Here is a 45858-nt window from a genome sequence, read left to right as displayed (position 1 = left end):
CTTTGTCCCCTAACTTTCGGCGAGTCCCCCCAGACTTTTTGAGAAGCTTCATATTGGCTTTGTAGAAATCAAATTTTCCCAAGATAGAGATATTTTAATTAATGCTTTACTTGAACATCCGGACTGTAATAATATTCAATTTGAAATCTTAGATTTTTCTGATCCTAGTCTCCGTTTTTTAAGGGATGAATTAGTTACTGAATTAAAACAGGTTAATATTCAACCCAATAAAAAATTAATTTTACTAATTACTGGTTTAGAAAAATCTATCGGTATTGTAGAAGAATATCCTTCTGTATTAACTAATCTTAATTTTGTACGAGATGATTTACGAACAAGTATTCCTCATCCCATGCTGTTATTTTTACCAGATTATGCCTTAACTCGTTTAGCAAAATATGCCCCTGATTTTTGGGCATGGGGTAGAAAGGTTTTTACTTTTAAAACTAATCGTAATAATTTAATGATGAATAGTCATAATATTATTTATTCTGAGCATAATATTAATAAACTAGACTCACAAAAAAAACAAGCAAGAATTGAACAATTATTGAATCTATTAAATGAGTATAATACGTCTCCTGAAGAAAAAACTAGGAATGATTTATTAATGATTAGTAATATTAACAATAAATTAGGCAATGCTTATCGTTCTTCAGGACAATATATAAAAGCGATTATCTTTTATCAACAATCTTTAGACATTAAAAGACAAATACGAGATAGACAGGGTGAAGGTAATTCTTTAGTTAATTTAGGTAATGCCTATAAATCTTTAAGAGAATACCAAAAAGCCAGAATTTATTATCAACAATCTTTAAACATTTCTAGAGAAATAGGAGATAGACTAGTAGAACTGAAATCTTTATGCAATTTAGGCAATGCTTATCAATGTTTAGGAGAATGCCAAAAAGCCATAAATTATTATCAACAATCTTTAAACATTTCTAGAGAAATAGGAGATAGACAAGGTGAAGGGAATTCTTTAGGCAATTTAGGCATTGCTTATCGATCTTTAGGAGAATATCAAAAAGCTATAAATTATTATCAACAAGCTTTAGTAATTAAAAAAGAGATAGGATATAAACTAGGAGAAGGTATTTCTTTAAGCAATTTAGGCAATGTGTATATCTTTTTAGGACAATACGAAGAAGCAATTAACTATAATCAGCAAGCTTTATATGTCTTTAGAGAAACCGGGAATAAATTAGAAGAAGCTCACACTTTATTAAATTTAGGCGGAACTTTTGTGAATATTCAACGTAATGATGATGCAATAGAAGCCTTTCGTAATGCACGTAAATTATATCAAGATATGGGACTAAATAAATATGTTGAACAATGCGACGATGCAATTAATATTTTAGAAAATGATTTTTAAGTCTTCATTGCGAGGGGGAATATAAACAGTCAGTCTTGATTTTGAGTAAAAATACTCCCAAGTAATCTACCATAGATATGGAAATTGCTTCGTATCAATATATTAAGAATTAAAATACAAATTCTCCCCACACTCAACTTAACTAGAATATTTATACACCCAATTGAAAACCGTTATCAGGATTTCTTCTATAATAAAGATAAACTCCTCACAAAAATTGTCTATGCAGTGGAATTCATCTCTAGTTCAAGAAAAAATTAGCTTCAACTTTAAAAACACAGACTTACTTTTTCTTTCCTTAAGTGATCCTTCCTATGGAAAACAAATCAATCAACCCGACAGTGATAATCAACGCTTAGAATCTCTAGGAGATACGTTACTAGAACTCATTGTTATTGATTACTTATATCATCATTTTCCTTATTTAAGTATTAGTAAAATGACTGCTTTAAGAGATAAGTTATTAGACAAAGAAAAACTCACTACTCTTTGGTTTAGTTTGGGTTTAGGGGAAAGTTATCCTTTTCTAGATGTTAATCAAGAAAGACATCGTTTACGGGTTCAACCAAGTAATCCTTTTGAAAAATCCCTCAAAGCATTAGTAGGAGCAATGCATATTGATCGAGGTTTTTCTCAGTCTTATAACTGGTTTAATAAACACTTGATTGCTCCTATATTAGAACGACATCAAAAAGGTCATTTAGAGCGAGTTACTCCTGAGAAACAGTTAAATCTTTTAGGTTCTTCTCTATTAAAAGTGACTTCTTTTGATTACTTATACCGTCTTTTACCCTATGTTGAACCAGCGAAACTAAAAAAGTTATCAAAAACATTAACCTCAAAAAAACAACAAACAGAATACCTAAAGAAATTGACAGAAGAAGACTGGGAAATTATAAATATACAACAAAATACAATATCTAAAAAGTCTTTTCCTTCTGTATTCGGTGCCATGTTTATTCATTTTGATAGTGAAAACCCCAAAACTCGCTACCGAAATAGTCGAAAATGGTTCAAGGAAAACTTTATTGATGAAGACGAAATTTTATACGATGCGATCGCTTCCTTACTTAGGGATGGTATTCCGCAAAAATGGATTATTCGTGAAATTTTAGGTTACAAAAGTAAAAATTATGATCAAGGGAGACAGCGATTTTATGAACTTATGGACCAAAGTAGTTCCACAATTGTTGATGATAAAAGCTAAAATGTAATCACGCTGGGAATTGATTTTTATTGGTGCATCAAATCAAAAACATCGTTGATCTTTTCTAAGTCCATCACATGAGTAATTAGAAAAGGTGGAAGTCCTCATATAGTGGAAAATTTTTCGGCCCTTACTAATTCCAATTAATAGTTAATTAAAATCGACTAAAATATATGGAGATTTACTTTTTATATTATCGTAAAAAGACTATTTTTTATTTACTTTTGGTCTTAATTATGGTAGCATCAGACTCACCAAGTAAAGCTCAAGAATTCAACAAAAATAGAAATATATCTCAACCGAAAAATTTAACCCATCTTCAAGAACAAAAACCAGGTTGGAGTCAATGGAAAACTTGGAAAAACTTCCCACACGATCAAATTCAATTAGGATTTTCTAATTCTGATTATGGTAGCATGATGGACTTAGAATATAAATGTTTTAATCAGGTTGGTTCTGAAAATGACGAGAAAAAATATCAAACTTATTGGTATCGTATTGCTGAACAAAAAGAACCATCAAAATACCTAAAAATAGAAGTGGGATGTTTACAAAATAATCAATTTACTGCTACTTCAATTGTTAATGGACTATTTATAAATTATAATTCTTCTTCTAGTTCCAATATTCAGTTTTGCTTAATAAAAAGTAGTTAACATCGAGAACCTTACAAAAAGATTATAATTATGGCTTATTAATCCTTCTTGAGTACAATTAATTTTACTATTGGAGAATACAATAATGCAGATAAAGCTTGCTTTTAAAGTAGCTAGTATTACTTTAACTCTTTATTGAGAGTCTGTTGATCCCGACTCTCCCCTCTCCTCATTTCCCAACTTCAATTAAAAATAATGACTATGCAAAACGAAGAAAAAAGTCCCTCTAATTTAGTTAAACTAATTCGTACCACTTTCATCGGTGGATTTTTAGTTGTTCTTCCTGCTTATTTAGCTATTTTAGCTTTCAATAAAACAGTAAAAGCACTATTAGGATTAGTAGTTGTTTTATTAAAACCCATTACCAATGTATTAGGAATTGATAAAAATGTCATTGCTTTGCCGGTTTCTTTGTTTATATTTTTGTTAATTTGTTTGATTGCAGGAATAATCTTAAAAACTCGTTATTCTGTCATTTTTAGACAAACTCTTGGACCAATTTTAAGGAAAATTCCAGGTTACTTATTAATTCGTAGTTTAACTAATAGGGTAGCTAAATTAGAAAGAAGTGATGCTTTAGCAGTAGGATTTGTTGCTTTGGGACAAAGTTATGAGTCTTTATCTCCTGGATTTTTAATTGAAAAACATGATAATGGAATGCACACTGTTTTTGTTCCAACTGTTCCCACTCCAACGGTTGGAAACTTATACTTAGTACCATCAGAAAGAGTTTTTACTGTGGATGTTCCTTTACTGGATATGGTTAAATTTATTTCCAAATGGGGTGAAGCTTCCCCTCAGTTAAGTGAGGCAATAAAACAAATCAAAACAGAACATGAATCTTGATTATCTTAACTGATTAATTAGTTTCAATTCCAGTTAGAAACGGGGGGAAATTAATCCCCCTTCTCTATTAAATAGCTTTAGAAAATGACTGTTCTTTACGTCCTTTGAGATAAGGATCAAATACAGCAGCAATATTTCTAATTAACCAGCGGCCAGTATTAGTAACTTCTAAGCGATCGCTATGTAAATGGATTAAACCATCGGCCTCTAATGGTTGAAGATCGATTAATTCTTGGGCAAAATATTCGTCAAAATCAAGACCAAAATGAAGATTATACTTCTCTTCAATACGATCTTTATAGAGTTCAGATTGACACATTAATTCCATAATTACGGAACGACGAATGATATCGTCTTTGCTTAAAGTAACTCCTTTTTCGATCGGTAAATGTTCAGCTTCTAGAGTTTTATAATAGTCTCTAATTTTCTTATGATTTTGAATATAGACATCGTGTAACATACTAATTGATGTCATTCCAAAAGCAAAAAGATCGGATTCTGGTTTGGTTGTGTAACCTTGGAAATTACGGTGTAAATCTCCTGCTGATTGGGCGATCGCTAGTTCGTCGTTGGGTTTAGCAAAGTGATCCATTCCAATAAATAAGTAATTATTATTGTTGAATTCTTCGATGGTCATTTGCAAAATTGCCAGCTTTTCTGATGCGTTGGGAAGTTCATTGACAGGTAGTTTTTTTTGCGCAGATTTGATCCAGGGAATATAGGCAAAGTTAAATACAGCAATGCGATCAGGATCTAGTTCTATGGTTTTTTCAACTGTATTTTTGAATGTATGTCTATTTTGATAAGGGAGTCCATAAATAAGGTCAACGTTTACACTTTCAAACTTAGCTTCTCTCATCCAACCCATGACATTAAATAACATTTCTTCGGGTTGAATACGGTTGATGACTTTTTGTACTTTGGGATCGAAATCTTGGATACCAAAACTAATACGATTAAAACCTAAATTTCTCAAGAAAAAGATAAGATTGCGGTCAAGATATCTTGGGTTAACTTCAATGGATATCTCCGCATTTTTGTCAATATTAAAGTTATTAACTAAGGTAGTAAATAATTGATCGATTTGCGATTGATTTAGATAGTTAGGGGTTCCTCCACCCCAATGAATTTGATTAACTGGGCGATCAGGGGAAATTAATTGGGCGGTTCTTTGGATATCTTTAATTAAATATTCTAGATAAGGAGAAGCAATTTTTTTGTTTCCTGCAATAATTGTGTTGCAACCACAAAAATAACAAGCGGTTTCGCAAAAAGGAATATGACAATAGAGAGAAAGAGGTGTATTTTTGTGGTTTCCTGTAGCTATTCCTGCACGAAATTCAGGTTCTCCTACTTTTGTTTTTAGTTCTGTTGCTGGGGGATAACTAGTATATCTAGGTAAAGATTTGTCGTATTTTTTGATTAATTCTTGATCAAATGCAATAGTTTTAGCCGCTAAGTTCATATTCTTAATTAGCCTCTCAATGGTTTAATAATTCACCGAAAATGGATCACAAAAAAAGGGGGAGTCAGTTCAACAAAAATAGCAACTTTTTTGTTTATTTTCCTGACATTTCCCCTAGATAATAATTGGGGTTTTACTTTATTCTGCAATAACTAAATTGTGAGGATGACCCTTACTATGAGGGTTTTCTGTTACCCCAGGAATGTCTTGACGAGTGATTAATTCAAATACATGATCCCCGATAGCTTCTCGGACATCAGTTTCCAATTCATGCACCAAATCTCGGTTTAATTTGAAAGCATGATTAGCTTCATCGATGACCTTTTTTTCTAATGCTTCATCGATAGGTAATTCGTTTAAACCGTCACGATATTTTCCTTTGAATTTTCCTTTAGCTTCTGGGGTAGAAATTTGCTCAAATTCATAAAATTGGGTTCCCTTACCTTCTGGTAATTCTAATGCAGAACGAGCAATCTTTTTAAAACTTTGTCCACCGGATAAATCCCCCATATAACGCACATAAGAATGAGCAACTAATAAGGTAGGTTCAACCTGGGAAACTTCTCTAATTCTTGCTACATAGGTTTGAACTGCAACGGAAGGAAAAATATCTGCAGCCCAGTTTTTTCCGTAGTAATATTCTAAGTCTTGTGCCAAGTTTGGTTTACGATTTAATTCGGGGAAATATATCTTACTAATAACGGGATCTTCTTTGTGGCGTTCTAGTTCTTCTTCTAGGGTAGAATACAAGAAGTAAAAGTCAGCTAAAAGTTTACGGAAGGGTTCTCTTTCGACAATACCCTTGAGAAAACATTTAGTAAAGGCTGTATTCTCTGCTAAGGTGTGAGAATGACTGGTTCCTTCTCGAAGCTTAAGGGCTAAGTTATTATTCATGATCAATACCTCTTATTAGCAGTCAGACGTTAGAATTTAGGGAAAAATTACTCTTTCTATCCTCAGCAATCAATCCACTGAAGTAATCTTCATTTCAATTTATTACTATACAGTTATATTGTCAGCTAACGGCTAAATGTAGTAAAACTTAACACAACTAATCTCTTACGAATAAAGTAACCAAGGAAACTTACCTACACCAGCATAAAAATATAGAAAAGTTGCTACGATAAACAGTGAAATAAAACCTACCATACAAACATAATCGGTTGAAGTTAATATTGACTCGTGTAAATAGGTTCTTTTTGAACTACCAGAAAATGCTTTTGATTGTAACACTACTTCTAATTTTTGAGATTTAGCCATTGCATTTAAGATTAAAGGAACTGCAATGGTTGCGTATACGCTTACTTTTTTAACAATACTCATTTTTTCTAAGGCTAATCCTCGTAATCTTTGTGCCTCTAAAATACCTTGTATTTCTTCTAATAATAAAGGGAAAAAGCGCAAGGTTGATGAAAAAATGAAGACAATTTTATAAGAAATTTTTGCCTTTACCATTCCTACAACCATATCATTGACATCAGTTGTAAAAATGCCCAAGGGTATAATTAAAACCATTGTTAATGTTTTAAAAACAATGTTCAACCCATAGACAATCCCTTCTTGATTCATGGTTAAACCACCAACCCAAAACCATTCTTTAGGTAGGGAAAAAATCGGTGTTAATTTATCTGTATTTAATAGTGTTTGCACTTGGGAAACATTAAAAAATCCCATCACCACAACTATCAAAATATAAAAAGGTATCATCACCTTAAGAACAGTGCTAAGGTATTCAGACTTTACACCAGCAAAAACACAAGCAATACCGACAATAAATGTTAAAAAACCACCGGTTACAGGACTCTCCCAAACAAAAGCAATTATGGTGACAACTGCCATCATTACTAATTTTGTTCGGAAATCTAAGCTAGTAAAAATAGATTTTTTTTCAACGGTTTCAAACTTCATCATCAGAAAAACACTCCGCTAGTTCGTTAGGGGTTAATAGGGGATAATTTTCATTATTTAATCCACTCAATGCTTGGGATAATAAAACTGCTTGAGGAGGAGTTAAATAGGTAGATTCTAATAACTCTTTTTGGTGATAAGCTTCTCTAATTGGCGCATCTAATAAAACTGTACCTTTTCCCATAATAATAGTACGTTCAGCGTAGTCCGGCATCAAGTATAAATGGTGAGTAATAACAATAATTGTTTTGCCCATTTCATGGAGTTGACGACTTACCTCTAAAATAGCACGAGAACCTTTATAATCTTGTCCTGTAGTGGGTTCGTCAAAAATAATTATATCGGGTTCCATTGCTAAGATAGCAGCAATAATAATTCTAGCTCGATCACCTTTAGGTAAAGATAATGGATGAGCTTTTTTGTATTTTAATAAACCCATTTCTTCGAGGGTTTGATTAACTTTTTTATCTATTTCTTTGCGATCGTAACCAACATTATCTAAGGCAAAAGCAACTTCTTCTCCCACCGTCATGCTAAAGATTTGATTGTCGGGGTTTTGTGCTACATAACCGATAGATTTAGCTAAATCGCTGACGGATAAGACTTTGGTATCTTTGCCTCTTATTTTAACAGTTCCTTTTGTGGGTTGTAGAAGGTTCAAAAAATGCTTTACCAGGGTACTTTTTCCCGCACCATTTTGACCAATAATTAAACAATATTCTCCTTGATAGATATCTAAGGATACGTTATGTAAAGCTTGGGTTCCATCTTCGTAAATATGGGTTAAGTTTTCTGTTAATAATAAAGGAGTTTGGTCGCACCGTTCGGAGGCAGTCTTCAAGTTAAGTCTGGAGAGATTTTGAGGACTATTTTGTAACTCTTTTAAACTGTTAATACCTGCTTTTAATGTCACTGGTATATCAGAAATATTTACTCTTTTTTGTTTAATTTCATAGAAGGTTTTAGCTACTTGAGGAGGTCGAAGATTATGTTGATCTAATAAATCGATTTGTGAGTAAATTTCTTGAGGTTTTCCTGTTGCTATCACTTCCCCTTCCGAAAGTAGAATCAAGCGATCGCTAAATTCTGCCATTTCTTCTGCTGCATGGGATACCATAACAATAGTAACCCCCAACTCTTTATTAAGTTCTTTAACAGTTGAAAACACTTCCATTGTGCCAATGGGATCGAGTTGGGAGGTAGGTTCATCTAATATTAATAAGCGAGGTTGTAAAGCCAAAGCGGCTGCGATCGCTAACCTTTGTTTTTGCCCTCCCGATAATTCTTGAGGGTGTTTATATTCCGTTCCTTCTAGTCTTACTGCTTCTAAAACTCGAGGAATACGAGCAATAATTTCATCTCTATCGACACACAAATTTTCCAAAGCAAAAGCAATTTCGTTTTCAACAGAAGTTGAAATCAATTGAGTTTCGGGATCTTCAAAAACAGCCCCCACATAACCAGCTAAATGACTAACAGGGTGCTTCAAAGTATCTAAACCAGCAACAGTAACATACCCAAAAAAACGACCACCATAGAACTGTGGAACAATGCCATTTAATGTCAAGCAAAGTGTTGTTTTTCCTGCTCCTGTTGAACCAATTATGCCCAAAAACTCTCCTTGATAGACGTTCAAAGAAATATCTCTTAAAACAGGCTGTTTTGAGTTAGGATAATAGTACGAAACTTGATCTAAATTAGCAATAATTTCCATAACTGTTGTGGCTGATTAATTGTTCCAAATTCTAGATTAATAAATAGCTGCTTCGGGTTTCATAATGCCAATAGCACGCAGTCCAGAAATAACACGAACTCCAATAAATGCTCCCACCAAAGAACGAACCAAATTTTCTAATGGCATAATAGGAATTAAGAAAATCCATATTTCTTCAGGCCAATTAAACATAGTGTAGGTTACCACAGCTTGACTAATATGATAGACTCCAGCTATTGTCCAACTACCTAAAAATAAACCAAGCCAAACTAGCCGTAAATTTTCACTATTAATCCATTTTGCAAATAAAGTTCTAGTGGGTAATATAAACAATAATAATCCCGACCAATCAATAAAAGACCCTTTAATAATAACAGAAGTAGAAACTCCGTTATTCATAGCCCGAGAAACGTAAAGATAGAAGGCAACTACAAAGAAAATACTCATCACAAACCACCAATATTTGCGCTGTTTTCCAATCACCATACAACCAGCCGCAAAACTAGCCATCATTGCCCCAAAAATAGATATGGGAGGAATACCTGCCGTGTGAGGGGCTAAAAAGACCCCCATCAGGGTTCCAATGCCACTAGCCAATGCCCCCCCAACGGGTCCCAAAATCCACCCCAGAAGGGGAAATATGCCTTGACTGAGGGGAAATATCCCCCCCGATCCAATGGTAATAGAAAAGGGGATAAAAGCCAGCACCGTCACCACTGCTGACATCACCACTATATAGTCTAGAGGGGTGCCATCGATAGAAGCACTTCCCAATGACTTAATTTCTCTTTGTTTGCCAGAAGGTTTAATCATCATTATTTATTATTTTTCTCCAAAAATTAATTGTATCATCGTGATTGAACTTAAATAGTTTATAATGCTAGTCATTAGAGTTAGGTTTTCAGTGGTTCTTTAACTTATCTTTGATTGAACATAATTTACGACTAAAGGAAATTAATAGTGAGAAAAGTCTTTAAAACTCTTAAATCAAGTTTAGCATTAAAAGTATTGATCGGGTTTATTTTAGGAATATTGGCGGGCTTATTTTTTGGTGAAATGACTTCAGTTTTAGGAGTTGTTGGTCTGGGTTATATTCGTCTTTTTCAAATGCCTGTTATTCCTTATATTTTAGTTTCTTTAATCTCTGGTTTAGGCAAATTAGATTTTATAGCAGCCAAGGGAATTTTTATTAAAGGAGGAGTGGTTTTATTATCTTTATGGATGATTGTTATTTTGGTTCTAATTCTTATTCCCTTTGGTTTTCCTAGTTGGGAATCTGCCTCTTTTTTCAGTGACAGTTTAATTGAACCGGAAAGAGGGATTAATTTTTTAGATTTATTTTTACCATCTAATCCTTTTCATGCGATGGCTAATACAATTATTCCATCTGTTGTAACTTTCAGCATAGCTGTTGGTTTAGCCTTTATTTTTATTCCCGAAAAATCCGTAGTCATTGAAGTTTTTAGTAAACTAAGTGATAGTTTAATGTTAATTACTCGATGGGTAGCAAAATTAGCACCCATTGGTGTTTTTGCTATTGCCGCTAATGCGGCTGGGACATTAAGATTTGAAGATTTAGAGCGATTACAAGTTTATATCGTCTTACAAGGATGTATTGCTTTAGTATTAAGTTTTTGGATTTTACCTAGATTAATCACAGTTTTAACACCAATAAAATACCAGGACATTATTGATAGTGTCAAAAATCCTTTAGCTACCGCTTTTGCCACAGCGAACTTATTAGTTGTTATTCCTATTTTGGTAGATAATAGTCAAAAATTAATTGAAAGTATCAATACTAAAAATGTTAGATCTGATCAAGAATCCCCCTTAGATGTTATTATTCCAGCTTCTTTTAACTTTCCTAGTATGGGAAAATTACTATCATTAGGATTCATTCCTTTTGCTGCGTGGTATGTGGGTTCACCGTTATCCCCAACTCAATATCCAACTTTTTTAGTAGCAGGAATTGCCGGTTTTTTTGCAGACGGAACACTAGCAACAACTTTTTTATTAAATCTTTTCAAAATTCCTGCAGATATGTTAACATTGTATATTACTGTAGAAATTTTTACTGCTCGTTTCGGAACTTTAGTTGCAGCCATGCACACAGTAGCATTAGGAATTTTGGCGACTTGTGCCATCCAAGGGTTAATCGTAATTAGAAGAAAAAAAATAATTCGCTTTATTATTAGCTCCATTTTATTATTAATATTAATTGTTGGCTCTGTCCATTTCGTTTATACTTATTTCTTCCCTAGCAATTATACGAAAAATCAACTTTTAAGCGATTTACCACTATTGAGAGTGAGAAATCCTCAACCAGCAAAAGTTTCTCAAACCATCCCCATCATTAATGATTTAGCAGAACAAGAAACAGAAACACCTCGATACGAACAAATCAAAACTAACAATCTTTTAAGAACTTGTTATCTACGAAATGATTATCCTTTTTCTTATTTTAATTCCCAAGGAGATTTAGTTGGTTTAGACATAGAAATGAGCCATATTTTGGCCAGGGAACTGGGTTTAAAATTAGAGTTTATTCCTCTAGAATATACAGTAAACGATAGAAAAGAAATGGCCGCCTATCTCAACGGAAATTACTGCGATTTATTGATACCCTCCATCGCTTTAACACCCCAAGCAGCAGAAGTAGCGCAATTTACCCATTCTTTTTCTAAACGAACTTTAGCCTTTGTGATTAAAGACTATAAAAAAGAGCAGTTTAGCAATTGGAAAGAACTACAAAAGAGGAAAAATTTAAAATTAGCCATTCCTGCCGATGTTCCTTACTACATTGCCAAATTAAAAGGACTTTTACCAAACGCTGAAATACTTATCACCAAAAGAGAAATTGAAGATTTATTAGTAGCCGATTCCAATCAATTTGATGCCCTAGTTTTACCAGCAGAAAATGCTGCTGCTTGGACCATTCTTTATCCTAGTAATGGCATCGCAGTTCCTAAACCAGTTGTCTCAATTCCTGTAGGATATATGTTACCGAAAAATGCTAATACTTTAACGGATATTATCAATGTTTGGTTGGATTTAAAACAAGAAGACGGAACAATACAATCCTTACATAATTACTGGGTTCAAGGAAACATTGACAGCATAAAAAAACCTCGTTGGTCTATTATTAGGGATGTATTACACTGGGTAAAGTAATTATTGTCTTAACACTCCAGCACGACAATCTTTTAACCAAAGTTTAATCCCTTGACCGATCGCTCCATTCATGGCATCTTGGGGAGGTAAAGGTAGATCCCCCTGTTCCAAATCAGCCAACTGAGAAAACAATAAAACCAGTCGCCAACCCTCAGAACTAGGAGTTAAGAACAACCAATAATAATTTTGCAAAAGAATCGCTTCAGTTTGGTTATATTGTCGTTCCAAAGTAGTAAAAAAAACTTGTTTTGTCTCATCTGTTAACTCAGCCTTATATTGTAAATTACTAAGAGGTAAAGGCTCAAATTCTGGGTTTCCTGCTACTAAGATATAGTTGTAAACTTCGATATTATCATCCATTCGCCTGGCCCGTTGTGTCGCTCGGTTGCCGTAACTGGGTAAATCCTTTAACATCTCAGTCATCAACGTTTGTATATCCGACGAACAACTGGACTCCGGTTCAGGGGAAGCTTGACTTTGAGGAGCAACAGGCCACAGGCAACAAGCTACAATCAACACCCATAAGGTATAAAGTAATCTTGTACCTTTATGTGCTTGGTTTCGAGTCTTATACACTAACTTCATCGATAATACGGTTCCAGGCCATAACAGGATCATTTGACATTGTAATAGGTCGACCAATAACCAAATAATCTGCCCCTGCTTCCAACGCTTGTTTAGGTGTAGTTACCCTGCTTTGATCACCTGTTTGCGACCAGGTGGGACGAACTCCAGGACAAACCAAAATAAAGTCTTGGCCACAAACTTGTCTAAGTTGGCCTACTTCTTGAGGAGAACACACCGCCCCGTTGATCCCAGAATCCTTTGCTAACAAAGCCATCTGAAGGGCGTATTCTGGCAGTTCTAGGGGAATTTTGAGATCGAATGCTAGATCCCTTGCATTGAGACTAGTGAGTAGGGTTATAGCCAATAATTGGGGGGGTGAGGGACTTTGTTGAACCGCTTCCGTAGCTGCTTTGAGGGCATTTTTGCCGGCCGTTGCATGAACAGTTAACAAATCTACTCCATACTCAGAAGCACTTCGACAAGCTCCCGCAACAGTGTTGGGGATATCATGAAATTTCAGGTCTAGAAAAATTTTTTTTTGTCGTTCCTTGAGGTGCTTAAGAATAGTAGGGCCAGTAGCCACATATAATTCTAACCCCACTTTCCAAAAGGTGACTTGAGGCAAGCGGTCTAATAAAGCGATCGCTGCCTGTTCTGTGGAGACATCTAGAGGGACAATAATCTTATCAACGATAGACATAAAGTATTAAAAAAAAAAGAGGGAGAAGTTAGTGTCAGCCTAACAAAGACAGACAACCTATTACCCCACTCTTTAAATTTGATGACTATGAAAAATTATGCTTCTCTGTTGAAGAAACCTTGAATTTGCCCGATAGCGGCAGCGGCGATATTAAAACCTGCCCAAGCAGCTGCAATGATAATGGGTCCAAACACGACTAAAATACGCCAATCCATTTTTTGTTTCCTCTGTTACTTTTTATGGGACTTTAATGAAAAAATTATTTCTTTATTTATAGCTTATCATGTCTCATTTGTGAATCCCAAATTATTTCCTTGATTGGAATGGACTAAAGCTAGTTGTTGATAACGTTTGGCGTGTTCGACCATTTTATCCGCCTCCTCCTCCGATAAATCTCGAACCCGTCGAGCCGGAACCCCTACTACCAGGGATCTTGGTGGTACGTCCTTATTTACAATGGCACCAGCACCGATCAAACTACCGGTTCCCACCCTGATGCCATTTAAAATAACCGCCCCAATACCAATTAAACAAGCTCTTTCGATGTGGGCCCCGTGAATTACTGCTCGATGACCAATGGTGACGTATTCCTCTAAACAGGTAACCTCCCCTGGATCACCGTGTAAAACAGCCCCGTCTTGAATGTTACTGTAAGCCCCGATTCTAATTTTTTCCACATCCCCACGTACTACCGCAGAATACCAAATACTTGCTCCTTGAGCAATTTCTACATCACCCACAATCACCGCATTCGGCGCAACAAAAGCAGCTTGAGACAAATCCGGAAGTGGCCAATAAGAGGGAAGGGTAAACAAGGGGTCTGGCATAAATCTAAGCTAAATCTAAAATCTCGCGGTAGGATCGAGGCGACTGGGATTTAGTCGATATAATAGCTACTAGCAACGGGTCTAAGGACATTACCAACACGAATTAAGAAATTACCCTCTTTTGATGGTGATGGAAAGCCCTGGTCTGCCCTGCTGCTCAAAACATGCACAATCCATTTTGCACAGGTATATCAGACCACCCAGTGCAATTATAGACAACTAAAAACAGATGACTCTAAGTTTACAATACCCCATTTATGGGCCAGAAATCCAATGCCCCCATTGTCGTCAAGTTATTCCTGCTTTGACCTTGACAGACACCTATTTATGCCCTCGTCATGGTGCCTTTGAAGCCAACCCCAAAAACAATGAGCTAGTTCACTTACAGTCTGGTAGGCACTGGAGACGGTGGGAAGGTGAGTGGTATCGGCAACATACTCATCCCGACGGCATTCGCTTTGAGATCCACGAAGCCCTAGACAGACTTTACACTCAGGGCTATCGTGCTACCAAAGTAATCATTGCCAATCGTTACAAGGAATTAGTGAGTACCTATCTAGAGCGGAACACCTCTTGGAGGGGCAATTCTCAATCCGTACCTCGGTTGTACGGGCTTCCAGTGGAGTTTAGCCCCGATATTCCAAAGGAAGAGCATTGGGAAGTTATCAATTTTGACTTAGAAAAAGAACCAGGGGTTCCCAAACGTTATCCTTATTTTCGACTGTTTGAATAATCATGCACCATGCTTCCATTCGCACGGCGAATATTCATCAAGCGATCGCTTTCTACGAACTGTTAGGGTTTACAGTCAAAGAGCGATTCACCACGGGTTACACCCTAGCCTGTTGGATGGAAGGCTTAGGGGGCAGAATTGAGCTAATACAGATTCCTGAACCTAAACCAGCCCCCGATGCTTTCGGGGACGAGCATTACGTAGGATATTATCACTTATCTTTTGATTTAAGCGAGCATATCTCGGATCTCACCATTTGGTTGACGGCCTTACAGACGAAGTTAACAGAACTATCTCAAGAAGACCCCACCCAATTTTGTCCCCTAACTATCCTATTAGAACCTCAGCAGCAAATGATTGGCCAGACAGTCTATGAGGTGGCATTTATTGCTGATCAAGATGGTTTGCCTTTGGAGTTCATTCGGGTCATGAAAAAACCTTAAGCCTAGTTTCCTGTTATCCTACCGTTCACTGCTGACTTTTTAAATTGTTACAGTTCTTTACTAATCTAGGTAACGAAGTATGACGGAATGATACTATTGCCTAAAATACCTTTATTTTGAGGAAATAAAAATATCATGGCAGAAGAGCTTAAAGGAAAGCTTCCCAAGTTCGGTGGCAGCACCGGCGGTTTACTCTCGAAAGCTGAACGGGAAGAAAAATACGCTATTACCTGGACTAGCAAAAGCGAACAAGTCTTTGAAATGCCTACAGGTGGGGCTGCTATCATGAACGAGGGAGAAAATCTCCTCTATTTAGCCCGCAAAGAGCAATGTTTAGCTTTGGGAACCCAGCTAAGAACAAAGTTTAAGCCAAGAATTCAAGATTACAAAATCTACCGTGTCTATCCCAGTGGCGAAATTCAATTTCTCCACCCTGCAGATGGTGTCTTCCCTGAAAAAGTCAACGAAGGACGGGAATACCACGGCAAAAAAGAAAGAAAAATTGGGAATAACCCCGAACCTGTTACCCTTAAATTCTCTGGGAATGCTCCTTACGACGTTTAATCCTTCAGGAGTTGGGGGTTTAAGCTGTGCTGACTCCCTCAACCAGAGAATAAGTTGAAAGCAGTGGCCAAACAGCAGTCCATCTGCATCAATGACCAATCATCGGTACAATAAAATGGTCATCATTGATAGTCTGATGATTGGTAACTGGCCACGGCTCATTTTTAACCAAAGTTATGATATTTCCAGACTTTGAGCAGTTTTCCGTATTAGCACAACAGGGTAATTTTGTTCCGATTTATCAAGAATGGGTAGCAGATTTAGAAACCCCAGTTTCCTCATGGTATAAAGTTTGTGGCGATCGCCCCTACAGTTTCTTACTAGAATCGGTGGAAGGAGGAGAAAATCTAGGCCGTTATAGTTTCTTGGGTTGTGACCCCATGTGGGTTCTCTGTGCCAGGGGAAATACCACAACTCAAACCTATCGCAATGGGGAGGTCAAAACCTTTGAAGGAAACCCATTCGATATTTTAACAGACTGTTTAGCCTCCATTAAACCTGTTACCCTACCACAACTTCCTTCTGGGATCGGTGGTTTATTTGGGTTCTGGGGCTACGAATTAATTAATTGGATCGAGCCAAGAGTCCCTGTCTATCCCATTACTGAAGACGATCTCCCGGATGGGGTTTGGATGCAAGTAGATCATCTAATCGTTTTTGATCAAATCAAACGAAAAATTTGGGCGATCGCCTACGCTGATTTACGAGACAATACCGTTAGCTTGGAAGAAGTTTACCAAGAAGCTTGCGATCGCATCTCTAAATTGGTCTTAAAGCTACAACTGCCCTTACCCATCCAAGGAAAGACCCTCGAATTAAGTCTTGACCCAGAAAAAAGCCAACCCCTAACCTACACCAGCAACACAGAACGCTCCAAGTTCTGCGAAAACGTGCGTCAGGCGCAAGAGTACATTCGTGCAGGGGATATATTTCAAGTAGTTATATCGCAACGCTTACAAGCCAATTACGACGATGATCCCTTCAATCTCTATCGTTCTCTACGGTTGATAAATCCCTCTCCCTACATGGCTTATTATAACTTTGGAGATTGGCAAATTATCGGCTCTAGTCCCGAGGTAATGGTCAAAGCAGAACGGAGAGAAGACCAATCCTTAAACGCTATTTTACGACCTATTGCAGGAACTAGAAAACGGGGTCAAACCCTCAAGGAAGATCGAGCTTTAGCCGAAGACTTATTACAAGATCCCAAAGAGATCGCCGAACACGTTATGTTAGTGGATTTAGGACGAAACGATTTGGGTAGAGCCTGTTGCGAAGGAAGTGTTACAGTTAACGAATTGATGGTGATTGAACGCTATTCCCACGTTATGCACATTGTTAGTAATGTGGTGGGAAAATTGTCCCCCAATAAAACCCCCTGGGATCTATTCAAAGCTTGTTTTCCCGCCGGAACCGTAAGCGGCGCACCCAAAATTCGAGCGATGGAAATTATCAATGAATTGGAACCGGAGCGCAGAGGTCCCTATTCTGGAGTTTATGGTTACTATGATTTTGAAGGACAGTTAAACACAGCGATCGCTATCCGAACTATGGTAGTCCGTCCTTTGAGCAACGGACAACACGTCGTGTTGGTTCAAGCTGGAGCCGGTTTAGTGGCTGATTCTGATCCGGAAAAGGAATACGAGGAGACTCTAAACAAGGCCAGAGGTTTATTAGAGGCGATTCGCTCTTTAGGTTAAAATGTAGTCTATGGTGTACGAGAACCACTTATGGGAGTGGTCTAAGGTTCTACCTTGCACCATACAATTCCCTTTTAACCATCTACAAAGATGGCATTTCTACCGGATTTTTAGATGCAACAATCTTATCAACAAGGACATCTCGTTGAATTAGAGATAACCGATCTTAGCCACAGTGGGGATGGAGTAGGTAAATTAGAGGGTAAAGCAGTTTTTGTCCCAAATACCGTCACAGGCGATCGCATTTTAGCCCGTTTGACCCACGTGAAAAAACAATATGCTTACGGAAAACTACAAGAAATTATTTCACCTTCTCCCCATCGAGTTCGTCCTAGCTGCATTGTGGCCGACAAGTGTGGAGGGTGTCAATGGCAACATATTTCCCGAGAATATCAGCTAAAAGCCAAAGAAAATCAAGTCATTCAAAGCTTAAAACGCATCGGTGGTTTTGATGAACCCCCTGTGTTGCCGATATTAGCATCCCCAGAGAGCTTAGGTTATCGGAACAAAGCCACCTATCCCCTAAGACGCGCTCCTACAGGAAATGTCCAAGCAGGGTATTATCAACGCAATACCCATCAAATTATTAATCTCAATCAATGTCCCATTCAAGATCCCCGTCTTAATCCGATTTTGGCTCAGGTTAAACAAGACATACAAACACAAGGTTGGAGTATTTACAACGAAAAAACAGGACAAGGGAAACTTAGACATTTAGGGTTGCGTATAGGTAAAAAAACAGGAGAAATTTTGTTAACTCTTGTTAGTACCAGCACAAAACTTCCTAACTTTCAACAACAAGCTCAAATTTGGTTAGAACGTTATCCTAACTTAGTAGGAGTTTCCATTAATTACAATCCCCACCGAGGTAACAAGATTTTTGGTGAGGAAAATTTTAATTATGTTGGTCGTTATTACGTCACAGAAAATTTCGGTCAGCATAACTTTCATTTGGGTTCTAACACCTTTTTTCAAGTTAACACCGAGGCGGCAGAATTACTACTCAATCTACTGCTAGAAAAATTGTGCTTAACAGGAAAAGAAACCATTATCGACGCTTATTGTGGTGTGGGAACTTTTACTTTACCCTTAGCTCAAAAAGTAGCTCAAGCTGTAGGAATCGAGAACAATGAAAATTCTATTAAACAAGCTGAAAACAATGCCAAGATTAATGGTATTGATAACGCCAAATTTTATGCCAAAAGTGTCGAAAGTTGTTTACCATTTCTTAATGTTTCCCCTGATATTATCGTACTCGATCCGCCACGAAAGGGTTGCGATCGCAGTGTGATTGATACCCTAAAAAAAATTTATCCCCCTGTCATTGTTTATATTAGTTGTCAACCTTCCACCCTAGCTCGTGATCTAGAAAAACTATGTCAGCAAAACCTTTATAAAGTTGAGTCCATACAACCAATTGATTTTTTTCCTCAAACTTCTCATGTGGAATCTATGGCACTAATTCGACATAACATTGTCTAATATGTTATAGTGTGTATAGTTATTAAATATACAAAGCTAATTGTAAGCTTGAAAACTTTACTATAATCCACTATACAAACAACAAGAATAAGTAGCATAAATATGTTATGACCTAATCAAAATCATCTTAAATTTAATACCATTGTGGTCTAAATTCCTAGACAAAACTTGTTTTTATTAAGACCATAATACGTCAGTAAAAAACTTAACTTAGAGGTGACAGCACGTGCTTGCTCTTTCCCTACCGCAAACTAAGCGATACGGTTGTACGATCAGCTTCACATCAACCCTTTATTTATGTCCTGTTCTTGATTTATTACTAGAGAAAATTCCTAACGAGCTACAAGCAGAATTAAGGTTAGGATTACAAGAAGCGCTGGTAAATGCAGCTAAACACGGGAACAAATTAGATCCTGGAAAGTCTATTTTCGTTAAATTTTCTGTCACTCAAGACTTTTACTCTTGGATTATATCAGATCAAGGGCAAGGTTTTTCCACTCAATGTGATTGCACTAATCATAGCATCGAAACATTACCCCCCGACGAATCAGAAAACGGCAGGGGGTTTTGTTTATTATATGAAATTTTTGATCAGGTACATTGGGATCAACAAAAAACACAGCTAAAACTTTGTAAACAAGTGAAAAAAAACAAACGACAATTGATTTTTTCTAACATGTATAGTTAAACTATCAAATATGATTAAAATAGAACCAAAAAAGATTATCTTAACAGTTTGTTCACTCTTGCTGTTGTCCACCATCGTTTATGTTTTCAGCCCCATCGCTCCCGTTTGGGGTGTTAATTATGCAAAACAAAATCTAATCGAACAAGATTTTTCCGGCCAAGATTTGCGAGATTCCGACTTTGAACACGCCAATTTACGGGGTTGTGATTTTAGTGGTGCTAATCTGCAGGGAGTGAGGTTTTTTGCGTCTAATTTAGAAGGGGCTAATTTTGAAGGGGCAGATTTGAGATACGCTGATTTAGAGTCGGCTAGATTAGTTCGTGTTAACTTCACCAATGCTCTTCTAGAAGGGGCATTTGCTACCAATACTTTATTCAACGGAGCAATTATTGAAGGAGCAGATTTTACTGATATTTTACTTCGTCTTGATACGGAAAAGAGGTTGTGTGAAATAGCAGAAGGAACTAATCCGGTGACAGGTAGAGACACCAAAAATACTCTTTTTTGTCCATAGGAAATGGGTAATTATATTATTACAATCCCTGAGTAATTAATATTGATAATAATTTTTATACCAACTGACAAAATTTTCTAAACCTGTTGCTAAAGACGTGTTCGGCTGAAAATCAACATCCTTAATTAAATCGTCAACATCGGCATAAGTCATAGGAACATCTCCTGGTTGCATAGGGAGAAATTCCTTAATTGCCTTTTTTCCAAGACAGCCTTCTAAAACGTCGATGAACTGTCCAAGTTCTACCGGTTGGTTATTGCCAATGTTATAAATTTTGTAAGGAACCGATGAATTATTCGGTTGAGGAATCTTGTTAATTACGCGAAAAACACCTTCTACAATGTCGTCGATATAGGTAAAATCCCTCTTCATTTTGCCATAGTTAAATACTTTAATTGGTTTGTCTTCTAAAATAGCTTTTGTAAATAAAAAATATGCCATGTCTGGTCTTCCCCAGGGACCATAAACAGTGAAAAAACGCAATCCTGTGGTGGGGATGGAGTATAAATGGCTATAAGTATGAGCCATTAGTTCATTTGCTTTTTTGGTAGCAGCGTATAAACTAACAGGATGGTCTACATTGTCGTCAGTTGAAAAAGGAATTTTTTTATTTTTCCCGTAAACCGAGCTAGATGAAGCATAGACGAGATGTTTAACTTTACTATGACGACACCCTTCGAGAACATTAACAAAACTGACTAAGTTACTATCTACATAAGCATGAGGATTTTCTAATGAATAGCGAACCCCTGCTTGAGCAGCTAAATGAGTAACATAATCGAAGTTATTATTCTTAAATAATTGTTCTACCTCTTCTCTTTTGGCTAAATCTAATCTAAAAAAAGTAAATGATTTATTAGTTTCTAATTCTTGAGTACGACTTTGTTTTAAAGTTATGTCGTAGTAAGGATTGAGATTATCAACTCCTATAACTTCATAACCGTTTTGCAATAGCTTTTTAGACAAATGGAAGCCGATGAATCCAGCCGCGCCAGTTACTAGAATTTTAGACACTTGTTCACCCTAATTAGAAATAAGATTTAGAGAAACCCTAACCTATTTTATCCGATTGCTGTCCTGTAGAGACGTTGGATGAAACGCCTCTAACTCTATGAGGATGCAATCACCGACTGGGGTTTAGCAAAAATCATGCGACCGGCAGAGGTTTGCAAAGCGGAAGTCACAACAACCCCTAATTCTTCCCCGATGTATTCTCTACCTTCTTCTACTACCACCATTGTTCCGTCTTCTAGATAACCTACCCCTTGAGTGGGTTCTTTCCCTAGTTTAAGAATTTTCAGGTCGATGGTATCACCAGGTAGATAAATGGGACGAATGGCCTGGGCAATATCGTTTACATTGAGGATGGTGACTTTTTGTAGATTAGCTACCTTGCTGAGATTGTAGTCATTAGTTAAAAGGGTTCCATTGATTTCTTGCGCTAAATGGACTAATTTCGCATCAACTGTGGTGATGTCTTCGTAATCAGCAGAATGAATCACAATTCGTTTAGGAAAAGATTCCTGCATTCTGTTTAAAATATCTAGGCCTCGTCTTCCCCTAACTCGTTTTTGGTCATTGCTACCATCGGCCAACTGTTGTAACTCTTGTAGCACAAACTGGGGAATAAGAATTTGTCCTTCGATAAACCCTGTGTGAAGTAGTTGTTCGATACGACCATCAATAATACAACTAGTGTCAACAACTTTGGTGGAAGCTGCTTCTAGGGTTCCCTCGGCCAACAGTAAAGTTTCAATACTGTTAGGGTTGATGAGTCGCAGGAAAGTACGCCCATGCACATCGGCTAAGCTAACTCCCATAAAGGAAAATACCACACTCCCCAAAATAGCGGTCATGGGTTTGATAAAAGCTAACTCCTTGGGGATGGGAAGCAGAAAAATAGGGGCTAACATCAAGTTAGCAATTAATAGACCGATAACTAGTCCTACAGCACGGGTCAAAATAACTTCGATGGGTGTGGTGCTAATGCGGGTTTCCAAACGTCTGTAGGTGGTTTGAGCGACTAAACCAAAGGCTAACCCCAAAATAGAGGTGAAACCTGAAGCTAACCACCGCAAAGCATCGATATTGGAGATTTGTTGCTGAACCTCATTGGGAAGCAAATCAACGCTATCAAAACCTACGCCGGCGGCCGCTATGATGAATATGAGAATAATAATGGCATCAATCATAGTTTTGATTTTAATCTATAATTTTGGTAGTTGAGAAAAAAATGACGATATGTTTCTACCTGATTGAGATTATTTTATCTATTATATCTTTCTCTTATTGGTAATTATTATTGATTCTTAATCCATTGCTGACCATATCACCCTAAGCAGTTCAGCAATCTAGCTAAAATATTGACAACTATTAAGAATCTATGAATTTTATCCTTCCTGTCTCAGCCTATCTTCATATTCCTTTTTGTCGTCGTCGTTGTTACTATTGTGATTTTCCTATCTCGGTGTTGGGGGATAAAACCGATACAAATACATCGGGTTCGGTGGCCGAATACGTCGAATTTTTGTGTGAAGAAATTAAAGTCACTCCTAATTTCGGGTTACCATTAAAAACTGTTTTTTTTGGAGGAGGAACTCCCTCTTTATTACCTGCTCGTTATTTAGATAAAATTTTAGCCACATTAGATCAATATTTTGGTATTTGTTCTGATGCTGAAATATCTCTAGAAATGGACCCAGGGACTTTTAGCTTACAACAGTTATCTGATTATAAACAGTTAGGAGTTAATCGTTTCAGTTTAGGTATTCAGTCTTTTGATGATAAATTACTAGAAAAAGCTGGTCGTTTTCATCGGTATAGAGATATTGAACAGTCTATTGATTTTATTAATCAGGTTAAGGTTAAAAATTTTAGCTTAGACTTAATTTCTGGTCTTCCTTACCAAACGTTAGAAAATTGGCATTTTTCTCTCTTAAAAACAATCGCAATTCAGCCAAGTCACATTTCTTGCTACGATTTAGTGCTAGAACCTGTCACGGCTTTTGGCAAACAATATAAACCTGGAAAATTTCCTTTACCCGATGATGATAATACTTCTACAATGTACAAAACGGCACAAAAAATATTAACCGAAGTAGGTTATGGACATTACGAAATTTCCAACTATGCTAAACAAGATTATCAGTGTCTTCATAACCTTGTTTACTGGCAAAATAAGCCTTATTATGGTTTAGGAATGGGAGCTGCGAGCTATACCAACAACCAAAGATTTACCCGACCAAGAACCCGTAAAGATTACTATCAATGGGTGAAAAGTCTGAAACAAGAAGGTTATTCTTTACCTGGCGATTATTTAGAAAAGATTGATATTTTATTAGAAACACTAATGTTAGGATTGCGACTCCAGCAAGGAGTTGACTGGCAACAGTTATTTACATTTTTCGGAGAAGAAACAATCAAACTAATTTATAAAACTTTATTACCCTATCATCAAACAGGTTTAGTAATTTTTCAATACATAAATAGTAATTTTACGACGCAAATAAACCATAAAAACTGGCAAAATATAAGTAGGGTGATGTTAAGTGACCCCGATGGCTTCTTATTATCTAATACTATTCTTGCAGACTTATTCGATAAACTAGAATCTACAATTTAACTGTTTTAAATTCATAATTTATGATCTTCGGTGTTATTGGAGTCGTTCTTTGATATTATAAAAGAAAGGCTGACTTTATCTTTAATCAAAGGTAAAAGCCACTGTCATAAACAACCCTAAAAAATAAAGGAGGAAAACTACATTGTTAGACGAAAAAGCAAAAAAAACGATGCTCAGAAAAATTCCCCACGGAATTTACATTTGTGGAGTCAAAGATGGAGAGAATCTTAACGGTTTTACTGTCAGTTGGGTGATGCAAGGTTCTTTTGAACCACCCTTAGTTATTAACTGTGTTAAAAAAGAATCTGGTTCCCATGAAATGCTCAAAAAAAGCAGTGTTTTCTCCATCAGTTTTCTAGAAGATGGTCAAAAAGATTTAGCTGCCAAATTTTTTAAACCCCAAAGTCGTGTAGGTAATAAATTTGAAGATGTGGAATTTTATGAAGGAGAAGAAACGGGATGCCCTATCATTAAGGATTCTTTAGGTTATGTGGAATGTCGAGTAATAGGAGCAGTAGAAAAAGGAGATCATACCGTTTATGTCGGTGAAGTTATTGCCGCAGGAATACACCGAGAAGGGAAAGGTTTAACCCTAGAAAGTACAGGATGGCAATATGGGGGATAATTTTCTCCAAACCGAGATGCTACCATCGACAATTAGAGGTTATTAATTACTACAAAATAGAACCAACTATGCCATTAATTCAAGTAAAAACATCTGCCTCTCAACCAGAATCAACGGTTATTGAATCTTTGCTCACAACTTTATCAGCAAAACTAGCACAACATTTAGGTAAACCAGAGTCTTATGTTATGACTGCCTTTGAATCAGACATTAAGATGACTTTTTCAGGGACTTTTGAACCGGTTTGTTACCTAGAAATTAAAAGCGTTGGGAGTATGAGTCCCTCGCAAACCAAAGCAATGAGTGAAGATTTTTGTCAGGTGGTTGAAAATAAATTAGGGGTTGATAGAAATCGCACTTATATCGAATTTGCAGATGCTAAAGGGAGTATGTGGGGATGGAATGGAAGGACATTCTAGTTAATTAAAGATTAATTCTAGAAAATTTATACAGGGGGGGAAATAGACAAATGAACCCTCCCTACTTATTATGCTATGTGTAATTCTTTTCAATCCTTTCCAAAGCTAATTTAATACGGGCGCAAAGCCCTATTTCTAACTCAGTTTCTAACTGTTTCCTTAAACTTTCAATAATACAATCAACCAAACTCTGATCATTCACAGAAACCCCTAAATTTTCTAACCCTACCACCGCAGCGTAACGTACTACCCATTCCGGGTCTTCTAATACCTTAATTAATGTCTCAGTGGCTCGTTTTTGCCCCTCAGAAGCCTCAGAACTGGATAAACTAGCCCATCCTATATAACCCAGTCCTTTAGCCGCCGCACGACGCACGCTCAAGGAAAAATCCGTTAACGCTGTCTCTTGGAGATGGTCTAAAGCCGAAGGATGACCGATACCAGCTAAAGCACGAGTGGCCCAAGCCCTAGCCCCATAATTGTAACCATCAATCTGTTTTAGTAAATAGGGGACACTCACATACCCCAAATTAACTAACCCTTCCACCGCAGCCACCGCAGCCCCAGGATTATTGTATCCCAACGCTTCTATGAGGGTAGGAATTGCCTGTTGATGACCACTAGAAGCCAAAGACCTAACCGCTGTGAGCAACCCCATAGCAGAATCGGCCTTTTGCACTCCTTCAATTAAACCTTGAATGTCTTGATCTTCCATTATTCATTAAGACCTAATAACCTTTTTGTATGCACCACCGCCACCACTATTACCGTCTCCCCATCCACTTGATAGATGACACGGTATGTATAAGCGGGTTGATCGCGAAAGGTCTCATTGTCCCCTTCAGCAATCAACTCTCCTGTTAATGGATTGTCCTCCAACTGACTCGTAGCATCCAAAATCTGGCGTACCACCGCAGCAGCGTAAGAAGGAGAATCACGGGCGATATAGGTCGCAATGGAATCAACATCTTCTACTGCTTTAGAAGACCAAATCACTCGATAAGCCATTTACTTAGTAGTCCCTCGACTTCCTCTTGTTGTAATATGGGTTCGCGCTCGGCGACCTGTAATCCTTGACGGATTTTTTCTAGAACATACAAATGATACTGAATATCTTCAATTGAACAATCATCTGGTAATTCATTCAAGATGGATTGGATTTTTTGTTTAACAGTGTTCATAGGGATGATTAACGTAATCTTTAATTTAAAGTTAGGGATACTATCGGATTATATAGAAAATCTTTTTTTTTATCTTAGCCACCCCTCTCCGTAACTTCCCTCACTAGATTTACGGGAACCTTCTCAAAGGCTCTGGTAAAGGGACGGGAATTATGGATACAATATCCTAGATGCCAGAAAAGTCTCAATTAGTTTCTTAAAGTTTCTTAACAAAACGAATGCAAATCAGACGACGACCCCCCAACCCTGCTGTAGAAGTGGACATCTTACGTTATCAAGTACCCGATCCCAACGGTGAAGCTAACCACATCCTCGAAGAAATCGTCTGGCACAAAGAAAAAGAAATAGAACGAATGCGAGAGCGTCTTTCTTTGTTAGAACTACGAAAGCAAGAAAGAAAAGTCCCTCCAGCTAAAGATTTTTTAGGGGCTATTGCCCAGGGAAAAACTCAACCTGCTCTAATCGCAGAGGTAAAAAAAGCTTCTCCTTCTAAGGGGGTAATTCGAGAGGATTTTGATCCAGTGGGCATCGCCCAAGCTTATGTTAAAGGTGGGGCCAGTTGTCTTTCTGTGTTAACAGATAGTAAATTTTTCCAAGGTAGTTTTGATAACTTAGCATTAGTGCGTCAAGCAGTGGACATTCCTTTACTTTGTAAAGAGTTCATTATTTATCCCTATCAAATCTATTTAGCTAGGGTTAAAGGGGCAGATGCTATTCTTTTGATTGCGGCTATTCTTAAAGATGCCGATTTAAAGTATTTTGTTAAAATCATTCGTTCTTTGGGAATGACTCCTTTAATAGAAGTTCATTCCTTAGAAGAAATGGATCGAGTTTTAGGTATTGAAGGGGTTTCTTTAGTGGGAATTAATAACCGTAACCTCGAAACCTTTGAAGTTAGTTTAAACACCACTAAAGAGTTGTTAAACGATCGTCGGGATAAAATAAAAAAGCAAGGAATTTATATTGTTAGCGAATCAGGAATACATACCCCCGAACACTTACAACAGGTAACAGAGGCTGGATCTGATGCCGTTTTAATCGGAGAATCTTTGGTTAAACAAGCTGATCCCACCCAAGCGATCGCTCAACTATTTTCATAGAGATGATAAGTTTGACAGACTGTCTTTTGACTATTTATAGAACTAATTAGTAAGATTGAAGTAACGGAGAAATTTTTATAGTAACAAAATTATGGCAGTTGAATTAAAACCTGATGAATTAGTTGATATCCAGGCCACCGGAGAATGTAGTAACGGAAAACCAAGAAAACTTATTTCCATTGGTATCACCCCAACTGGTTATATTGCTATTGGTATAGCACCAATGGGAATCGTTGCCATTGGCTTTGTACCTATGGGTTTAATATCTTTCGGAACCGTAGCTATGGGAACCATCGCTACAGGTTTAGTTAGTATGGGGGTAATTTCTGTTGGTCTGGAAACCATGTCTCTTGTTAACCTAGGTACATTTAAAGTGGGTCCAGTGGAAGTTCACTCAGCACCTCACGATCATGGGAGTCACAACGACCACAAAGATCATAACGATAATCATCAACACCATCACTAAAAACATAATCCTTTGACGGGTTTCACCTTCACTATTAGTCGGGGAGATATAAGTTAAACATGGCTCAATGAGTCAAAATAAACTAGATAAATAGGGAATCACAGATATCAAGGCGTTATTTCCCTATTTATTTTCTTTGGGGTATTAGATAATTATCACAAGTTTTCCTAATTTTTTTAGTTTAATATTCTTCTTGTCAGTATTGTTGTCTTAAACGAAAAACTTTATTCTAATAGATCATTCCTAATTGCTATATCAACCCACTTCATATAAGATACCCCACATCTCTCCAACTATTAATTAGCAAAACTTAATCGGGAGCAGACAAAAATATGTCATGATTTAAAGGAGACTATAATTGTCCAATGCTGATGGATTACCCCAATCGTTTAGAAGAAACGATCTTTTCTTATTTTTTTCTCCATAAATGAATATCAAGTTTGATCGACAACTGTTCTGTAATTCTGCTAAAAAAATGAAAACATTAGAACCGTTTGATCCTGAAAAGTTTTTGATTTTGATTGTAGATGATATTCGCAAAAATTTGCAATTACTAATTGAAATTTTAGACACGGTCGGTTACAGAACAACTTTCGCTCTCTCAGGAAAACAAGCAATAGAAAGGCTGAAAGGTACAAAACCAGACTTAATATTATTAGATCTAATGATGCCGGAAATTAACGGTATCGAAGTTTGTAAAAGACTTCAACAAGACGAAAATACAGCTAAAATTCCTATTATTTTCTTAACAGCCGCCACCGAAACCAACTATTTACTTAACGCCTTTGAAGCCGGAGCAGTTGACTATATAACTAAACCCTTTAGAACTCCAGAACTTTTAGCGAGGGTTAAAATTCATTTAGACTTAAAAAGAACTAAAGATGAATTAGAAAAAGCCTACGACGAAATGAAACGTATTGCAGCCACAGATGAATTAACAGGTATCCCTAACCGTCGCTCAATTTTTAACTTTGGGAGACAGGAATTTGAGCTTAGCAAACGCTATAACTCCCCTTTTTCTTTGCTAATGATCGATATTGATAAGTTCAAAACCATTAACGACAGTTATGGTCACGATATAGGAGATGAAGCACTAAAAATGATGGTAAAAACTACCTTAAATTCTATTCGCAAAGTAGACTATATCGGACGATTAGAAGCTTTAGAAGAAACTCCTGAGAAAAAAGGTCATTTAGGAAGATTAGGAGGAGAAGAATTTGTTGTTATTTTGCCCCATACTAATTTAAAAGGAGCCTATAAAGCAGCCGAGCGTATCTGCAAAGCCATGACAGCAGAAAGTTTGCAGGTAGAAAATAAACCTGTTAACATTACCGTAAGTATTGGAGTAGCGACCTATGACCAGAAAGATGAGAAAATGGATGATCTTTTAAAGCGTGCTGATTTAGCTCTTTTTGCTGCCAAAAGGAACGGGAGAAACAGAGTAGTCATTATGCACAACGATAAGTTAACAGTTGGTCAATAAATTAGTGATATGTCCTCAACTAGTTGTTTAAATGTTTAATACCTTTGCTAAAAAATTAGCCTTAATTATAACTCTTGGAGTCTTTTTTAGTCCGAGCAATAATTCCCTAGTAACCGCCGCCAGTTTAGAAGAAATTCAACAAAGAGGAAAGTTAATAGTTGCTGTTAAAGATAATATTCGCCCCTTGGGTTTTCGTGACGAGAAAAATACCTTACAAGGATTAGAAATAGATCTAGCCAAGCAATTAGCCAAAGACATTTTAGGTGATCCTCAAGCCCTAGTTTTACAACCAGTTAGCAATCAGGAACGTTTACAAAAAGTAATGGCAGGGGAAGTAGATATAGCCATCGCCAGAGTTACGATTAATACCCCTCGCAGACGTTTAGTAAGTTTTAGTCCTTACTATTACTTGGACGGTACAGGTATCATCACTAACAATGCTACCGTTCGCGCCTTAGATCACCTATCCCAGTCCAAAATCGCAGTGCTGAATCGTTCTAGTACCATCTCTGTGATTCGTGCGGAACTTCCTCAAGCACAATTAGTCGGGGTTGACTCTTATCAAGAAGCCCTGACTTTACTGGAAGCAGAACAAGTGGTTGCTTTTGCAGGAGACAATAGTGTTTTAACGGGTTGGGTACAGCAATACCCCCAATATTATCGCCTACCAATACGTTTATCGGGGGAAGCTTTGGGGGTGGTGATGCCCAAAGGATTGCAGTATGCTAGTTTACAGAGTCGCATTAATCAAACTATTGGTCGTTGGAAAGCGTCTGGATGGTTGGCTAAGCGTTTGGAGTATTGGGGACTTCCTTAAAAAATGCGTGGTTAGTCCACCCCCCAACTCTAAACTCGTGTTAGGGACTGCTGAAACAACAAATAACCTACACATTGGGATGTACTAAATCATGAATGAAGTATTGCCAATTATTTATTTATCTGGAATTGTGGTTTTTTTGGGAGGATTAGCTGTTTTTCTCTCCTTCCAAGTTATTAAAACCCGTCGCACAGAAAATCGGTTCTATAAACTACAGAAAAAGCTACAAGAGAAGAAAGGTGCAGCTGAGGAGTATTACGAGTTAGCTAGTTTATATCTTGATAAAAAATTGTATGTTCAAGCGATTAACCTTCTGCAAAAAGGGTTGAAAACCGGAGAGAAAATCCCACCTGAAAATAAAGCTTTGATGTACAATGCCATTGGGTTTGCTTATTTTTCCCAAGAACAAGTGGATATAGCTATTCGTAATTACAAAGATGCCGTCAAACTCTATCCTGACTATGTCATCGCTCTCAATAATTTGGGCAATGCTTATGAGAAAAAGCAGATGATTACCAAAGCCGTTGAAGCCTACGAAGAAACCCTAAAATTTGACGAGAATAATAAGATTGCTAAACGTCGGGCTGAATTATTACGCAAACGTCTAGTTACCTCTAAATAATTATTTTTTCCCTACAAACAAGTTACCCGCCTACGGAGGCGGGTTAATCAGTGTACAAAGGATATGGACTCCTAGAAATATAAATGAATTGGTTAGATAGTGACTAACTAAAATGTATACTGACTCACAATGCTTAACTGCTAACTTAACGCCCTATTTCTAACCCAGGGGTTAATTGCAGTTTCACCACAACAGTTCCTTGAAAGAATAGCTTAGGAAACTGTGGGTAACACCATCATTTCTTTGCAGAACTTCGGTGTTAAGAACATTGCGTCGATTCGAGTAGATGACACGAACTCCAATCGATCCTTTTTGAGAAGCTTTGATGTACTTCTTTGTGCCTATTAATTAGGATAACATTCACATCATAAAAATGCTTAATTTTTTTTACAAAACTTAAAAATTGACTTAGCTAAGTAAAAATTACCAAGGAAGACGACTTCCATCCCAAGAAAAGAATTGTCCTGTATCACTTTCGGTTAAATTATGAATAATTTTTAATAATTGGTCGACGGTTCTTTCTACGGGAAATAACTTTTCTGGGGGAACATTTCTTTGAAAAGGTTTAGATAGATTTGTATCCGTTGTCCCTGGGTGTAAAGCGACAACAATAGTATGGGGACAAGTCCGCTTGTATTCAAGGGAAATAGTTTTTAGGAACATATTAAGGGCGGTTTTTGAGGCACGGTAACCATACCAACCCCCAAGATAATTATCGCCAATGCTGCCTACTTTAGCACTGATAGCGGCAAAAACACTAGGATGGGAATGACGAAAGAAAGGTAATAAATGTTTGGCTAATAAAACACTGGCGATACTATTAACTTGAAAATAGGTTAGAAGATTTTCGCTATTGATATGTCGTAAACTTTTTTCTGGTTTGATATTATCTTGTTGCAAAAAGCCAACACAGTTAATTACTAAATGAAGATCGGATATTTGTTGTTTTAATTCTTGTGCTAAAGTCTGAATTTGTTTTTCTTCGGTAACATCCAACTGCAATAAATTTAGGGACGAGGAATGTTGTATTTGTAAATTAAATAAATCTTGCGCTGTATCTTTATGCCGATAGGTTGCATAAACATTGATGTTATTGTTTTGTTGGATGAGGGTTTTAACAAAACCTAAACCGATACCTCTAGATGCTCCTACAATGAGAATATTTTGCTGCGGATTTGAAAGATTCATTTGTTAAAAATATTATAAAAATTAAGCACAAGAAGGACATAAAAATGCTAACTGACATTCTTGACAATTTGGCTTTCTTGCTTTACAAATTTGACGACCATGATAAATAATGCGAATAGAAAAGTTTTCCCAGTCTTTTTGTGGTAATAAAGGCATTAAATCCTTCTCTATTTTAACCGGATCAGTGGCTTTGGTTAGCCCCAATCTTTGACTTAAACGCTTGACATGGGTATCCACTGTTACCCCTGCATTAATACCAAAAGCATGAGCCAAAACAACGTTAGCTGTTTTTCTAGCGACTCCTGGTAGTAATAATAATTCTGGCATTGTTCGAGGTACTTCACCATTAAAATCTTCGACAATTTTTTGACAAGCTCCTTGAATATTTTTCGCTTTATTACGATAAAATCCAGTGGAACGGATTAAGGTTTCTAATGTTTCTCGATCTGCGTTAGCTAAAGCGATCGCATCTGGAAAACTGGCAAACAATTCGGGGGTTACTTTATTAACCCGTTCATCGGTACATTGTGCTGATAATATAGTTGCCACTAATAATTGAACAGGACTATCGTAGGTTAAACTACAAGTAGCATCAGGATAAAGTGTTTTGAGAATTTTAAGTATTTCTAGAGCTTTTTGTTTTTTAGAGATTTTCATCGCATCGTATAAGAAAATCGAGTCACTATCAACCCGACAGGTAATCAATCTATTCTGTAAACAAAGTCATAAAAAAGACGCGAATAAACCGCGTCTCTTTTGAATATTTTTTGAGCTAACTTATAGCTGAGGTACAAACTGTTCTTTTTCAGGAACATTTGTGTATTCAGCCACGATTTGACGGAATTCTTCTCCATCAATAGTTTCTCTTTCGATGAGTAATTCCACCAAGCGATCAACTACTTCGCGGTTATCGCGGATGATTTGACAGGCTAATTTATGTCCTTCTTCCGCTAAAGTGCGCATCTCACTATCAATTTTCATGGCCACTTCCTCGGAATATTCTGAACGGTTCATTAAACCACCCCCCAAAAATACTTCACCAGAAGAACTTTCTAAGGAGACAGGGCCAAGTTCGCTCATTCCAAAACGAGTTACCATCTGACGTGCCATTTCGGAGACTTGCTGTAAATCCCCACCAGCACCGGTTGTTACCTCATCGTAACCAAACACCTCTTCTTCCGCCGCACGTCCGCCTAAAGCCCCTGCAATGCGGGCCATAAGCTGCGCTTTGGTTGTTAGTCCTTGTTCTTCGTTGGGGGTAAACCAGGTTAACCCTTGAGCTTGTCCACGAGGAATTAAGGTGACTTTCTGTACAGGATCGTGGTCTTTAACTAAGGTTCCCACGATCGCATGACCAACTTCGTGATAAGCAATGAGACGCTTACTCTTACTATCTACTAAAGGGGTTCCTTCCATGCCAGCAACCACCCGATCTACCGCATCATCAATTTCCAGTAAGGTAATCGCTTCCTTGCGACGACGGGCTGTTAAAATGGCAGCTTCGTTGAGTAGGTTGGCTAAGTCAGCACCGCTAAACCCAGGAGTACGACGAGCGATGGAGTCGATCGAGACATCGGGAGCTAATTTTTTGTTACGGGCGTGAACTTCTAAGATTTCGATTCTTCCCTTGAAGTCAGGAGCATCCACAATTACCTGACGATCAAAACGTCCGGGACGCATCAGAGCAGAGTCAAGTACGTCGGGGCGGTTGGTGGCAGCAATGATAATGATACCGGTGTTACCTTCAAAACCATCCATTTCTGTTAACAGTTGGTTGAGGGTTTGTTCACGTTCGTCGTTACCACCACCGATACCAGCACCTCTCTGACGACCTACTGCATCGATTTCATCGATAAAGATGAGACAAGGGGCGTTTTCCTTAGCTTTTTTGAATAAATCACGAACACGGGAAGCACCCACACCCACGAACATTTCTACGAACTCAGAACCAGAAATACTGAAGAAAGGTACACCGGCTTCCCCTGCGATCGCTTTAGCAAGCAAGGTTTTACCAGTTCCAGGAGGTCCCACCAATAACACACCCTTGGGAATGCGCGCGCCAACTGCGGTGAAGCGTTCGGGCTGTTTCAAGAAGGTTACAACTTCTTGTAATTCTTCTTTTGCCTCGTCGATACCGGCTACGTCGTCGAACATGATGCCGGTTTTGGCTTCCATTTGGAAACGAGCTTTTGATTTACCAAAACTCATGGCCTGTCCCGGTCCACCAGGTAAGTTACTGGAACGACGGAACAAGAAGAATAATGCCCCAATGAGGAGAATGGGGAATAGTAAGTTGCCCAAAAAGCCCCATAATGCTCCCTCGGTACGGACGGGATGGGATTCTAGTTGCACATCGGACTTTCTTAACTTGGTGATTAGGTCCGGAGCGTTGATGGGAAGATCCACCCGTGAACGTTGTACTCGGTCTTGAATTTCGGGGTCAACCGCTTGTACAATGGCGGTGCGTCCCCCTTCGTAAAGGTCTACGCTGAGGACACGGCCAGAGTCTAAATACTCTAGGAAGCGTCCGTAGGTCATACGGGTGTTAGCTGTGTTGTTTCCTGTGGCGGTTGAAGGTGAAGGTAAAGCTCCTTGCCAGAGGAAAAATCCAACCACTAATAGTGGTAAGGTCCAGAGTAATAGGGTTCTCCAAGATATTTTCATAGGTTAATGTTTCTCGTAGATGATCAAATTCGTTTTTCTTAAGACAAAATGTAATCTTTGTCAAGGGTTTCGCTATAATGACGGGAAATTCGCTTAGACTTCAGACCCAACTTAATTAAATTTAACGTAATTCTCAGATTAGTTGCAAGTTTTGTTATGTGTAGACAAAAAAATAGAGAGCAGTAACTCACTAACTCTCTAGAAATAAAGGGAAAGAACATAAAAATATTAAGCCTCTTTCCCTGCTGGTATATCTACTCAACAATAGGACCAAGTTTGGTGATCTCAGGATCTTCTCCACCAATACTTCCAGAAATAGAGTTGTTAAACTGAGCAAGAGTTCTTTGAGCTTCAGCAAATGTAGCTCCGTTCTCAGGCTTCAAAGTGAAAACAACATTTTCGGTAGAAGGGTTTTCAGGATCATAGGAGATAAAGATAACTGTTTCTCCGTTAACCACGCCGGTTCCCATTCTTTCAGTGAATGCTTGTGCAACACCGATAGGAGTAGTTTCACCGAAGGCGTAGGCGAGATTGGTTAAACGAGCACTAACGGTTTCACAACGGCTCTGAGGAGTGTATAGTCCTTCAGGATTACTAGAGGGACGATCTTCGGTCCATAGAATCATGGGTTGCCCAGTTAATTCACCTAATGCGATGTACTGAGAAGAAACATCCTCACTGGAATAAACACCACCACTATAGGGGTTATGAGGATCAAAAGTGCTACCAACAGGAGCAGCTTTTGCAGGGTTGAAGGTAATTTCCACTACCTTTTCTTCAGTGGCATAAGTGCCGTCTGCTTGAGGAACACATTCAAAAACAACTTTTTGGATCCTGCGCTCAAAAGCACGGGGACCAGGATTGCTGTCCCAGTCAACATATGCAATTTCTTCCTCTTGTTCAATTTCTAGAGGATAAACGAAATGTTGAGCTTGCGCCTCAGAAACTAAACCAAGTACACCAACGGTTGCTAATGTACCTAAAGCAATAAACTTAGCTGAATTGTTAACCATTTTGACCTCCAAAGAGTGTAAGGAGCAGTGTTCTAATAACAAACAAACTGCTGTGTTATTCGATTTGCCCTAAACTCAAAGTTTACGGGACTTTCACTACCTCACACCACACTTTATCGGTCGCTAAATTGTTTCTCTCTGCCTAGCACCTTACTTATTACAATAATTATTCTAGCTCTTTAATTCTGTTCAAGGTTGACAATCATAGCATTATTTTACAATTGAATATTTGTTATCTATTTTATTAGTATATTATATCTTTTTTAAACTACAATAATATCTTAAATATTACAGCTATCTCTTAAAATTTAAGATGAATTTTATAATTAACAAAAAATCCCTTTTCTTTCGGCAAAAAGACGATAGAATTTAATGGTTAAATAACAGGGCAAAAAATTATGACCACAACATCGGATACTGTAGAAGTTTATCAGGGTCAATTTGGACAATATACTATCACTCCAGAAGACCTTAGAGGAGTAAAAATTTATCGTGCAGGGTTAGTATTATCTGCCTTCAGTTTTGCTGTGGGAACTGGCTTTGTTTTAGGACAGGGATCAAATTTTGTGAGCATAACTTTATTGACTCCTTTGTTTACCTTATTTTGTCTTGGTTTGGGCATTAGCTTAATAACTATTCATATTTACTTGATTCCTCTCCATCGTTTCCTACAAGTATGTTGGGGAATTGGAACGATAACCGCCATAATTTTTTCTATATCTTGTCAAGAGCCTTTGGCTTTATGTATTTATCAAAATCCCCTTACTCTATTGGGAATAGGATTTATGTTTGTTGCTCTGACAGGGATTTATTTTAAGGAAGCTTTTTGCTTTAATCGTCTGGAAACAAAATTATTAACCCCCTTAGTTCCTGTGCTGTTATTGGGTCACTTATGTGGAGTTTTATCAGTGGAGATCGAACAAGCTTTGTTGGGAATCTGGGCAGGTTTATTTGTTATTTTTGCCATGAGGAAATCCATTCAACCCTTAATCCCTGATATTGGAGATAAATCCGTATTCACCTACCTAAAACAACAACGATCTCCCTCAGTTTCCTAAAGAATGGTTGAGAATTGCCCTCAGTACCACCGCAAAAATTTAGCAGTTTCCTCAAAGACAAATCATGGTGTGAGGTTGCAGTACAAATCAACATGACCGCAGTAAATGTGTTATTATCGTCTCAAAAAACAATATGAAAAGTATCCTCTAATCTTGTAAAAGGAAAAAAATTTTCAACTTAATTTTTAGACAATGAGAAAGACACTTATTCTTGGGAATAAAAGTAGTAAATGGTTAGGGATTTTTCTCCTCAGTCTGACCATAACTTGGGCCGCAATGCAAATTGAATCCACTCAGCTTAAAGGTTGGGGTATAAAAAGCGTTTACTCCCAGACCATTCGGCCGGAACAAGCAGCAGAAATAGTTTACGAAAAATTACCCAATCTCCCCAAAGAAAACAACTACTACAGCACTGAAACAGGAGAAATAAACCCAAATCATACCCTAATCAGTCGCTTTATCCGTTATCACAAAGATTTTCAACGACGCTCTCCCAAATATCGCTTGGACTGGAAAGTAACTCTAGCAGATTATTTAGGAGTCAATCAGTCCATTAGAGAATCTAACTACCCGGGATCTACCTTAACATCCAACCCTCTGCCACAAGACATCGAGGTTATTCGGCAACTGAGTCGTCGTCAGCGTCAACAGTTAGTGGACTCCTTGGTGGAGATTTATAACCCTCAACCTCAAACAACCAACAATCAACCAATTTCCAACCAAACAGAAAAAACATCCCCAGAAGAAACCACCCCATCTAGTCCTAACATATCTCAGCCCGGAGATGCTCAATTATTGGCACCATAGATAACATCCAAATTTGTATTAATAATGAGCGATCGCATACTTAAAAAAGGGACAGGATGGCGATTAGGATGGGATAAGCAAGCAACAACTTATCCCATCCTAATCGGGGGAGAAAATTGGGCAATTGAATTGAGTAAAGCAGAGTTTGCCGATTTTTGCCGTCTCTTTGAGCAATTAACCATAACCATGAACAGTATGGCCGAAGAACTCATGGAAGAAGAGAGAATAGCTTGTGAGGCTGAAAGCGAATTGTTATGGTTAGAGGTAGAAGGATTTCCCCATGCTTACTCCATGAGGGTGATTTTAAATCGCGGTCGTCGTTGCGAAGGGAACTGGACAGCAGAAGTCGTCAGGGAACTATATCAAGAAATTCAAAAATTAAACACCTTTTGACTTGCTTTTTGAAAATAATAAGGTTATGATTAGACTCTGTGAATATCGGGGCGTAGCGCAGCTTGGTAGCGCACTACTTTGGGGTAGTAGGGGTCGTGGGTTCAAATCCCGCCGCTCCGATTTAGTACAAAAGCAAACTTAATTTCTTTGTTCTGGCGTTAGCTCGTAACAAGAGTCGCAGATGATAAAAGGTTAAGTTTTGAGTTATACTGATAGTTCGAGTTCAACTGGAAAAATTACCCCAGTTATCGCTCAACAATCAAGTGCAGTAGTAAAATACTGCCGTTTCATATTGAGAAGAGATCACCGTGGTTAGACAAGAAGGCTCTAAAAAAGATACTAAACAAAACAAAGGCGAGAACAAAGCCAGTAACCTTGTGGTTGAAACCAAAGAGGAACTAGCAAAAGTTGTTTGGCCATCAAGACAACAACTGTTAAGCGAATCAGCCGCAGTAATTTTAATGGTCAGCCTTGTGGCCACTGTTATATATCTTGTAGATAACCTATTTTCATGGGGATCGGGGAAGGTATTTTAATGAGTTTTGCTCACGATAACGCATCCGAACCAGAACAGCAACAGGAAAGGCAGAAATTGGTAGCCAGATGGTATGCCGTGCAAGTGGCTTCTGGTTGCGAAAAGCGTGTCAAAAACAACCTAGAACAACGGATTCAAACCTTGGATGTGGCCGATAGGGTCCTACAGATTCAAATTCCTAAAACGCCAACAGTGAAAGTCCGTAAAGATGGAAGCCGTCAACAAGGGGAAGAAAAAGTCTTTCCTGGCTACGTTTTAGTGAAAATGATCATGGATGATGATGCTTGGCTAGTGGTAAAAAATACCCCCAACGTCATTAACTTTGTAGGGTCAGAACAAAAACGAGCCTACGGTAGGGGTCGTGGTCACGTGAAACCCCTTCCCCTAAGTCCCTCAGAAGTCGAAAGAATCTTTCGCCAAGCAGAGCAACCAGAACCCCTTGTTAAGATTGATATGGAAGTCGGCGACAAAATTCTGGTACTCTCAGGGCCTTTTAAAGACTTTGAAGGAGAAGTGGTGGAGGTTAGTTCTGAACGGAATAAACTCAGGGCATTATTGTCCATTTTCGGACGAGACACCCCAGTTGAACTCGAATTTAACCAAGTTGAAAAGCAAAATTAGCGATGCCCAAGAAAGTCGTTGCCTTAATTAAACTAGCCCTTCCTGCAGGAAAGGCCAACCCAGCCCCACCCGTTGGACCGGCTTTAGGTCAACACGGGGTCAATATTATGGCGTTTTGTAAAGAATACAACGCCAAAACCTCTGATCAAGCCGGGATGGTAATTCCCGTAGAGATTTCGGTATTTGAAGATCGTAGTTTTACCTTTGTCCTCAAAACCCCTCCTGCTTCCGTGTTAATCCGTAAAGCAGCTGGCATCGAGAAAGGTTCACCCCAACCTAATAATCAAAAGGTAGGTAGCATCACTCGCGATCAACTCAAAGAAATCGCTCAAACAAAACTGCCCGATCTCAATGCTAACGACATCGACGCAGCCATGAATATTGTAGAAGGAACAGCCCGTAACATGGGTGTTACCATCAAAGACTGATTAACCATTAAACTAAACCAGGAGGGAGAAGCCACGCTTCGTTAGTACCCCAGGAGGAACCATGCCCAAAAAACTCTCAAAAAGAATTAAAGAAGCCTTATCAAAAATCGACCAAGATAGAGTTTATGAGCCTTTAGAAGCCTTAAAAATCCTCAAAGAAACGGCTACAGCTAAATTTAGCGAATCAGCAGAAGCCCATATTCGTCTTGGCATCGATCCTAAATACACCGACCAACAATTACGAACAACAGTTTCTCTTCCCAAAGGCACTGGTCAAGAAATTAGAGTTGCCGTAATTGCCAGGGGGGAAAAAGTCCAAGAAGCCAGCGATGCAGGGGCTAATTTAGTTGGTTCCGAAGAGTTGATCGATGAAATTCAAAAAGGTATGATGGATTTCGAGGTACTAATCGCTACCCCCGACATGATGCCTAAAGTGGCAAAATTAGGGCGTTTACTCGGTCCACGGGGTTTGATGCCTTCTCCCAAAGGGGGAACCGTTACAGCCGACCTCGGAACTGCGATTAATGAATTTAAAGCAGGGAAATTAGAATTTAGAGCCGATCGAACAGGCATTGTTCATGTTATGTTTGGAAAGGCATCATTTCCTGCCGAAGACTTGTTGGTTAATCTCAAAGCCCTACAAGAAACTATCGACAGACAACGCCCTTCTGGAGCGAAAGGTCGCTACTGGCGTACTATATTTGTGTCTGCTACCATGGGACCCTCCATACAAGTAGATATCAGTGCCTTACGAGACTTAAATCTCGTAGAAGGCAATTAACATCCCACAACTAAAAAATTAAACTTTGGTTTATACCGAAGACAGCAGGGGCAACTTGCTTAAATATCCTGCCGAGGTTGAAGCTTGAAGAGATGACACCCAGAAAAGTAGCAGTTTATGCTTACTGTTTTTGTGGTGTGATTAGACTTCAACCCCGGCAAATTGCTAGGGGTTTATTTTTTTCCCAAAATTAAGGAGGTGATAACAGAATGGGAAGAACAAAGGAAAATAAAGCAACGGTAATCGCCGATCTCAAGGAACTTTTGAGTGACGCACAACTAGGCATGGTTATTGATTATCAAGGTCTATCCGTTGCCGAAATTACCGACCTGCGTAACCGTCTAAGACCTACTGGGGCTATATGTAAGGTAACTAAAAATACCTTGATGGAACAAGCCATCACTGGGGACGAAACCTGGGAACCGATGACTAACTTTTTAAAAGGGTCATCAGCCTTTGTTTTAGTCAAAGATGACGTAGGTAGCGCGGTGAGGGCTTATCAGTCCTTCAAAAAAGACACCAAAAAAACCGAGTTCCGCGGTGGTGTCATGCAAGGGCAAGCCCTTAACGAAGAACAGGTTAAGGCTATCGCCGATTTACCGTCAAAAGAAGAATTAATTGCACAGGTTGCTGGGGCAATCAATTCTGTCGCCTCCAAGTTAGCAGTTGGAGTCAACGAAGTACCAACTTCTTTGGGACGGGGTATCAACGACATCCCCAACTCTCTCGGGCGCGTTATGGCAGCCATGGCAGCCAGAGAAGAAGGGAATGGTTAAAGCTCATTCCCCCATTTTTCTATGTCGTTTGTTCGATTATCCACTTTTTTTATTCATTTTCAAGGAGTTAAATTATGTCTGCTGCAACCGATGAAATTCTCGAAAAGCTAAAATCTCTGACCCTTTTAGAAGCTTCTGAGTTAGTTAAACAAATTGAAGAAGCCTTTGGTGTCAGTGCTTCCGCCCCTGCTGGTGGTATGATGATGATGGCACCTGGTGCTGGTGGGGCCGGCGGAGCGGCCGCTGAGCCAGAGGAAGAGAAGACCGAATTTGATGTCATTCTCGATGAGGTTCCCAGTGACAAGAAAATTGCCATTCTCAAGGTAGTTCGTGGTATTACTGGCTTAGGGCTGAAAGAAGCTAAAGACATGGTTGAATCCACACCTAAGCCTATCAAGGAGGGTGTGGCAAAAGATGATGCCGAAGAAACCAAGAAAAAACTAGAAGAAGCTGGTGCAAAAGTCACCGTCAAGTAGTCTTCTGCTCAAGCCCTTACTGTATTCAGTGAGGGCTTACCTGTTTAACTTTACTATGATCACATTCTGCCAGGATTTAACCAGCGCAAAATTTCGTCTTTGAGACGATATAAATCACGAGAAAGAGTTTGTTTTACCCATTGTCCAACGGCATCTAGAGGGGTGAATACTTCTCCTGTTTCCCACTTTATTTCCTGGGATAATGGGGTTAAATGATTGCCTGATAGAGTTTGTAATGCTACGAGGGTAGGGTACTTTTCGTCTAAGATTGGTTTTAAAACAGTAGTTTCGTCAATATTATCTTGAGTAAATTTGATCAGTAAATTTCGTCTGATTTGATAGTCTTGTTTAATGATAAGTTTAGTGTCGTCGGGAGAGGGAGTAAACTCTAGATTAAGGTACTGCTCAATCTCTAATTGTTCTAAAAATGGTATAGCTTTTTTAACAGGATAATTATTAAAAGAAATGAGAATATTTCCTGCTCGTTCCACAGAAAAAAGACTACCTATTAATAAATGAAGTTTACAGCCCATACTGTGACCAATTCCATAAATGGGCAGATAACCTTGTCCAAGAGCTGTATTTGTTTGTAAACGCTCTAAGATACCCTCAAAGCGGTTAAGAACATTCCGAGCGATGCCTAAATGATCAAAGGTATTGATAAAAGGGGTTGCGATGATTGCATAACCTTCTTTTGCCAACTCTTCGAGGAGGCAACGATATGTAAAATTAGGTGCTGTTCCTACAAAAGCACCGCCCAAAAAATGAATAACGGCGATGGGGTATCTAGGAACTAAAACTGAACTGCCGGAGATTTCTTGCCATTCCATAACTACTTAGGGAGTATCATTATAGCTTTCACTATCGAGAATCGGAATAAATTGGTTTTCGGGTGCTAAAGAAGGGGGAATTTGGGGAGTTGGTGGCTGTAATAACTTGTTCCAGGCGTTGATTTGGGTTTGGGCAGAGCTATGGGCAGCACTGGTACTAGGAATCATCTTGGCTAATTTGATCGCTTCGGGTAACAAAGAGCGATTAGCCAGCTTTTGAGCGGTAGAGAGTAACTGAAAGCCCCAACGATCTAAAGCTTGTCTAGCTTGACTTCCAGCATCTGTCGAAGAAGGGATGTCACTAACTATAGCGATGGCAGAAACTAGAGCTTGAGGGGTTTGGGGTTGGGCAATCAAATAAGCCTCTCGTAAGTCTCGCTGGGCGCGGATTTCCCGTTGCCATTGGTCAATGTTGCTTTGAGCTTCTTGGTAGAGAACCCTTCCTGAGTTAATTTGTCTAGCAGTACGGATAGCCGCCTCGTAGTCATTAGCAGCACCTAAAGCAATGGCTTGATTTAGGATTGGTTGATCCTCTCGGCGTTCGATGGTAACACGCCACCGATTAATTTCTTCTTGAGCCTCGTTGTAGAGTGTGCGTCCTGAACCAATCATTTGCGCTTGAGCGATCGCTTGTCTTAAATCAGATATGCTCCTACTGGAAGCTAGAGTACGAGCTTGATCAAGAATTGGTTTGTCTTCTCGCATTTGGATGGTGTTAGTCCATTGACTAATTTCCTTTCTGGCTTCTTGATAACGGGGGTTCCTCGACGGTACTTGCTCTGCGGCTGCGATAGCAGCATTCAAATCATTGATACTACCTCCAGAAGCTAGATTTCGGGCTTCTTGCAGATAGGTAACATCTTGTATTTCTAATTTAAAGCGGCTGATTAGATTTTGAGCTTCTTGGTAAAGGGGACGATCCTCTGCGATTTCTTCTAGACCTAAAATGGCAATTTCTAGGTTGTCCACTGTCCCTGTTTGAGCGTCTAAACCAGCACTGGCGATGGTTCTCCAGTCCGCTATTTCTTCGGATAGGGCTAAACTATCCGGTAATTGGTTAATTACATCAGATAGACTTGTCCAGCGACGATCATCGATTAAATTGTCAATGTGATCGGTAATTTTGTCTTTTGCTTCTGCAATGAGATCTTGAGCTTCTTGATAAGCGTAACTTTCGGGGGAAATTTGTTCAGCATCGGTAATGGCTTTCAACCAGTTATCCACCCCTCCACGCCTTAACACAAGATAAGCCTCGTCTAGGCGACTGCTCTCTTCTTGGGCTAATTGGATTTTACTTACAGTGTCATCGTATCTTGTGGTTGCCCAGTATTTATTAGGAACACTTAAGAGCCTTACTGCCTCTCTAAAAGCTAGGTTCCAATTAGACTCTCGTAACTCTTCTTCCACCTCAGCAAAAATTTCTTCCCCTTCGCTCCAAATACTGCGCCACTTTTCCACCCTTTCATCCACTACCTGATACACCTGGACGTTCTCGGGGACTCGACGGGCGGCCTCGATGGCTTCTTCTAATTTACCCCGTTGAAACTCCTCTTCAGCAATGTCTAAAATCGCTAATGCCCATTCTTCTACGTTGCGATTTATTTCGTGTCTGAGGGGGTGATTTTCTGGTAAAGCTTCCACCAGATCAATGGCTCGTAACAAATTGTCCACCTTTCCCTGTTCTGCTTCTACTTGGGCGCAGTAGATTCGCATTGATGCTGAGGCAATTGGCCAAAAAATACGGACACATTGGGGGGATTTTGGCAACCTCAGTAACATAGATGTTGCTGTAAAACCGATGGTTCCAGAGACGATAATCAGGGTGACTGCCCAGATTTGCCAAGGAATTTGACTCGTTCGTAGGGTGATACGCTCTAACAAAGCAGGGTGGTTAGCGGTGGTCCCTCGATTTGTGGATTGTTCCATAATGCTACAGACTTAGATTAAGCCTTATTTTCTCCTCATCAGCCCGTTTAATTATGCCAGGTTTTAGGTAACTATGCTCAACTTTTTGATTAAGCTAGACATAATGGTGGCTAATGATAATGTAGCGCAAAGTCTTATGTTTGTGATCCGCAATGATAAAATAGAGTTAGTCTCAGTAGGTTTATTCGTGTCGTTTTCTCACCAAGACTCGTCTTTTAAAACCTTAAAATAATTAGTAATCTTATATTCTATCTATGTCTATATTTGACTGGTTTGCTAAACAGGAAAAGTCAGAACCCGCCATTCAACAACAGCAGAAAGAACGGGAAATCGCTGATGGTTTATGGACTAAGTGTCCAGCTTGTACAACTGTTACCTACACTAAGGACATACAGGCGAATCAATTGGTTTGTACCGAATGTGGTCATCACTTCCGAGTAGAAGGTCCAGAACGCATTGCCCAGTTAATTGATAAAAATACCTGGAAACCTCTCAATGAACATCTCAATCCCACTGATCCTTTGAAATTCTGCGATCGCAAACCCTACAGCGATCGTATCAAGGACACTCAAGAAAAAACAGGGTTGGTCGATGCAGTGGAAACGGGAACAGGACTCATCGATGGTCTTCCTTTAGCTTTAGGGGTGATGGACTTCCGTTTTATGGGAGGTAGTATGGGATCTGTGGTGGGGGAAAAACTCTGCCGTCTTATTGAACACGCTACAAAAGAACGGTTTCCGGTGGTTATTATCTGTGCTTCTGGTGGGGCGCGAATGCAAGAGGGAATGTTAAGCTTGATGCAAATGGCTAAAATTTCTGGGGCCTTGGAACATCATCGCAACGCAAAATTGTTGTATATTCCTGTGTTAACCCATCCCACCACTGGGGGCGTAACCGCCAGTTTTGCTATGTTGGGGGACATGATTTTGGCTGAACCCAAGGCTACTATTGGTTTTGCTGGCCGACGGGTGATCGAACAAACTTTGAGGGAAAAATTGCCCGAGGGCTTCCAAACGTCGGAATATCTACTGAACAACGGCTTTGTGGATGCAATTGTTCCCCGGACTCAACTTAAGAGAACTTTAGCCCAATTAATCAGTATCCATCAACCCTTTTTTCCAGTTTTACCTCCCCTCGATGTCCGTGAGCAGCATCACTATAGAGAGGAAGCTATCTTAAAATTAGATGGAAGACAGAAATAAGTGGTGATTACCCAGATTAAAACACACTAACTCATAGCATTTTAAAAAAGTTAAGGGTGAGAATATTTAATAGTTTTTTATAGCAATAAGAGTCGACGTTGTTGACTCTTATTTTTTGTCCAATTTTACCGCCAAATTGAGTTATACCAAATCCGGTTCTAAAACCCAGGCATAAGGGAACATTGAACAGTGAGCAAAGGTAACTGATACCAAATCCGCTCTTTTTAACCCCCTTATAAAACCCTTTACTAATAGATGA

At 38.5% G+C, this 45858-nt stretch carries 50 protein-coding genes, 1 tRNA gene and 1 other annotated feature; of the genes, 31 read left to right on the top strand and 20 right to left on the bottom strand.

The window, feature by feature from the left end; all coding sequences use genetic code 11:
- Nucleotides 1–352: 352 nt before the first annotated feature.
- From P9B04_RS02820 to P9B04_RS02805, 4 genes are all read left to right on the top strand, one after another.
- A complete protein-coding gene (locus P9B04_RS02820; RefSeq protein WP_342053482.1) occupies nucleotides 353–1381 on the top strand; it encodes a tetratricopeptide repeat protein in 1029 nt (342 codons plus the stop codon).
- Nucleotides 1382–1604: 223 nt separating this feature from the next.
- Nucleotides 1605–2588: a ribonuclease III domain-containing protein gene (locus tag P9B04_RS02815; protein ID WP_342053481.1), complete on the top strand. Its 984-nt coding sequence runs from the start codon at nucleotides 1605–1607 to the stop codon at nucleotides 2586–2588.
- A 236-nt stretch (nucleotides 2589–2824) separates the two neighbouring features.
- Nucleotides 2825–3244 (top strand): hypothetical protein, encoded by a 420-nt coding sequence (locus P9B04_RS02810; protein ID WP_342053480.1) that lies wholly within the window; start codon nucleotides 2825–2827, stop codon nucleotides 3242–3244.
- A 195-nt stretch (nucleotides 3245–3439) separates the two neighbouring features.
- Nucleotides 3440–4090 carry a hypothetical protein gene (locus P9B04_RS02805; protein WP_342053479.1) on the top strand — a complete coding sequence of 217 codons (651 nt, stop codon included), beginning with the start codon at nucleotides 3440–3442 and terminating at the stop codon, nucleotides 4088–4090.
- A 67-nt stretch (nucleotides 4091–4157) separates the two neighbouring features.
- On the opposite strand, the gene hemN is transcribed toward P9B04_RS02805, so the two are convergent.
- The 5 genes from hemN to P9B04_RS02780 all read right to left on the bottom strand — a co-directional run bounded on the left by hemN (nucleotide 4158) and on the right by P9B04_RS02780 (nucleotide 9993).
- Nucleotides 4158–5555: an oxygen-independent coproporphyrinogen III oxidase gene (gene hemN, locus P9B04_RS02800; protein WP_342053478.1), complete on the bottom strand. Its 1398-nt coding sequence runs from the start codon at nucleotides 5553–5555 to the stop codon at nucleotides 4158–4160.
- Nucleotides 5556–5693: 138 nt separating this feature from the next.
- Nucleotides 5694–6449, bottom strand: coding sequence for a biliverdin-producing heme oxygenase (locus P9B04_RS02795; protein WP_342053477.1), 756 nt, complete (start codon nucleotides 6447–6449; stop codon nucleotides 5694–5696).
- A 165-nt stretch (nucleotides 6450–6614) separates the two neighbouring features.
- Nucleotides 6615–7466, bottom strand: a complete 852-nt coding sequence (locus tag P9B04_RS02790; RefSeq protein ID WP_342053476.1) for an energy-coupling factor transporter transmembrane component T family protein — start codon at nucleotides 7464–7466, stop codon at nucleotides 6615–6617.
- Nucleotides 7453–9177, bottom strand: a complete 1725-nt coding sequence (locus P9B04_RS02785) for an ABC transporter ATP-binding protein (RefSeq protein ID WP_342053475.1) — start codon at nucleotides 9175–9177, stop codon at nucleotides 7453–7455. The genes P9B04_RS02790 and P9B04_RS02785 overlap by 14 nt, the downstream gene beginning before the upstream one ends.
- A gap of 36 nt (nucleotides 9178–9213) precedes the next feature.
- The gene (locus P9B04_RS02780; RefSeq protein ID WP_342053474.1) at nucleotides 9214–9993 is read right to left on the bottom strand and encodes a hypothetical protein; all 780 of its coding nucleotides are present in this window, start codon (nucleotides 9991–9993) and stop codon (nucleotides 9214–9216) included.
- A gap of 144 nt (nucleotides 9994–10137) precedes the next feature.
- On the opposite strand from P9B04_RS02780, the gene P9B04_RS02775 reads away from it, so the two are divergent.
- Entirely contained in the window at nucleotides 10138–12348 is a 2211-nt protein-coding gene (locus P9B04_RS02775) for a cation:dicarboxylate symporter family transporter (protein ID WP_342053473.1), read from the top strand.
- Here P9B04_RS02775 and P9B04_RS02770 read toward each other — a convergent pair whose 3' ends face one another.
- From P9B04_RS02770 to P9B04_RS02755, 4 genes are all read right to left on the bottom strand, one after another.
- Complete coding sequence (locus P9B04_RS02770) at nucleotides 12349–12933, bottom strand: hypothetical protein (RefSeq protein ID WP_342053472.1); 585 nt, start codon at nucleotides 12931–12933, stop codon at nucleotides 12349–12351.
- On the bottom strand, nucleotides 12917–13615 hold the full coding sequence (gene pyrF / locus P9B04_RS02765) for an orotidine-5'-phosphate decarboxylase (protein WP_342053471.1): 699 nt from the start codon (nucleotides 13613–13615) through the stop codon (nucleotides 12917–12919). Before pyrF ends, P9B04_RS02770 begins: the two co-directional genes overlap by 17 nt.
- A 95-nt stretch (nucleotides 13616–13710) precedes the next feature.
- Nucleotides 13711–13830, bottom strand: coding sequence for a photosystem II protein Y (locus P9B04_RS02760; protein ID WP_342053470.1), 120 nt, complete (start codon nucleotides 13828–13830; stop codon nucleotides 13711–13713).
- Between the two features lie 66 nt (nucleotides 13831–13896).
- Nucleotides 13897–14442, bottom strand: coding sequence for a gamma carbonic anhydrase family protein (locus P9B04_RS02755; RefSeq protein ID WP_342053469.1), 546 nt, complete (start codon nucleotides 14440–14442; stop codon nucleotides 13897–13899).
- A gap of 229 nt (nucleotides 14443–14671) precedes the next feature.
- Here P9B04_RS02755 and P9B04_RS02750 point away from each other — a divergent pair, with 229 nt between their 5' ends.
- From P9B04_RS02750 to P9B04_RS02720, 7 genes are all read left to right on the top strand, one after another.
- Complete coding sequence (locus P9B04_RS02750; protein WP_342053468.1) at nucleotides 14672–15175, top strand: TIGR02652 family protein; 504 nt, start codon at nucleotides 14672–14674, stop codon at nucleotides 15173–15175.
- Nucleotides 15176–15177: 2 nt separating this feature from the next.
- Complete coding sequence (locus tag P9B04_RS02745; protein WP_342053467.1) at nucleotides 15178–15618, top strand: VOC family protein; 441 nt, start codon at nucleotides 15178–15180, stop codon at nucleotides 15616–15618.
- A 135-nt stretch (nucleotides 15619–15753) separates the two neighbouring features.
- Nucleotides 15754–16182: a photosystem I reaction center subunit II PsaD gene (gene psaD / locus P9B04_RS02740; protein WP_342053466.1), complete on the top strand. Its 429-nt coding sequence runs from the start codon at nucleotides 15754–15756 to the stop codon at nucleotides 16180–16182.
- 176 nt (nucleotides 16183–16358) lie between these two features.
- Entirely contained in the window at nucleotides 16359–17882 is a 1524-nt protein-coding gene (trpE, locus tag P9B04_RS02735) for an anthranilate synthase component I (protein WP_342053465.1), read from the top strand.
- Between the two features lie 114 nt (nucleotides 17883–17996).
- Entirely contained in the window at nucleotides 17997–19364 is a 1368-nt protein-coding gene (gene rlmD / locus P9B04_RS02730) for a 23S rRNA (uracil(1939)-C(5))-methyltransferase RlmD (protein WP_342053464.1), read from the top strand.
- 226 nt (nucleotides 19365–19590) lie between these two features.
- Entirely contained in the window at nucleotides 19591–20052 is a 462-nt protein-coding gene (locus P9B04_RS02725; protein ID WP_342053463.1) for an ATP-binding protein, read from the top strand.
- Between the two features lie 10 nt (nucleotides 20053–20062).
- The gene (locus P9B04_RS02720; RefSeq protein ID WP_342053462.1) at nucleotides 20063–20566 is read left to right on the top strand and encodes a pentapeptide repeat-containing protein; all 504 of its coding nucleotides are present in this window, start codon (nucleotides 20063–20065) and stop codon (nucleotides 20564–20566) included.
- A gap of 36 nt (nucleotides 20567–20602) precedes the next feature.
- Here P9B04_RS02720 and P9B04_RS02715 read toward each other — a convergent pair whose 3' ends face one another.
- Complete coding sequence (locus tag P9B04_RS02715; RefSeq protein WP_342053461.1) at nucleotides 20603–21580, bottom strand: NAD-dependent epimerase; 978 nt, start codon at nucleotides 21578–21580, stop codon at nucleotides 20603–20605.
- A 95-nt stretch (nucleotides 21581–21675) separates the two neighbouring features.
- Nucleotides 21676–22758: a PIN/TRAM domain-containing protein gene (locus P9B04_RS02710; RefSeq protein ID WP_342053460.1), complete on the bottom strand. Its 1083-nt coding sequence runs from the start codon at nucleotides 22756–22758 to the stop codon at nucleotides 21676–21678.
- Nucleotides 22759–22949: 191 nt separating this feature from the next.
- On the opposite strand from P9B04_RS02710, the gene hemW reads away from it, so the two are divergent.
- The 3 genes from hemW to P9B04_RS02695 all read left to right on the top strand — a co-directional run bounded on the left by hemW (nucleotide 22950) and on the right by P9B04_RS02695 (nucleotide 25232).
- On the top strand, nucleotides 22950–24188 hold the full coding sequence (gene hemW, locus P9B04_RS02705) for a radical SAM family heme chaperone HemW (protein ID WP_342053459.1): 1239 nt from the start codon (nucleotides 22950–22952) through the stop codon (nucleotides 24186–24188).
- 142 nt (nucleotides 24189–24330) lie between these two features.
- The gene (locus P9B04_RS02700) at nucleotides 24331–24813 is read left to right on the top strand and encodes a flavin reductase family protein (RefSeq protein ID WP_342053458.1); all 483 of its coding nucleotides are present in this window, start codon (nucleotides 24331–24333) and stop codon (nucleotides 24811–24813) included.
- 68 nt (nucleotides 24814–24881) lie between these two features.
- Nucleotides 24882–25232 (top strand): phenylpyruvate tautomerase MIF-related protein, encoded by a 351-nt coding sequence (locus tag P9B04_RS02695; RefSeq protein WP_342053457.1) that lies wholly within the window; start codon nucleotides 24882–24884, stop codon nucleotides 25230–25232.
- Nucleotides 25233–25305: 73 nt separating this feature from the next.
- Here the strand turns inward: P9B04_RS02695 and P9B04_RS02690 are convergent, their stop codons facing one another.
- The 3 genes from P9B04_RS02690 to P9B04_RS02680 are packed head-to-tail and all read right to left on the bottom strand — an operon-like array spanning nucleotide 25306 to nucleotide 26413.
- Nucleotides 25306–25947, bottom strand: a complete 642-nt coding sequence (locus P9B04_RS02690; protein WP_342053456.1) for a HEAT repeat domain-containing protein — start codon at nucleotides 25945–25947, stop codon at nucleotides 25306–25308.
- Nucleotides 25947–26240, bottom strand: a complete 294-nt coding sequence (locus P9B04_RS02685; RefSeq protein WP_342053455.1) for a type II toxin-antitoxin system RelE/ParE family toxin — start codon at nucleotides 26238–26240, stop codon at nucleotides 25947–25949. The genes P9B04_RS02690 and P9B04_RS02685 overlap by 1 nt, the downstream gene beginning before the upstream one ends.
- Nucleotides 26225–26413: a hypothetical protein gene (locus P9B04_RS02680; RefSeq protein WP_342053454.1), complete on the bottom strand. Its 189-nt coding sequence runs from the start codon at nucleotides 26411–26413 to the stop codon at nucleotides 26225–26227. The genes P9B04_RS02685 and P9B04_RS02680 overlap by 16 nt, the downstream gene beginning before the upstream one ends.
- Before the next feature lie 218 nt (nucleotides 26414–26631).
- On the opposite strand from P9B04_RS02680, the gene trpC reads away from it, so the two are divergent.
- The 5 genes from trpC to P9B04_RS02655 all read left to right on the top strand — a co-directional run bounded on the left by trpC (nucleotide 26632) and on the right by P9B04_RS02655 (nucleotide 30901).
- Nucleotides 26632–27513 carry an indole-3-glycerol phosphate synthase TrpC gene (gene trpC, locus P9B04_RS02675; RefSeq protein ID WP_342053453.1) on the top strand — a complete coding sequence of 294 codons (882 nt, stop codon included), beginning with the start codon at nucleotides 26632–26634 and terminating at the stop codon, nucleotides 27511–27513.
- 91 nt (nucleotides 27514–27604) lie between these two features.
- A complete protein-coding gene (locus P9B04_RS02670) occupies nucleotides 27605–27979 on the top strand; it encodes a hypothetical protein (protein WP_342053452.1) in 375 nt (124 codons plus the stop codon).
- A 475-nt stretch (nucleotides 27980–28454) separates the two neighbouring features.
- Complete coding sequence (locus P9B04_RS02665) at nucleotides 28455–29462, top strand: GGDEF domain-containing response regulator (RefSeq protein WP_342053451.1); 1008 nt, start codon at nucleotides 28455–28457, stop codon at nucleotides 29460–29462.
- A 31-nt stretch (nucleotides 29463–29493) separates the two neighbouring features.
- Nucleotides 29494–30279: a transporter substrate-binding domain-containing protein gene (locus P9B04_RS02660; RefSeq protein WP_342053450.1), complete on the top strand. Its 786-nt coding sequence runs from the start codon at nucleotides 29494–29496 to the stop codon at nucleotides 30277–30279.
- Between the two features lie 91 nt (nucleotides 30280–30370).
- Entirely contained in the window at nucleotides 30371–30901 is a 531-nt protein-coding gene (locus P9B04_RS02655; RefSeq protein WP_342053449.1) for a tetratricopeptide repeat protein, read from the top strand.
- A gap of 423 nt (nucleotides 30902–31324) precedes the next feature.
- On the opposite strand, the gene P9B04_RS02650 is transcribed toward P9B04_RS02655, so the two are convergent.
- The 4 genes from P9B04_RS02650 to P9B04_RS02635 form a co-directional block, all read right to left on the bottom strand.
- Nucleotides 31325–32089, bottom strand: a complete 765-nt coding sequence (locus P9B04_RS02650; protein ID WP_342053448.1) for an SDR family NAD(P)-dependent oxidoreductase — start codon at nucleotides 32087–32089, stop codon at nucleotides 31325–31327.
- 21 nt (nucleotides 32090–32110) lie between these two features.
- Nucleotides 32111–32746, bottom strand: a complete 636-nt coding sequence (gene nth / locus P9B04_RS02645) for an endonuclease III (RefSeq protein WP_342053447.1) — start codon at nucleotides 32744–32746, stop codon at nucleotides 32111–32113.
- A 120-nt stretch (nucleotides 32747–32866) separates the two neighbouring features.
- A complete protein-coding gene (gene ftsH2, locus P9B04_RS02640; protein WP_342053446.1) occupies nucleotides 32867–34753 on the bottom strand; it encodes an ATP-dependent zinc metalloprotease FtsH2 in 1887 nt (628 codons plus the stop codon).
- 254 nt (nucleotides 34754–35007) lie between these two features.
- On the bottom strand, nucleotides 35008–35766 hold the full coding sequence (locus P9B04_RS02635) for a COP23 domain-containing protein (RefSeq protein WP_342053445.1): 759 nt from the start codon (nucleotides 35764–35766) through the stop codon (nucleotides 35008–35010).
- A 398-nt stretch (nucleotides 35767–36164) separates the two neighbouring features.
- On the opposite strand from P9B04_RS02635, the gene P9B04_RS02630 reads away from it, so the two are divergent.
- The 10 genes from P9B04_RS02630 (at nucleotide 36165) to rplL (ending at nucleotide 41641) form a co-directional block, all read left to right on the top strand.
- On the top strand, nucleotides 36165–36824 hold the full coding sequence (locus tag P9B04_RS02630) for a DUF2301 domain-containing membrane protein (protein WP_342053444.1): 660 nt from the start codon (nucleotides 36165–36167) through the stop codon (nucleotides 36822–36824).
- A gap of 192 nt (nucleotides 36825–37016) precedes the next feature.
- Nucleotides 37017–37631 (top strand): hypothetical protein, encoded by a 615-nt coding sequence (locus P9B04_RS02625; RefSeq protein WP_342053443.1) that lies wholly within the window; start codon nucleotides 37017–37019, stop codon nucleotides 37629–37631.
- 24 nt (nucleotides 37632–37655) lie between these two features.
- Nucleotides 37656–38024, top strand: coding sequence for a DUF1818 family protein (locus P9B04_RS02620; RefSeq protein WP_342053442.1), 369 nt, complete (start codon nucleotides 37656–37658; stop codon nucleotides 38022–38024).
- A 46-nt stretch (nucleotides 38025–38070) separates the two neighbouring features.
- A tRNA-Pro gene (locus P9B04_RS02615) sits at nucleotides 38071–38144 on the top strand.
- Between the two features lie 188 nt (nucleotides 38145–38332).
- Complete coding sequence (gene secE / locus P9B04_RS02610; protein ID WP_342053441.1) at nucleotides 38333–38560, top strand: preprotein translocase subunit SecE; 228 nt, start codon at nucleotides 38333–38335, stop codon at nucleotides 38558–38560.
- On the top strand, nucleotides 38560–39180 hold the full coding sequence (gene nusG, locus P9B04_RS02605) for a transcription termination/antitermination protein NusG (protein WP_342053440.1): 621 nt from the start codon (nucleotides 38560–38562) through the stop codon (nucleotides 39178–39180). The genes secE and nusG overlap by 1 nt, the downstream gene beginning before the upstream one ends.
- Nucleotides 39181–39182: 2 nt before the next feature.
- The gene (gene rplK, locus P9B04_RS02600; protein ID WP_342053439.1) at nucleotides 39183–39608 is read left to right on the top strand and encodes a 50S ribosomal protein L11; all 426 of its coding nucleotides are present in this window, start codon (nucleotides 39183–39185) and stop codon (nucleotides 39606–39608) included.
- Between the two features lie 61 nt (nucleotides 39609–39669).
- Nucleotides 39670–40389: a 50S ribosomal protein L1 gene (rplA, locus tag P9B04_RS02595; protein WP_342053438.1), complete on the top strand. Its 720-nt coding sequence runs from the start codon at nucleotides 39670–39672 to the stop codon at nucleotides 40387–40389.
- Nucleotides 40390–40406: 17 nt separating this feature from the next.
- Nucleotides 40407–40576: a sequence feature (ribosomal protein L10 leader region), on the top strand.
- A 22-nt stretch (nucleotides 40577–40598) separates the two neighbouring features.
- Complete coding sequence (gene rplJ / locus P9B04_RS02590; RefSeq protein WP_342053437.1) at nucleotides 40599–41165, top strand: 50S ribosomal protein L10; 567 nt, start codon at nucleotides 40599–40601, stop codon at nucleotides 41163–41165.
- Between the two features lie 74 nt (nucleotides 41166–41239).
- Nucleotides 41240–41641, top strand: a complete 402-nt coding sequence (gene rplL, locus P9B04_RS02585; protein ID WP_342053436.1) for a 50S ribosomal protein L7/L12 — start codon at nucleotides 41240–41242, stop codon at nucleotides 41639–41641.
- A 59-nt stretch (nucleotides 41642–41700) separates the two neighbouring features.
- Here the strand turns inward: rplL and P9B04_RS02580 are convergent, their stop codons facing one another.
- Entirely contained in the window at nucleotides 41701–42471 is a 771-nt protein-coding gene (locus tag P9B04_RS02580) for a DUF1350 family protein (RefSeq protein ID WP_342053435.1), read from the bottom strand.
- Between the two features lie 6 nt (nucleotides 42472–42477).
- Nucleotides 42478–44397 (bottom strand): chromosome segregation ATPase, encoded by a 1920-nt coding sequence (locus P9B04_RS02575; protein WP_342053434.1) that lies wholly within the window; start codon nucleotides 44395–44397, stop codon nucleotides 42478–42480.
- 254 nt (nucleotides 44398–44651) lie between these two features.
- On the opposite strand from P9B04_RS02575, the gene accD reads away from it, so the two are divergent.
- A complete protein-coding gene (gene accD / locus P9B04_RS02570) occupies nucleotides 44652–45599 on the top strand; it encodes an acetyl-CoA carboxylase, carboxyltransferase subunit beta (protein WP_342053433.1) in 948 nt (315 codons plus the stop codon).
- Nucleotides 45600–45858: the final 259 nt, after the last annotated feature.

This window comes from Crocosphaera sp. Alani8, from assembly GCF_038442745.1.
Lineage (GTDB): Bacteria > Cyanobacteriota > Cyanobacteriia > Cyanobacteriales > Microcystaceae > Crocosphaera.
The sequence above is the reverse complement of the archived record's forward strand: the minus strand, read 5'-3'. Positions and strand labels throughout refer to the sequence as shown.

What these genes read in the sequence shown, in the direction of transcription:
- P9B04_RS02620 (WP_342053442.1), top strand. Translation starts at nt 37,656, where the DNA reads ATGAGCGATCGCATACTTAAAAAAGGGACAGGATGGCGATTAGGATGG.
- P9B04_RS02670 (WP_342053452.1), top strand. Translation starts at nt 27,605, where the DNA reads ATGGCAGTTGAATTAAAACCTGATGAATTAGTTGATATCCAGGCCACC.
- P9B04_RS02755 (WP_342053469.1), bottom strand. Translation starts at nt 14,442, where the DNA reads ATGCCAGACCCCTTGTTTACCCTTCCCTCTTATTGGCCACTTCCGGAT.
- P9B04_RS02660 (WP_342053450.1), top strand. Translation starts at nt 29,494, where the DNA reads ATGTTTAATACCTTTGCTAAAAAATTAGCCTTAATTATAACTCTTGGA.
- P9B04_RS02805 (WP_342053479.1), top strand. Translation starts at nt 3,440, where the DNA reads ATGACTATGCAAAACGAAGAAAAAAGTCCCTCTAATTTAGTTAAACTA.
- P9B04_RS02760 (WP_342053470.1), bottom strand. Translation starts at nt 13,830, where the DNA reads ATGGATTGGCGTATTTTAGTCGTGTTTGGACCCATTATCATTGCAGCT.
- trpC (WP_342053453.1), top strand. Translation starts at nt 26,632, where the DNA reads ATGCAAATCAGACGACGACCCCCCAACCCTGCTGTAGAAGTGGACATC.
- P9B04_RS02625 (WP_342053443.1), top strand. Translation starts at nt 37,017, where the DNA reads ATGAGAAAGACACTTATTCTTGGGAATAAAAGTAGTAAATGGTTAGGG.
- P9B04_RS02690 (WP_342053456.1), bottom strand. Translation starts at nt 25,947, where the DNA reads ATGGAAGATCAAGACATTCAAGGTTTAATTGAAGGAGTGCAAAAGGCC.
- P9B04_RS02685 (WP_342053455.1), bottom strand. Translation starts at nt 26,240, where the DNA reads ATGGCTTATCGAGTGATTTGGTCTTCTAAAGCAGTAGAAGATGTTGAT.
- P9B04_RS02575 (WP_342053434.1), bottom strand. Translation starts at nt 44,397, where the DNA reads ATGGAACAATCCACAAATCGAGGGACCACCGCTAACCACCCTGCTTTG.
- P9B04_RS02770 (WP_342053472.1), bottom strand. Translation starts at nt 12,933, where the DNA reads ATGAAGTTAGTGTATAAGACTCGAAACCAAGCACATAAAGGTACAAGA.
- nth (WP_342053447.1), bottom strand. Translation starts at nt 32,746, where the DNA reads ATGAAAATCTCTAAAAAACAAAAAGCTCTAGAAATACTTAAAATTCTC.
- trpE (WP_342053465.1), top strand. Translation starts at nt 16,359, where the DNA reads ATGATATTTCCAGACTTTGAGCAGTTTTCCGTATTAGCACAACAGGGT.
- P9B04_RS02695 (WP_342053457.1), top strand. Translation starts at nt 24,882, where the DNA reads ATGCCATTAATTCAAGTAAAAACATCTGCCTCTCAACCAGAATCAACG.
- rplK (WP_342053439.1), top strand. Translation starts at nt 39,183, where the DNA reads ATGCCCAAGAAAGTCGTTGCCTTAATTAAACTAGCCCTTCCTGCAGGA.
- P9B04_RS02810 (WP_342053480.1), top strand. Translation starts at nt 2,825, where the DNA reads ATGGTAGCATCAGACTCACCAAGTAAAGCTCAAGAATTCAACAAAAAT.
- psaD (WP_342053466.1), top strand. Translation starts at nt 15,754, where the DNA reads ATGGCAGAAGAGCTTAAAGGAAAGCTTCCCAAGTTCGGTGGCAGCACC.
- P9B04_RS02785 (WP_342053475.1), bottom strand. Translation starts at nt 9,177, where the DNA reads ATGGAAATTATTGCTAATTTAGATCAAGTTTCGTACTATTATCCTAAC.
- P9B04_RS02665 (WP_342053451.1), top strand. Translation starts at nt 28,455, where the DNA reads ATGAAAACATTAGAACCGTTTGATCCTGAAAAGTTTTTGATTTTGATT.
- P9B04_RS02795 (WP_342053477.1), bottom strand. Translation starts at nt 6,449, where the DNA reads ATGAATAATAACTTAGCCCTTAAGCTTCGAGAAGGAACCAGTCATTCT.
- nusG (WP_342053440.1), top strand. Translation starts at nt 38,560, where the DNA reads ATGAGTTTTGCTCACGATAACGCATCCGAACCAGAACAGCAACAGGAA.
- P9B04_RS02820 (WP_342053482.1), top strand. Translation starts at nt 353, where the DNA reads ATGCTGTTATTTTTACCAGATTATGCCTTAACTCGTTTAGCAAAATAT.
- ftsH2 (WP_342053446.1), bottom strand. Translation starts at nt 34,753, where the DNA reads ATGAAAATATCTTGGAGAACCCTATTACTCTGGACCTTACCACTATTA.
- P9B04_RS02720 (WP_342053462.1), top strand. Translation starts at nt 20,063, where the DNA reads ATGATTAAAATAGAACCAAAAAAGATTATCTTAACAGTTTGTTCACTC.
- P9B04_RS02815 (WP_342053481.1), top strand. Translation starts at nt 1,605, where the DNA reads ATGCAGTGGAATTCATCTCTAGTTCAAGAAAAAATTAGCTTCAACTTT.
- P9B04_RS02655 (WP_342053449.1), top strand. Translation starts at nt 30,371, where the DNA reads ATGAATGAAGTATTGCCAATTATTTATTTATCTGGAATTGTGGTTTTT.
- P9B04_RS02650 (WP_342053448.1), bottom strand. Translation starts at nt 32,089, where the DNA reads ATGAATCTTTCAAATCCGCAGCAAAATATTCTCATTGTAGGAGCATCT.
- P9B04_RS02745 (WP_342053467.1), top strand. Translation starts at nt 15,178, where the DNA reads ATGCACCATGCTTCCATTCGCACGGCGAATATTCATCAAGCGATCGCT.
- rplJ (WP_342053437.1), top strand. Translation starts at nt 40,599, where the DNA reads ATGGGAAGAACAAAGGAAAATAAAGCAACGGTAATCGCCGATCTCAAG.
- rplL (WP_342053436.1), top strand. Translation starts at nt 41,240, where the DNA reads ATGTCTGCTGCAACCGATGAAATTCTCGAAAAGCTAAAATCTCTGACC.
- pyrF (WP_342053471.1), bottom strand. Translation starts at nt 13,615, where the DNA reads ATGTCTATCGTTGATAAGATTATTGTCCCTCTAGATGTCTCCACAGAA.
- P9B04_RS02580 (WP_342053435.1), bottom strand. Translation starts at nt 42,471, where the DNA reads ATGGAATGGCAAGAAATCTCCGGCAGTTCAGTTTTAGTTCCTAGATAC.
- hemN (WP_342053478.1), bottom strand. Translation starts at nt 5,555, where the DNA reads ATGAACTTAGCGGCTAAAACTATTGCATTTGATCAAGAATTAATCAAA.
- P9B04_RS02680 (WP_342053454.1), bottom strand. Translation starts at nt 26,413, where the DNA reads ATGAACACTGTTAAACAAAAAATCCAATCCATCTTGAATGAATTACCA.
- P9B04_RS02710 (WP_342053460.1), bottom strand. Translation starts at nt 22,758, where the DNA reads ATGATTGATGCCATTATTATTCTCATATTCATCATAGCGGCCGCCGGC.
- P9B04_RS02780 (WP_342053474.1), bottom strand. Translation starts at nt 9,993, where the DNA reads ATGATGATTAAACCTTCTGGCAAACAAAGAGAAATTAAGTCATTGGGA.
- P9B04_RS02630 (WP_342053444.1), top strand. Translation starts at nt 36,165, where the DNA reads ATGACCACAACATCGGATACTGTAGAAGTTTATCAGGGTCAATTTGGA.
- P9B04_RS02635 (WP_342053445.1), bottom strand. Translation starts at nt 35,766, where the DNA reads ATGGTTAACAATTCAGCTAAGTTTATTGCTTTAGGTACATTAGCAACC.
- accD (WP_342053433.1), top strand. Translation starts at nt 44,652, where the DNA reads ATGTCTATATTTGACTGGTTTGCTAAACAGGAAAAGTCAGAACCCGCC.
- rplA (WP_342053438.1), top strand. Translation starts at nt 39,670, where the DNA reads ATGCCCAAAAAACTCTCAAAAAGAATTAAAGAAGCCTTATCAAAAATC.
- rlmD (WP_342053464.1), top strand. Translation starts at nt 17,997, where the DNA reads ATGCAACAATCTTATCAACAAGGACATCTCGTTGAATTAGAGATAACC.
- P9B04_RS02750 (WP_342053468.1), top strand. Translation starts at nt 14,672, where the DNA reads ATGACTCTAAGTTTACAATACCCCATTTATGGGCCAGAAATCCAATGC.
- P9B04_RS02790 (WP_342053476.1), bottom strand. Translation starts at nt 7,466, where the DNA reads ATGATGAAGTTTGAAACCGTTGAAAAAAAATCTATTTTTACTAGCTTA.
- hemW (WP_342053459.1), top strand. Translation starts at nt 22,950, where the DNA reads ATGAATTTTATCCTTCCTGTCTCAGCCTATCTTCATATTCCTTTTTGT.